This window comes from Marinobacter sp. S0848L (genome assembly GCF_023016065.1).
GTDB lineage: Bacteria > Pseudomonadota > Gammaproteobacteria > Pseudomonadales > Oleiphilaceae > Marinobacter.
Window position 1 is genome coordinate 1 of the sequence record NZ_JALKAQ010000012.1, and the last position, 57,671, is coordinate 57,671.

General features: G+C 54.7%; 44 protein-coding genes (1 of these 44 running past the window's edge). 32 read left to right on the top strand and 12 right to left on the bottom strand.

Annotated features, from left to right (window positions below; genetic code table 11):
• Positions 1-289: 289 nt before the first annotated feature.
• The 5 genes from MWU64_RS12985 to MWU64_RS13005 all read left to right on the top strand — a co-directional run bounded on the left by MWU64_RS12985 (position 290) and on the right by MWU64_RS13005 (position 5,209).
• Entirely contained in the window at positions 290-910 is a 621-nt protein-coding gene (locus MWU64_RS12985) for an NUDIX domain-containing protein (protein WP_247064819.1), read from the top strand.
• A complete protein-coding gene (locus tag MWU64_RS12990) occupies positions 907-1,392 on the top strand; it encodes a DUF1249 domain-containing protein (protein ID WP_247064820.1) in 486 nt (161 codons plus the stop codon). Before MWU64_RS12985 ends, MWU64_RS12990 begins: the two co-directional genes overlap by 4 nt.
• A 174-nt stretch (positions 1,393-1,566) precedes the next feature.
• A complete protein-coding gene (cpdA, locus tag MWU64_RS12995; protein WP_247064821.1) occupies positions 1,567-2,373 on the top strand; it encodes a 3',5'-cyclic-AMP phosphodiesterase in 807 nt (268 codons plus the stop codon).
• Between the two features lie 142 nt (positions 2,374-2,515).
• Positions 2,516-4,594 carry a DUF2235 domain-containing protein gene (locus MWU64_RS13000; protein ID WP_247064822.1) on the top strand — a complete coding sequence of 693 codons (2,079 nt, stop codon included), beginning with the start codon at positions 2,516-2,518 and terminating at the stop codon, positions 4,592-4,594.
• 9 nt (positions 4,595-4,603) lie between these two features.
• A complete protein-coding gene (locus MWU64_RS13005; RefSeq protein WP_247064823.1) occupies positions 4,604-5,209 on the top strand; it encodes a DUF2931 family protein in 606 nt (201 codons plus the stop codon).
• A 72-nt stretch (positions 5,210-5,281) separates the two neighbouring features.
• On the opposite strand, the gene metE is transcribed toward MWU64_RS13005, so the two are convergent.
• Positions 5,282-7,552 (bottom strand): 5-methyltetrahydropteroyltriglutamate--homocysteine S-methyltransferase, encoded by a 2,271-nt coding sequence (gene metE, locus MWU64_RS13010; protein WP_247064824.1) that lies wholly within the window; start codon positions 7,550-7,552, stop codon positions 5,282-5,284.
• A gap of 114 nt (positions 7,553-7,666) precedes the next feature.
• Between metE and MWU64_RS13015 the strand changes: the two genes are divergently transcribed.
• The 3 genes from MWU64_RS13015 (at position 7,667) to MWU64_RS13025 (ending at position 10,380) form a co-directional block, all read left to right on the top strand.
• Entirely contained in the window at positions 7,667-8,557 is an 891-nt protein-coding gene (locus MWU64_RS13015; RefSeq protein WP_247064888.1) for a LysR family transcriptional regulator, read from the top strand.
• Positions 8,558-8,604: 47 nt separating this feature from the next.
• Positions 8,605-8,997, top strand: coding sequence for a glycine cleavage system protein GcvH (gcvH, locus tag MWU64_RS13020; RefSeq protein ID WP_247064825.1), 393 nt, complete (start codon positions 8,605-8,607; stop codon positions 8,995-8,997).
• 186 nt (positions 8,998-9,183) lie between these two features.
• Positions 9,184-10,380, top strand: a complete 1,197-nt coding sequence (locus tag MWU64_RS13025; protein WP_247064826.1) for a class I SAM-dependent rRNA methyltransferase — start codon at positions 9,184-9,186, stop codon at positions 10,378-10,380.
• 154 nt (positions 10,381-10,534) lie between these two features.
• Here the strand turns inward: MWU64_RS13025 and MWU64_RS13030 are convergent, their stop codons facing one another.
• Positions 10,535-11,191: an HAD family hydrolase gene (locus tag MWU64_RS13030; RefSeq protein ID WP_247064827.1), complete on the bottom strand. Its 657-nt coding sequence runs from the start codon at positions 11,189-11,191 to the stop codon at positions 10,535-10,537.
• A gap of 182 nt (positions 11,192-11,373) precedes the next feature.
• On the opposite strand from MWU64_RS13030, the gene MWU64_RS13035 reads away from it, so the two are divergent.
• The 3 genes from MWU64_RS13035 to MWU64_RS13045 all read left to right on the top strand — a co-directional run bounded on the left by MWU64_RS13035 (position 11,374) and on the right by MWU64_RS13045 (position 15,547).
• Positions 11,374-11,904, top strand: coding sequence for an RNA pyrophosphohydrolase (locus MWU64_RS13035; RefSeq protein WP_114335856.1), 531 nt, complete (start codon positions 11,374-11,376; stop codon positions 11,902-11,904).
• A 12-nt stretch (positions 11,905-11,916) separates the two neighbouring features.
• Positions 11,917-14,214, top strand: coding sequence for a phosphoenolpyruvate--protein phosphotransferase (ptsP, locus tag MWU64_RS13040; RefSeq protein ID WP_247064828.1), 2,298 nt, complete (start codon positions 11,917-11,919; stop codon positions 14,212-14,214).
• Between the two features lie 91 nt (positions 14,215-14,305).
• The gene (locus MWU64_RS13045) at positions 14,306-15,547 is read left to right on the top strand and encodes a patatin-like phospholipase family protein (RefSeq protein ID WP_247064829.1); all 1,242 of its coding nucleotides are present in this window, start codon (positions 14,306-14,308) and stop codon (positions 15,545-15,547) included.
• A gap of 83 nt (positions 15,548-15,630) precedes the next feature.
• On the opposite strand, the gene hslU is transcribed toward MWU64_RS13045, so the two are convergent.
• From hslU to MWU64_RS13075, 6 genes are all read right to left on the bottom strand, one after another.
• On the bottom strand, positions 15,631-16,959 hold the full coding sequence (hslU, locus tag MWU64_RS13050; RefSeq protein ID WP_247064830.1) for an ATP-dependent protease ATPase subunit HslU: 1,329 nt from the start codon (positions 16,957-16,959) through the stop codon (positions 15,631-15,633).
• A gap of 11 nt (positions 16,960-16,970) precedes the next feature.
• Positions 16,971-17,501 (bottom strand): ATP-dependent protease subunit HslV, encoded by a 531-nt coding sequence (hslV, locus tag MWU64_RS13055; protein ID WP_247064831.1) that lies wholly within the window; start codon positions 17,499-17,501, stop codon positions 16,971-16,973.
• Positions 17,502-17,563: 62 nt separating this feature from the next.
• Positions 17,564-18,211 carry an SPOR domain-containing protein gene (locus MWU64_RS13060; protein WP_247064832.1) on the bottom strand — a complete coding sequence of 216 codons (648 nt, stop codon included), beginning with the start codon at positions 18,209-18,211 and terminating at the stop codon, positions 17,564-17,566.
• A gap of 7 nt (positions 18,212-18,218) precedes the next feature.
• Positions 18,219-19,904, bottom strand: a complete 1,686-nt coding sequence (gene argS, locus MWU64_RS13065; protein ID WP_247064833.1) for an arginine--tRNA ligase — start codon at positions 19,902-19,904, stop codon at positions 18,219-18,221.
• Positions 19,905-20,044: 140 nt separating this feature from the next.
• Positions 20,045-21,781, bottom strand: a complete 1,737-nt coding sequence (locus MWU64_RS13070; protein ID WP_247064834.1) for a hypothetical protein — start codon at positions 21,779-21,781, stop codon at positions 20,045-20,047.
• Positions 21,782-21,990: 209 nt separating this feature from the next.
• On the bottom strand, positions 21,991-24,162 hold the full coding sequence (locus MWU64_RS13075) for a primosomal protein N' (RefSeq protein WP_247064835.1): 2,172 nt from the start codon (positions 24,160-24,162) through the stop codon (positions 21,991-21,993).
• A gap of 231 nt (positions 24,163-24,393) precedes the next feature.
• On the opposite strand from MWU64_RS13075, the gene rpmE reads away from it, so the two are divergent.
• On the top strand, positions 24,394-24,615 hold the full coding sequence (rpmE, locus tag MWU64_RS13080) for a 50S ribosomal protein L31 (RefSeq protein ID WP_114335865.1): 222 nt from the start codon (positions 24,394-24,396) through the stop codon (positions 24,613-24,615).
• Positions 24,616-24,830: 215 nt separating this feature from the next.
• Positions 24,831-26,096, top strand: coding sequence for a malic enzyme-like NAD(P)-binding protein (locus MWU64_RS13085; protein WP_247064836.1), 1,266 nt, complete (start codon positions 24,831-24,833; stop codon positions 26,094-26,096).
• Positions 26,097-26,183: 87 nt separating this feature from the next.
• Here MWU64_RS13085 and MWU64_RS13090 read toward each other — a convergent pair whose 3' ends face one another.
• The gene (locus MWU64_RS13090; protein WP_247064837.1) at positions 26,184-28,682 is read right to left on the bottom strand and encodes a penicillin-binding protein 1A; all 2,499 of its coding nucleotides are present in this window, start codon (positions 28,680-28,682) and stop codon (positions 26,184-26,186) included.
• Positions 28,683-28,963: 281 nt separating this feature from the next.
• Here MWU64_RS13090 and MWU64_RS13095 point away from each other — a divergent pair, with 281 nt between their 5' ends.
• The 12 genes from MWU64_RS13095 (at position 28,964) to MWU64_RS13150 (ending at position 45,186) form a co-directional block, all read left to right on the top strand.
• The gene (locus tag MWU64_RS13095; protein WP_247064838.1) at positions 28,964-30,028 is read left to right on the top strand and encodes a pilus assembly protein PilM; all 1,065 of its coding nucleotides are present in this window, start codon (positions 28,964-28,966) and stop codon (positions 30,026-30,028) included.
• Positions 30,028-30,591 carry a PilN domain-containing protein gene (locus MWU64_RS13100; RefSeq protein ID WP_247064839.1) on the top strand — a complete coding sequence of 188 codons (564 nt, stop codon included), beginning with the start codon at positions 30,028-30,030 and terminating at the stop codon, positions 30,589-30,591. The genes MWU64_RS13095 and MWU64_RS13100 overlap by 1 nt, the downstream gene beginning before the upstream one ends.
• Positions 30,591-31,202 carry a type 4a pilus biogenesis protein PilO gene (gene pilO, locus MWU64_RS13105; RefSeq protein WP_247064840.1) on the top strand — a complete coding sequence of 204 codons (612 nt, stop codon included), beginning with the start codon at positions 30,591-30,593 and terminating at the stop codon, positions 31,200-31,202. Before MWU64_RS13100 ends, pilO begins: the two co-directional genes overlap by 1 nt.
• Before the next feature lie 2 nt (positions 31,203-31,204).
• Complete coding sequence (locus tag MWU64_RS13110) at positions 31,205-31,762, top strand: pilus assembly protein PilP (protein ID WP_247064841.1); 558 nt, start codon at positions 31,205-31,207, stop codon at positions 31,760-31,762.
• Positions 31,762-33,882, top strand: coding sequence for a type IV pilus secretin PilQ family protein (locus tag MWU64_RS13115; protein ID WP_247064842.1), 2,121 nt, complete (start codon positions 31,762-31,764; stop codon positions 33,880-33,882). The genes MWU64_RS13110 and MWU64_RS13115 overlap by 1 nt, the downstream gene beginning before the upstream one ends.
• Positions 33,883-34,008: 126 nt before the next feature.
• The gene (gene aroK / locus MWU64_RS13120) at positions 34,009-34,599 is read left to right on the top strand and encodes a shikimate kinase AroK (protein ID WP_247064843.1); all 591 of its coding nucleotides are present in this window, start codon (positions 34,009-34,011) and stop codon (positions 34,597-34,599) included.
• A complete protein-coding gene (gene aroB, locus MWU64_RS13125; protein ID WP_247064889.1) occupies positions 34,580-35,656 on the top strand; it encodes a 3-dehydroquinate synthase in 1,077 nt (358 codons plus the stop codon). Before aroK ends, aroB begins: the two co-directional genes overlap by 20 nt.
• Positions 35,657-35,696: 40 nt before the next feature.
• Positions 35,697-37,136, top strand: coding sequence for an ATP-binding protein (locus MWU64_RS13130; protein WP_247064844.1), 1,440 nt, complete (start codon positions 35,697-35,699; stop codon positions 37,134-37,136).
• 186 nt (positions 37,137-37,322) lie between these two features.
• On the top strand, positions 37,323-41,771 hold the full coding sequence (gltB, locus tag MWU64_RS13135; protein ID WP_247064845.1) for a glutamate synthase large subunit: 4,449 nt from the start codon (positions 37,323-37,325) through the stop codon (positions 41,769-41,771).
• A gap of 75 nt (positions 41,772-41,846) precedes the next feature.
• Positions 41,847-43,265 carry an FAD-dependent oxidoreductase gene (locus MWU64_RS13140; protein WP_247064846.1) on the top strand — a complete coding sequence of 473 codons (1,419 nt, stop codon included), beginning with the start codon at positions 41,847-41,849 and terminating at the stop codon, positions 43,263-43,265.
• A 125-nt stretch (positions 43,266-43,390) separates the two neighbouring features.
• On the top strand, positions 43,391-44,458 hold the full coding sequence (gene hemE / locus MWU64_RS13145) for a uroporphyrinogen decarboxylase (RefSeq protein ID WP_247064847.1): 1,068 nt from the start codon (positions 43,391-43,393) through the stop codon (positions 44,456-44,458).
• Between the two features lie 359 nt (positions 44,459-44,817).
• Positions 44,818-45,186 carry a PilZ domain-containing protein gene (locus MWU64_RS13150; protein ID WP_247064848.1) on the top strand — a complete coding sequence of 123 codons (369 nt, stop codon included), beginning with the start codon at positions 44,818-44,820 and terminating at the stop codon, positions 45,184-45,186.
• 10 nt (positions 45,187-45,196) lie between these two features.
• Here the strand turns inward: MWU64_RS13150 and radA are convergent, their stop codons facing one another.
• Positions 45,197-46,576: a DNA repair protein RadA gene (radA, locus tag MWU64_RS13155; protein ID WP_247064849.1), complete on the bottom strand. Its 1,380-nt coding sequence runs from the start codon at positions 46,574-46,576 to the stop codon at positions 45,197-45,199.
• The gene (ettA, locus tag MWU64_RS13160; RefSeq protein ID WP_281496367.1) at positions 46,576-48,264 is read right to left on the bottom strand and encodes an energy-dependent translational throttle protein EttA; all 1,689 of its coding nucleotides are present in this window, start codon (positions 48,262-48,264) and stop codon (positions 46,576-46,578) included. The genes radA and ettA overlap by 1 nt, the downstream gene beginning before the upstream one ends.
• Positions 48,265-48,724: 460 nt before the next feature.
• Here ettA and MWU64_RS13165 point away from each other — a divergent pair, with 460 nt between their 5' ends.
• Genes MWU64_RS13165 through MWU64_RS13185 form a run of 5 tightly spaced genes read left to right on the top strand, consistent with a single transcriptional unit; the run spans position 48,725 to position 53,628 of the window.
• Entirely contained in the window at positions 48,725-49,114 is a 390-nt protein-coding gene (locus MWU64_RS13165; protein ID WP_247064850.1) for a GtrA family protein, read from the top strand.
• Entirely contained in the window at positions 49,098-50,138 is a 1,041-nt protein-coding gene (locus MWU64_RS13170) for a glycosyltransferase family 2 protein (protein WP_247064851.1), read from the top strand. The genes MWU64_RS13165 and MWU64_RS13170 overlap by 17 nt, the downstream gene beginning before the upstream one ends.
• Positions 50,122-51,621: a glycosyltransferase family 39 protein gene (locus MWU64_RS13175; protein ID WP_247064852.1), complete on the top strand. Its 1,500-nt coding sequence runs from the start codon at positions 50,122-50,124 to the stop codon at positions 51,619-51,621. Before MWU64_RS13170 ends, MWU64_RS13175 begins: the two co-directional genes overlap by 17 nt.
• A complete protein-coding gene (locus MWU64_RS15485) occupies positions 51,611-52,342 on the top strand; it encodes a response regulator transcription factor (RefSeq protein WP_247064853.1) in 732 nt (243 codons plus the stop codon). Before MWU64_RS13175 ends, MWU64_RS15485 begins: the two co-directional genes overlap by 11 nt.
• Entirely contained in the window at positions 52,339-53,628 is a 1,290-nt protein-coding gene (locus tag MWU64_RS13185; protein ID WP_247064854.1) for a HAMP domain-containing sensor histidine kinase, read from the top strand. The genes MWU64_RS15485 and MWU64_RS13185 overlap by 4 nt, the downstream gene beginning before the upstream one ends.
• On the opposite strand, the gene MWU64_RS13190 is transcribed toward MWU64_RS13185, so the two are convergent.
• The gene (locus MWU64_RS13190) at positions 53,613-55,628 is read right to left on the bottom strand and encodes an LTA synthase family protein (protein ID WP_247064855.1); all 2,016 of its coding nucleotides are present in this window, start codon (positions 55,626-55,628) and stop codon (positions 53,613-53,615) included. The genes MWU64_RS13185 and MWU64_RS13190 overlap by 16 nt on opposite strands.
• A 404-nt stretch (positions 55,629-56,032) precedes the next feature.
• Here MWU64_RS13190 and glyA point away from each other — a divergent pair, with 404 nt between their 5' ends.
• Both glyA and nrdR read left to right on the top strand, forming a co-directional pair.
• Positions 56,033-57,286, top strand: coding sequence for a serine hydroxymethyltransferase (glyA, locus tag MWU64_RS13195; RefSeq protein ID WP_247064856.1), 1,254 nt, complete (start codon positions 56,033-56,035; stop codon positions 57,284-57,286).
• A 72-nt stretch (positions 57,287-57,358) separates the two neighbouring features.
• Positions 57,359-57,671, top strand: the 5' portion of a protein-coding gene (gene nrdR / locus MWU64_RS13200) for a transcriptional regulator NrdR (protein WP_247064857.1). 203 nt of this gene lie beyond the right edge of the window; only the first 313 of its 516 coding nucleotides appear in the window; it begins with the start codon at positions 57,359-57,361; the stop codon falls past the right edge of the window.

Consider the following 57,671-nt stretch of genomic DNA (forward strand, 5'->3'; position numbering starts at 1 on the left):
CCGCCCCACCACCCCGGCTCAATTAAACTTCTGTAGTGTTATCGGAAAAGGCTTTTTAGCGTTACGAACTGCTCGGAGTCAGGGGCAGACCTTGGGATAGGCATTCCAAAAATGTGCGCAGCCATGGATGGCGGAGCAGAAGCGCCACATGGATGTGCCGCAGGAGCGGTTTTTGGAATGCCTATCCCAAGGTCTGCCTAACACCAAACGCACAGGCTACGGCCGTAACTTGCAGCCTCCCCACAATAACGGCTATCGTTCAAAACCGATGACTAAACCGGAAGAACCGATGCCACAACCGTTCCAGTTCACAGCCAACGACGTAAAAGTCGAAAAACGCGAAACCGTCTTCCAGGGCTTCTTTCGTATGGACAAACTCTGGCTGACCCACCCGCGATTCGATGGCCGTGAAATGCCCACTTTCACTCGCGAACTCTTTATACGCGGCGATGCCACCTGCGTCCTGCCTTACGATCCGGAACGCGACGAAGTCGTGCTACTTGAACAATTCCGCCTCGGTGCTCTGGGCCGCAACCAATCACCTTGGTTGCTTGAACTCGTTGCTGGTATGAACGAAGAGGGCGAAAGCCCGGAAGACGTCGCGCAACGAGAAGGCCAAGAAGAGGCGGGCCTTAGCTTTAGCCGGCTCGATAAAATCTGTGATTACATGGTATCGCCCGGTGGAACCACCGAAATGATTCACCTCTACTGCGGGCAAATCAGCACCGCCAATGCCGGAGGTGTATTTGGTGTAGAGCACGAACATGAAGACATCCTCTCCCATGTGGTTTCAGCCGAAGAAACCTTCGCCATGATCGCCGATGGCCGCATCAACAACGCCGCTGCCATCATCGCCATTCAATGGCTGCAACTGAATCGGGACCGGCTGCGAAAGGAGTGGCGGGCATGACCGAATGGGTGAAACGGCCAAAACGATACGTCCCCGACTTACGCCAACTCGGCGCACTGTGTGATGGCAACTACCATCGGCTGCGCAAACTGAGGCAGCTTGACGCTGAAGACGAGGCCGTGTGCGAAATAGAATTGCACCGGGAAGATCAGTACTTGGGGCGGGTCCGTATTGAGCGGCTGCAAACCGCGAGATTTACCGAAACCTTGTTACTGGAACAAGTTCATAACAGCGGCCGGTGGTTGAATAATCCTAAAATGACGGTTCGGGTTTACCACGATGCCACCATGGCGGAAGTGATCAGTTGTTACCGCCATCGCCACATTGCCCCGGTGAATGATTATCCGAACCGCTTCATGCACCATCCCGATGAAAAGGTTCAGATCAACGGTTTTCTTGCCGACTGGCTGGATTATTGTCTGCGTTTTGGCCATCTGCCTTTGGAGCAGGCTGCCTGGACAGCTGGTCAGGGTGGAGACTAAGCCGAAATGTCGTTGCAGGCACCTTATCCTGTGCCATGGTTGTCAAATACTGCAAAATATCAGGCGTAATTGGCGAGAATGTGACATACCCTTAATTCGTAGCCAATGCAGCGAGCGCCAAGCATCGTAAACTAAGAACAAATAAACGTTTGCAGAGACAACAGCAGGGCTTGTATGACCCACTCTGATCCTAAGCGCCCATTACGGGTGCTGCAGTTGACGGACCCCCACCTGACCGCACAATCAGGCGGAGCTTTGCTGGGCGTAAACACCCGCGACAGCCTGGCGGCGGTTATTGACGAAGTCCTGAAAGTGCACGGCCAGCCAGATTTAGTGCTGGCCACCGGTGATATCTCGCAAGATGCGTCCGTTGAAGCCTACCGTTATTTTGGAGAGCAGCTACAAGCCTTTGATTGTCCGTCTCTCTGGATTGCCGGAAACCACGACGATACCCCTGTGATGAATGCGATTGCCGCCGAATTTCAGGCCGATCAGCGCCAGTGGACACAGGGCGGCTGGCACTTCGTCATGCTCGACTCTTCCGTTCATGGAAAGGTCTTTGGTGAGTTGTCAGAGCAAGAACTGACCCACCTCAACAACGCACTTTCCGAACATACTGAACTGCCCACCATGGTTTGCCTTCACCACCATCCAGTGGATATTCATTCCGATTGGATGGATAAAATTGGACTAAAAACCCGGGAAGCCTTCTGGCGGATTATCGATAAACATCTACAGGTGAAAGTTGTGTTATGGGGGCACATCCATCAAGAGCTGCACCAACAACGGAATGGCGTTCAATTACTCGCTACTCCCTCTACCTGTATACAGTTCACCGCCGGAGCCAGTGACTTCTCGGTTGAACCGCGTGCGCCGGGATATCGCTGGATCGAACTAACCCCTTCAGGAACTATTTCGACAGAAGTCCGCAGGGCGACCCGGTTTGAGTTCGAACTGGACGAAAACAGTTCCGGGTACTGACCGCAAAACCTTCTCCTCCCTCAAGCCTGCAGCATGCCATTGGAAGGCAGTTCACTGATCGGGATGATCAGTGCGTTACAATAGCAACGTTGTGAATACGATTTCACAAGGATGAATGCCCTCAGTCAACGGATGACGAGCCATGAAAATTGTTAGCACCTGGGATTTGCGTGCCGCGGATCTGCCCAGGCTGGAATCCCCGTTTTTTGCCGCCGCCAAAACTAAAAGCCTGATCCTTGATCATGCACATATCGCCAGCAGCAGCGATTTTGAGCATTTACTGGGACGATCCCACGCGTCTCCTGGCGGTGGTCGTGCCTCAAGAAATTACCGTGCCGCGCTCGTTGATGAGGTCGTGCGCCGAATTGACCAAGGCGAACTCTGGCTAGTTCATGAGGTGGTTGATGGTAAGCCCTTCGCGCCGGTGGTTTATTGGCGAAGCGCTGGCGATGGGAGGGGGCAGTGGGCTTTAGGTGACAGTGTAGCTAACTCCGAAATACGCAGCGGCGTGGATGCACTGAACCGACACGGCGTTACACCGCAGCAACTCGCTTCCCAAAGCATTGGAGGTGTAGGGCACTTGGGTGCCAGCCAGTTTGACGCAGAATATCGCGAGAAACAGCAAGAGGAGGCTCGCCACCAACGATCCACATCCCAAAACTCAAACACGAGTTTCCCCGCGCAGACAGTGGCACCGCTTGCCGTATCCGCAGCGCTAAACAATGAACCCGAAACCACAAAAGCCCCTCAGCAAATCCACCTCGAAATCGGCATCTTCACCGATGGCACCTTGAATAACGCCGAGAATTCGAGAGAACTGGAGGAACGTGTGGCCAAGGAGTGTGTTCAGGCTTTCGAGCTAGGGGAGATGTCGGAGGAAGAGTGTGCATATTGGTTGGGGTTGTCGATGGGCGGAAGTTACGAGAATGCTCCGACAAACGTCGCAAAGCTCGGGGATTTATATGAGGCATCGCTGACCGCCGAGAAAGGTGTTGCCACCTACAAGTTTTCTGTTTATGCGCGGGGAGTAGGAACGAAAACGGGCGCAGGAGATTCGACCCTAGCTGCTATCTCTGGGCTTGGTGAGTCGGGCGTCATTAATCAGGTGGGGAAAGCGTTTGATGCTTTGGTTGGACAGATAAAAGAACGGAGTATCCACGAACGGATAAGTTCGTTAACCATCGATTTATTTGGGTTTAGTCGAGGTGCAGCTGCGGCTCGGCATGCTGCCTTTGAAATCAATAGGGGACCATCGGGAATGTTAGGGCGTAGGTTCAAGAAAGCACGACTAGCATGGCCGCGACGACTATCTATTCGCTTTGTTGGTCTGTTTGATACGGTAGCTGCGATTGTAAATCCGGTGAGATTCGATTTTTTGGCCAGCAATAGAAGAAATGATCCGGTGCAGGTTTATCTTGATCCAAAGGGAGTGGGAAAAGCGGTCCACCTCGTTGCTTTGGATGAGTACCGAAAAAATTTCACTTTAAATAGTCTGCGCAGTAGAGACGGAAAAATTCCAGGAAATTTCCTGGGCATTTCGTTGCCTGGTGCGCACTCGGACGTAGGTGGTGGCTATCCCGATCAACAGCGCGAGGACTTGTTGATAAGTCCTTACAGGCTGATTTCACGAGATCGTAATAAGTGGCCGAAAAAAACTATGGAGTGGGATAACCTTGAGGCTCTCAGGGAGAAAAAGTTCTCCGAAGGATGGATTGGTGAGTTTAGCTTACCCGTACAGCATTCGGCGAAACACGCACCTGTGCCGGATGAGCTGGAGCTGGAGGGCTCCCCTAGAATGTCGGTATATGTAAAAAGGTCTGATCATCCTGCACCTGATGGGCGAGTGGAGTTGTCGCTAAGAATGCTCCGGCAGATTCGAGGAGAGTATTCGCGGATACCACTGCGGGTAATGCATCGCTTGGCTGTTCAGGCCGGGGTCCCATTGATCAAAATTCCACGAAGACCTGATCTGGATCTACCATCAGAGCTAGAGAGCATCAGTGATAGCTGGCTTAAAGAAGTGGGAAAACGTGGATCTGAAATGACGTTCGACACGAAGCAGATAAACCTGCTACGCCATCGATATTTACATCATTCCTCGCACTATAATCCGTTGAAATTTATAGCGGGAGGTGTGTCTACGACAGTCTTATTCGGGCGTAATTTCAGTCCGAACGCGCCTGCATTATCTGGTGAGCGCGAAACTCACCCTAATGAATAAGGTTTAATCATGAAGAATGCAAGAAACATGATCGTGTTGGTTCTTGTGAATTTGATGTTTACGGGGTGCGCGGCGTTAAGGGAAGAATCTGGATATTGGGGTGTTCGAGTAGCTGCACCTGTACATTACGACATGTGGGTGATCGATGCTCATTTTGAAAAGTCCGGCGTGAGGGGGTGGAGGGCGCCGTTTGGTGGTCATACAGGGTGTTGTTGGGCTGGAGCGCACGGTCCGGCTGGCTCTGGAGGGGAGTTAAAACCGTTCCCTAATCTTATGTTGTTGCGTTGGTTCTCTTTTGCAGAGCAAAAGTACTATTCGGCTTTAATCAGGATTCCGGTGAATTTGCAGGAGCGTATGATGGAACCTGCCCCGTATATCTATCCTGATGCGTCAACGGGGTATGAGCCGAGGAACACGCTGGTTCTCGGCCTTGCCCCCGGCGGTGAGGTTGTAGTGTGGATAATGAGTCAGCGGACTAATGCAGAAGAAGTGCTGAGAGTGTCTGCTGCGGAATTACCAGGGGACCCGGCAGACTTTGCCGGTTTAACGAAAACTTATCTCGAGAAGCACGGCGCGTACCTCAAAGAACACGGCGTACCCGTAGAGGGCTGGTAACTTATCACTTTGTTCATTCGTCGAAAATAAAAAGAGGGCGCGCCACAAGGCGCACCCTCTTCGAAGCTCCATTTATGCCCGCAACGCCTGCGCTGCGGCCACCATCGTTTCCAGCGCGGGAGTCACTTCCTCCCATTTCCGAGTTTTAAGCCCGCAGTCCGGGTTTATCCACAATCGTTCCGCCGGAATCCGCTCCGCGGCGAGCTTCATCAGGTTAATGATTTGCTCCTTGTCGGGGACGTTGGGGGAGTGAATGTCATACACGCCGGGCCCGATGTCGTTCGGGTACTCGAAGCTCTTGAAGGCATCCAGTAGCTCCATGTCAGACCGTGAGGTTTCGATGGTAATCACGTCGGCATCCATGCGCGCAATGGCCTCGATGATGTCGTTGAACTCCGAATAGCACATGTGCGTGTGGATCTGAGTGCTGTCCGCTACGCCATTGGCTGCGATGCGGAAGCTGTTGATCGCCCAGTCGAGATAACCTTCCCAGTCTGATTGGCGCAGCGGTAAGCCTTCGCGCAGAGCGGCTTCGTCGATCTGGATAATGCCCACGCCGGCTTTCTCCAGGTCCTGAACTTCTTCGCGAATGGCCAGTGCCAGCTGCAGGCACGAATCCTTGCGGGGTTGGTCGTCCCGCACGAACGACCAGTTCAGAATGGTCACCGGCCCTGTCAGCATGCCTTTTACCGGCTTATCTGTTAGTGACTGAGCGTAACGAATCCAATCTACGGTCATGGCTTTCGGGCGGCGGATGTCGCCGAACAGAATGGGCGGTTTAACGCAGCGTGAACCGTAGGACTGAACCCAGCCGAAGCGGGTAAACGCGTAGCCGTCCAGCTGCTCACCGAAATATTCCACCATGTCGTTACGCTCGGCTTCACCGTGCACCAGAACGTCGAGACCCAAGGCCTCCTGATTGCGAATGCAGCGTTCAATCTCTGCCTTCATTTGGGCTTCGTAGTCGGCTGCCGCCAAATCGCCTTTGCGGAATTGCAGGCGTGCCTGACGGATTTCCGGAGTTTGTGGAAACGAGCCAATGGTCGTGGTCGGAAACGCCGGTAGCTGAAGCTTCTCTTGCTGAAGCGCGATACGCTGGGCATAGGGGCTCTGGCGGTTACCCAGTTCAGTTGTGATCTCCGCGACCGCTGCTCGAACATCTGGATTGGTGACGCGCGTCGAGTTGCGGCGGCTGTCGATGGCTGCCTGATTCTGCGTCAGTTGCTGTTGCACCGATTCGCGGCCTTCGTTCAGCGCGCGGGTAAGCACATGAAGCTCGTCCAGCTTTTGCAGAGCAAAGGCCAGCCAGTTTCGGATTTCCGGATCCAGGCCGGTTTCCTGCGACAAATCAACGGGCACGTGCAGCAAGGAACAAGACGGTGCCAGCCACAGGCGCTCGCCAAGTTTTTCGTGCACCGGCTCTAGCCAGTTCAGCGTTTTATTCAGATCGGTTTTCCAGATGTTTCGACCGCTGATAACACCCAGCGACAGCACCTTGTGCGTCGGCAGCCAATCCGCAATGCGGTTAACTTCATCCGGGGCGCTGATGGCATCGAGATGAACCCCGGCTACCGGCAGCTCGCAGGCCAGTTGCAGATTGTTGCGCAGCTCGCCAAAGTAGGTGGCCAGCAACAGCTTCGGGCGGTTCGCTTTCAGCTGGTGGTAGGCCAGGTTAAACGCGTAACGCCAGTTGGCATCCAGCTCGGTTACCAGCGCAGGCTCGTCGATTTGAACCCATTCGGCTCCGGCATCAGCGAGAATTTCCAGCAATTGTGAATAGGCAGGAAGCAGGCGCTCCAATAGATCAAGGCGATTGCTGCCGTCAGAGGTTTTACCTAGCCATAGGTAGGTAACCGGGCCAATGATAACGGGCTTCGCCTTCACGCCTTGCTGTTGTGCTTCCGCCAACTGGTTAATAAGGCGCTCGGGGTTTAGCTTGAATTCCGTGTCGGCGGTGAACTCCGGCACGATGTAGTGATAGTTGGTGTCGAACCACTTGGTCATTTCGCCGGCAGCGATGGCACAGCAGGGGCTGTCGTTGGCACCGCGGCCGCGGGCGGCTCGGAAGTAGGCGTCTAATTCATTTCCTTCTTTGTCCGCGGCACGAGCTGGCAGGTTGCCCAACGTGACAGACATGTCGAGTACTTGATCGTAGAGCGAGAAATCGCCCACAGGCACAAAGTCGAGGCCAGATTGTTGTTGCCAGTGAGTCTGGCGTAGCTCAGCTGCGGTTGCGGTGAGGTCCTGTTCGGTTTTGCGGCCGGCCCAGTACTGTTCCAGTGCGAATTTCAGTTCCCGTTGACCGCCTATGCGCGGAAAGCCGAGATTGTGCGTTGTCACCATGATGCTGTCCTTAGTGGTTTCTGCGGTAAGTAGGTGAGCTAGATTAGGAAGTTTATGAGATGAATAAAAATGGTATTATCTCAACTATCCATGAGCAGAATTCACGGTTTGGGCATGATTGAGCGTAGTCACTTAGAAATATTTCGAGCGGTTGAGCGGCAGGGGTCGCTTACCGCTGCCGCCGAGCAGCTACATTTGACGCAATCCGCGTTGAGTCACGCGATTCGTAAGCTGGAGCAGCAATTGGGAACGCCGGTCTGGTTGCGAGAAGGGCGGCAGTTGCGCTTTACCCAAGCGGGCGAGCAGCTGCTATCGCTCGCAAACCGTTTATTGCCGCAGTTTGAACACGCCGAGATGCTGGTTGGGCAAGTGGCGAAAGGGCAGCGTGGCAGCTTGCGCGTGGGTATGGAGTGCCACCCTTGTTACCAGTGGTTATTGAAGGTGGTCGGCCCTTATTTGCAGCAGTGGCCGGATGTCGACGTAGACGTGAAACAAGAGTTCCAGTTTGGCGGAATGGGCGCTTTGTTCGGCCATGATATCGATTTGTTGGTGACGCCTGATCCGTTGCATCGTCCTGGTGTGTGTTTTGAGCCCGTGTTCGATTACGAGCAGGTGTTGGTGGTGGCGAGCGATCATCCATTGGCGGAAAGCGAGTGGGTAGAGCCTGAGCAATTGGCCAGTGAAACCTTGATTACCTATCCGGTGGCACCGGAGCGGCTGGATATTTTCACCCGGTTCTTTTTACCCGCCCATGCGGCACCGGCGTTCCATAAAACGATTGAAACTACCGACATCATGCTGCAGATGGTCGCTGCGGGCCGGGGAGTGTCTGCTTTGCCACGCTGGTTGGTGGATGAATACGCGCAGAAAATGCCGATCAAGGCGTTGCGATTGGGCGAGGAAGGTATGCCGAAACAGATATTTTTGGGCTTTCGTGAGCGGGATCAGGAAGTGGATTATCTGGTTGCATTTATGAAGCTGGCCCGTAGCATTCGCTGGAACTAAGCTCTTCGGTTAAACTGCGCAAAAAATTTCAACAGGACACACAGATTATGAGCAATATCCCTGCGGATCTTAAATATATCGATACGCACCAGTGGGTGCGGGTTGAGGCTGATGGCACCGCTACGGTGGGTATTACCGATTTTGCCCAGGAGCAGTTAGGTGATGTGGTTTTTATCGAAGTGCCGGAAGTGGGTGCTACCGTCAACGGCGGTGAGGAAGCAGGTGTTGCAGAGTCGGTGAAGTCGGCTTCGGATGTGTTTAGCCCGGTGACTGGTGAGGTTCTTGAGGTGAATGAGAAGCTTGAGGACGAGCCGGAGATTGTAAACGATGATCCTTATGGTGAAGGCTGGATGTTCAAGGTTAAGCTGGCGGATGAGGGCGAGCTGGACGGCTTGATGGATCCGGATGCGTACGCTGAGCACGTGGCTTCAGAAGGCTAAGTCAGAAAGTTGGTGCAAGCGTGTTCCCGGGGGCGGGCCTCCCGAAACACGCTCCTTCGGCACATCCATGTGACGCTTGGGCTCCGCCATCCCTGGCTCCGCACAGTTTCGTGAGGCCTGCCCCCGGAAACTCGCCCAAACTGCACAGTAGTCCTCATAACGAATGAACTCACAGGTAATTAATTAATGGATTTCCCGATTCTCTACCTGCGCAAAGGCGCAGAACGCCGTCTCCGTGCTGGCCACTTGTGGGTTTACAGTAACGAGGTGGACATCAAACGCAGCCCATTAACCGAGTTCGAAGCCGGCGCTCAGGCTCAGCTACGAGCGTCGAACGACAAGCCGCTGGGTACGGTGTTTGTGAACCCCCATGCGCTGATTTGTGGCCGTTTGATCAGTCGGGAACCTGCACAGGGGATGACCCCCAAGCGGTTGACGGACCGGATGGAAGCGGCGCTTTCGTTGCGGGAGCGGTTGTTTGATAAGCCGTTCTATCGCTGGGTGTTTGGCGACAGCGATGGTTTGTCGGGCTTGGTGGTGGATCGTTTTGATGACGTTGTGGTGGTGCAGATCTCCACTGCAGGTATGGAAATGATGAAAGACGCCATTGTGCGGGCGGTTCAGCGTTTGGCGCACCCTCGCGTGGTGGTGCTGAAGAACGATGGCAAGATGCGCAAGGTAGAAGGGCTTTCCAGTTATGTGGAATTTGCCCATGGGCCAGAGACGGACATTTTGCGGGTTGAAGAAAACGGCGCGCAGTTTGAGGTGCCGTTGGCTGGAGGGCAGAAAACGGGGTGGTTTTACGATCACCGGATGAACCGTCAGCGGCTGCAGGCCTATGCGCCCGGAAAGCGGGTGCTGGATGTGTTCAGTTACGTCGGTGGTTGGGGCATTCAGGCCGCGTGTGCCGGTGCTTCGCAGGTGACTTGTGTCGATGCTTCATCATCAGCGGTGGATTCGGTGCATCACAACGCCAAGCTGAACGGGTTGGATAATGTGGACACCATCGAAGGGGACGCCTTTGATGCGTTGAAAGCGCTGGCGGACGAGAAAGAAAAGTTCGACATCGTGGTGCTAGACCCACCCGCGTTGATTCCGCGCCGTCGTGATCAGAAAGCCGGTGAGCAGGCTTATGCTCGTTTGAATCAGCTTGGGTTGCGGTTGCTGGAACGGGATGGATTGCTGGTGTCTGCGTCGTGTTCCATGCACTTGTCTCAGGAAAAGCTGATCGACATCATCCGCGGTAGCGGGCGCAAGATTGATCGTTTTGTACAGTTGCTGGAGCAGGGGCATCAGGCACCGGACCATCCGGTTGTGCCCGGTATTCCTGAAACCGATTACATCAAATCTTGCTTTGTGCGTTCGCTGACCGGTTTTCTGTAAACACGAAAGCAGTACCCAATGTAGGTCACCGGCGGGGCAGCCTTTCCGGGATCGTCAAAATCATGGATGATTTTGTCGAGCGTACAGGGATGTATTCACCGCGTATCCCGGAAAGGCTGCCCCGTTGGTGACCGGGTCAAGATGCTCTAAAACCTCAATCCCGAAGCGACATCACCGGCCAGCCACTCTCAACAGCCAGTTTCTCCAGCGTTGGATCTGGGTCCACCGCCACCGGGTTCTGCACTAATTTCAGCAGTGGCACATCATTGTGCGAATCACTGTAAAACCACGCGCCGTCCAACGTTTCATTGAAGGCCTCTAGCCAGTCGTTCAGGCGCACCACTTTGCCGTCCTGAAAGCTCGGTGTTCCTGCCACTTCGCCGGTAAACCGCCCGTTCACCAACTCCGGTTCGGTCGCAATCAGGTAATCCACCCCCAAAAGCTCCGCAATCGGCTCGGTGATAAATCGGTTGGTGGCAGTAATGATCATCAGCGTGTGCCCCTGAGCGCGGTGATCGGCCAATAACTTGGCGGCTTTCTCCAGCATCATCGGCTGCACTTTCTTCGCCATAAACGTTTCGCGCCAGGATTCGAGCTCTTCCATGCTGTGGGTGGACAGCGGTTGCAGAGCAAAGCGCTGGTATTCGAAAACGTCCAGCTCGCCATTCAGGTACTCCTGATAGAAGCGATCGTTTGCCTGACGGTATACCTCTGGGTCTACCAACCCTTCCTCCACCAGAAACTCGCCCCACGCGTGGTCGCTGTCGCCGGCCAGCAGAGTGTTGTCCAAATCAAAAATTGCGAGCGTCAAGCCGCGTCCTCCCATTGTCACAGGCTTTTAAGCGAAGCTGACAGTCTAGCACGGCTCTGACAAGCTGTACTGCTCGCAGCAGCGTTTGCTGAACCATTGGGTTTCTGTAAGAATGAGAGCAACTTGGACAAATTTCGTCGGTTGGAAAAGCAACCGGCCACCGACTATGCGAGGACTGTGCCGTGATCGACTCAGACGGTTTCAGACCCAACGTCGGAATCATTCTGGCCAACCACAGGGGCGAAGTGCTCTGGGCGAGGCGAATAGGGCAGGACTCCTGGCAATTTCCGCAAGGCGGCATTAACCCGAACGAGTCGCCTGAAGAAGCCTTGTACCGGGAGCTGGAAGAGGAAATTGGCCTTAGTGCCAATGATGTGGAGATCATCACATGTACACGAGGGTGGCTAAGGTACCGGCTACCCAGACGGATGGTACGCCACAACTCGCACCCCGTATGTGTGGGGCAAAAACAGAAATGGTTCCTGCTGCGGATGTTGTCACCAGATGCGCATGTTCGCGTAGATGGGACGGATTCACCTGAATTCGACGGTTGGCAGTGGGTGAGCTACTGGTACCCGTTGGGACAAGTGATTTCATTTAAAAGAGAAGTGTACAGGCGCGCGCTGAGAGAACTGGCCCCCAGACTGTTTCACAATATGGAACAGTGGCAAAAAGGAGAGTCAAACCGGCGTTTGAAGGAACACCAAAAATGATGGATTAGCCTAATGCTCGGCATCTTGCGAAGTATTGTACAAGAGGTAAACAGCGCCCGTGATCTGAACGAGGCACTCGATATCATTGTCTCGCGAGTGCAGAAAGCAATGGGAACCGAAGTCTGTTCGGTGTACCTACTGGACCCCGCCTCAAACCGCTATATCCTGATGGCCACCGAAGGTCTGTACAAAGACGCGGTGGGCAATGTCAGTCTGGCCCATTCCGAGGGCCTTGTCGGCCTTGTCGGCTCCCGTGAGGAGCCCATCAACCTAGAAGATGCGCCTTCCCATCCGCGTTATCGCTACTTTCCGGAAACCGGTGAAGAGCGCTTCAGCTCGTTTCTCGGTGTGCCCATCATTCACCACCGCGCGGTATTGGGCGTTCTGGTGGTGCAGCAGCGAGAAAACTCCCGCTGCTTTGATGAGGGTGAAGAAGCCTTTCTGGTCACCATCTCGGCTCAATTGGCCGGGGTTATCGCCCATAGCGAAGCCACAGGCGCCATCAGCGGCTTGTCGTTAACCGGTGAAGAAGCCCACGACGTGTGTTTTAACGGGGTGCCGGGCGCGCCCGGTGTCGCCATCGGCACGGGCACAGTGGTTTATCCCTCTGCCGACCTTGATGTTGTTCCGGATAAGCCCGCCGACGATATTGACCGCGAGCTGGAACTGTTCTGGAGCGCGGTTCAAGCCGTAAAAGAAGACATTGAACGCGTGGCCAACCGCTTGGCTTCGCAGCTTCGTCCTGAAGAGCAGGCACTGTTTGATGTCTATTTGCGTATGCTCGATGAAAGCGCACTTCCCGGCGAAGTGGTCAGCAAGATTCAGGAAGGCATTTGGGCGCAAGGTGCCCTGAAGCAGGTGATTCAGCAGTACATTCGTCATTTTGAACTGATGGACGACTTGTACCTGCAAGAACGGGTGGTGGACATTCGCGATCTGGGCCGCCGCCTGTTGTCCCACATGCAAGAAGGCGAACAAAAGCATCTGGAATACCCCGAGCGTACCGTTCTGGTGAGCGAAGAACTTACCCCGGCTATGCTGGGCGAAGTGCCGAAAGGGCAGTTGGTAGGGTTGGTTTCAGTAAAAGGCTCCAGTAACTCTCATGTGGCTATTCTGGCCCGGGCGATGGGGGTGCCGACCGTTATGGGGTTGGTGGATATCCCCGTCAACCAGTTAGGCGGTCGGGAACTGGTGGTGGACGGTTTCGAAGGACAAATCTTCGCCTCGCCTTCGGCCGATCTGCGCGCCTTCTATCAGGCAATTTGTGAAGAAGAAGACGAACTGTTCCGTGGGCTGGAAGAGCTGCGGGATAAGCCTTGTGAAACACTGGACGGCCACCGGGTGCCCTTGCTGGTAAACACCGGATTGATGACCGATGTGGTACGTTCACTGTCCCATGGCGCCGAAGGCATCGGGCTGTACCGCACCGAAGTGCCGTTCATGATCAAAGACCGTTTCCCCTCCGAGCAAGAGCAGCGGGAATACTATCGCGAGCAGTTGGAAGCTTTCGCCCCGAACCCCGTGACCATGCGAACACTGGATATTGGTGGTGACAAAGCGCTGACCTATTTCCCGATTCAGGAAGAAAACCCGTTTCTGGGTTGGCGCGGCATCCGGGTGACACTGGATCACCCGGAAATCTTCCTGTTGCAGGTTCGGGCGATGCTTAAAGCCAGTGAAGGCCTGAACAACCTGCAAATCATGCTGCCCATGATCAGCAACGTCTCCGAAGTGGAAGAGTCGCTGCACCTGATCTACCGGGTTTATCACGAGGTTCGCGAGGAAGGCTATGATGTTCACATGCCCAAAGTGGGCGTGATGATCGAAGTGCCGGGGGCGGTGTACCAGATTCGGGAACTGGCCGATCGCGTGGATTTCGTGTCGGTGGGCTCTAACGACCTCACGCAGTATTTGCTGGCGGTCGATCGCAACAACCCGCGGGTTGCCCAGCTGTACCATTCCTACCATCCAGCCGTTCTTCAAGCCTTGGTGCGCATTGCTCAAGACACTCATGCCGTGGGCAAGCCGGTTGGCATCTGTGGCGAGCTGGCGGGCGACCCGGGTGGCGCTTTGTTACTGATGGCTATGGGCTACGATTCGTTGTCCATGAACGCGGCCAGCCTGCCGAAAGTGAAGTCGGTAATCCGAAGCGTGGATCGGGAATGGGCCGTTCAGTTGTTGCAAGACGTCCTGCTGCTGGATTCACCGCACGTTATAAAAAGCTGTGTTGATCTGGCGCTTCGAAACGCTGGCTTTGGCCGATACCTTCGTCCGGTAAAAACGCCCGTGTGTGAACCAGCTGCTATTTAGAGCGTGTTTGCGCAGTTAGTGTGTTTACTCTAAAACCAATTGGTAGCTTAGTACTGTTAATCTGACCTGTAGTACCTACGAAGGATAGTTGATGACAGACGCGACCGAACTCAAGCCAAAACCCAGAATAGGCCTTGCCCTTGGTGGCGGGGGCCCGTTAGGTGGTATTTACGAGATCGGCGCACTGCGGGCGCTCGACGAAGCCCTCGATGGCCTCGATTTTAACGATCTGAATGTCTACGTGGGCGTAAGTTCCGGATCGTTCGTGGCGTCTCACTTAGCCAATCAGGTGACCACCGCGCAGCTATGCCGGATATTCGTGCGCAACGAGGCCGAGGTGCACCCCTTTCATCCGGATGTGTTCTACCGCCCTGCATTTCGCGAGATTGGCAGTCGCTTATTGGCTGTGCCCAAGCTATTGAGCACGGCGTTTAGCCGCTTTATCAACAACCCTTACGATCAAAGCTTGCTGGAAGCCCTGACCATTCTGGCGCAGGCCGCACCGGCGGGATTATTTGATAACGAAGGGCTGCACGATTACCTGCGCCGCGCGTTTACCATGCTCGGCCGCACCAACGATTTCCGGCAACTCAAGCGCAGCTTGTATGTTGTTGCGGCGGATGTAGAGAGTTCCGATGCCGTGTGCTTTGGCGCACCCGGGTTTGATCACGTGCCGATTTCCAAGGCAGTGCAGGCCAGTACGTCCTCGCCGGGGCTATATGTGCCGGTGGAGATTGATGGTCGCTATTATGTGGACGGCACGCTTCGGAAGGGCTTGCATGCGTCCGTCGCGTTTGAGGATGGGGCTGATCTGGTATTTGCTATCAATCCACAGGTGCCCATCGATGCCAGCGCCGCCGTGCGGGCAGGCTCGTTGAAGGCTGGTGATCTGACGCACTCCGGTATGCCGAACATGCTGTCCCAGACCTTCCGCACCATGGTGTATTCAAGAATGCAGTCGGGGATTGCCCAATACGCCAGGGACTATCCGGATAAAGACATTCTGCTGTTTGAGCCCACGCGGGACGACGCCAAGCTGTTCTTCTCCAACGTATTCAGCTTCCAGAGCCGCCGAATGGTGTGTGAACATGCCTATCAGATGACCCGCCGGGATCTGCTGAATCGTGCGGATGAGCTGGAGCCTAAGCTGGCACAGTACGGCATCAAACTCCGCCGCGACCGTTTGGAAGACGAACAGCGCACCATCAGCACCAGCTTGTACGGTGAGCTGTTACCGTTGTATGTGGCGAAAGGCCGGAAGAAACAGGCGCAGAAAGGTCGCTTGGCAAGCGGGCTGAGTAACGTAACGCATCTGTTCTCCAAAGCGCAGTAATACGAAAAGCCAGTAAGCGAACGGACACAAAAAAGCCCGGATGATTGGTGTCATCCGGGCTTTTAGCGTTGAGGGTGAGGCGGTTACAGAATGAACCGGCTCAAATCCTCATCTTCGGCAAGCACGCCCAGCTTTTCGTTAACGTAGTCAGCCGTTACCTCAAAGCCGTCAGTCACCTGGTCGCCAGCTTCGAAGGACAAGCTTTCCAGCAGACGCTCAAGCACTGTGTGCAGGCGGCGGGCACCGATGTTTTCGGTGGTTTCATTTACCTTGCAGGCAATCTCTGCAATGCGGGCAATGGCATCTTCGGCAAAGTTCAGCTTCACACCTTCAGTACCCATCAACGCTTCGTACTGCTGCACCAAGGAGGCATCCGGTTCGGTCAGAATCCGCTTGAAGTCATCTGGTGTCAGCGCTTGCAGTTCAACCCGGATCGGCAAGCGGCCCTGAAGCTCGGGGATCAAATCCGACGGCTTCGACAGGTGGAAAGCGCCCGAGGCGATGAACAGAATGTGATCGGTCCGAACGGCACCGTACTTAGTGCTCACGGTGCTGCCTTCAATGAGGGGCAGCAGGTCACGCTGAACGCCTTCTCGGGATACGTCCGACGAGGTGTTTTCAGAGCGCTTGGCCACCTTGTCGATCTCGTCCAGGAACACGATACCGTTCTGTTCAACGGCCAACAGCGCCTTCTGCTTGATCTCTTCCTCGTTCACCAGCTTGGCGGCTTCTTCTTCCTTCACCCGCTTCATGGCGTCTGCCACTTTCATCTTACGGGTTTTGCGCTTGTCCGAGGCCATGTTCGAGAACATGCTCTGCAGCTGGTTGGTCATTTCTTCCATACCCGGCGGTGCCATGATTTCTACACCCGGGCCAGCGCTGCTCAGATCAATATCGATTTCCTTATCGTCCAGATCGCCTTCGCGAAGTTTCTTGCGGAACATCTGACGGCTAGCGGAATCGTTGTTGCGGGCGCTGTCTTCGTTGAAATCACGGGCAGGCGGCAACAGGGCATCCAGAATACGCTCTTCGGCCGCATCCAGCGCTTGGTTCTCGTGGCGTTTCATCTCCTGTTCACGGAGCATTTTCACGGCCATATCCGCCAGATCACGGATAATGGATTCCACATCGCGGCCCACGTAACCCACTTCGGTAAACTTTGTGGCTTCCACCTTCAGGAAGGGCGCATCGGCCAGTTTCGCCAAGCGACGGGCAATTTCGGTTTTACCGACACCGGTGGGGCCGATCATCAAAATGTTCTTCGGGGTGATTTCATCGCGCAGGCTGCTGTCCAGCTGCATCCGGCGCCAACGATTACGCAAGGCGATGGCGACGGCGCGCTTGGCCTCTTGCTGGCCCACGATGTGTTTGTTCAGTTCGTGAACGATTTCACGGGGAGTCATTGCAGACATGGTCGCTCCGGTCAGTCTTGGATGGGCAGCACTTCCAGAGTGCGGTTCTGGTTGGTGTAGATGCAGATGTCTCCTGCAATTTCCAGAGCCTTCTCGGCAATTTCGTGTGCACTCAGATCGGTGTTTTCAAGCAATGCGCGGGCGGAAGCCTGAGCAAAGGGGCCGCCGGAACCAATGGCAATCAAACCTTGTTCGGGCTCAATCACATCGCCATTACCGGTGATAATCAATGAGGCGGTTTTGTCGGCCACGGCCAGCAGGGCTTCCAGCTTGCGCAGCGCTCGGTCGGATCGCCAGTCTTTGGCAAGTTCTACGGCCGCTCGGGTCAGGTTGCCCTGATGCTTTTCCAGCTGGGCTTCGAAGCGCTCGAAAAGGGTGAAGGCATCGGCGGTGCCGCCGGCGAATCCAGCAATCACCTGGCCGTTATACAGCGTGCGTACTTTGCGGGCATTGCCTTTCATGACGGTGTTGCCCAGTGAAACCTGGCCATCACCTCCCATAGCGACTTCGTCGTCACGACGGACGGAAACAATCGTAGTCATTTTGGCTCCAGTTGCCTGATGAAGATTGGTATTCAGACGTTATGGAGGCGCTTGAAGTGAATTCAACCTTTCTTGGGAATCTTTCGAACCAGAGGCTGAATATTTATACCCACCAGCTTATCAACAGCGGAGTTCATCTGACTTCGTGAGGTGAAGGGGCCCACGTTCACGCGGTACCACTCGCTGCCGTTGTCCTGAACCACGTGCTGAACGTGCGCGCGCAAGCCTTGAAAGGCAATTTGGGCACGTTGGCGCTCGGCATCTTGTTTGCTGCGGAAAGAGCCGGACTGAACTACATAATCGTAGGCCTGCTTGGCGGGGCCGGGGGTGTATTCTTCAACCTTGGGCGGAACCACTTCCGATTCGGGCAGCATTTCGTAGAACCGGAAATCACGCTCTTTGCGCGCGGTTTGCGCCGGGGGCTGCTTCTGTGGGGCTTTGGGTTGCGCTTGTTGTGCCTGCGACGGCGACACCTGCTGAACCTCCTGCCCCGTGGGCAGCGTGTTCAAATACACAATGAAACCTATAAAGCCGCCGACAGCGGCCAGAGACAGAATCCACTTCACAGACAAACCACCCTGTTGAGAGTGCGAAGGCGCACTGCGTTTCGGCTTAGCCGCAGGCTTATTGCCTGCCGGGGCATGTCGCTTTCGGGGCGCAGCAGCACCTTTGCCGGAAGGTCGGTCTTTCTTGGCATAATCTCTGGCCATGAGCTGCTTACATCTCCTCTGGGGCGCTTACGCCCAGCAGGCCTAAGCCGTTCTCGATCACCTGGCGCACCGCCAAGTACAAGCTCACCCGGGCATCGCGAAGCGCGGTGTCTTCAATCAGCACCTTATGAGCGTTGTAGTAGGTATGGAACTGCCCAGCCAGATCACGCAGGTAGTGTGTCAGGTGGTGCGGTTCACGCTGAGCGGCGGAGTTGGCAATCAGTTCCGGGTATTTCGCCAACTGGTTCGCCAGCTCTTTTTCTTCGTCCAGTGTCAGCAGGCTCAGGTCGCCCACACACTCGGTACGGCCACGCTGAACGCCTTCGGCTTCCAGCTTGCGCAATACGCTGCAAATCCGAGCGTGGGCATACTGGATGTAATACACCGGGTTTTCATTGGTCTGGGAGCGGGCCAGATCAATATCAAAGGTCAACTGGGAGTCTACCCGGCGCGCTGCCAGGAAAAAGCGAGTGGCATCGCGGCCCACTTCATCGATCAAATCACGCACGGTGACGTAGCTGCCGGCACGCTTGGAGATTTTCACTTCCTGCCCGGAACGGGTGACCATCACCATCTGGTGCAGAACATAGTCTGGCCAACCTTGAGGGATGTCGGCTTTCAGTGCCTGCAAGCCCGCGCGAACCCGCGTAACGGTGGAGTGGTGGTCTGCACCTTGCTCATTGATCACGGTGGTGAAACCACGCTGCCACTTATCGAGGTGGTAGGCCACGTCTGGCAGAAAGTAGGTGTAGCCACCGTCTTTCTTGCGCATAACGCGGTCTTTGTCGTCGCCGAATTCGGTGGTCTTCAGCCACATGGCGCCGCCATCTTCGTAGGTGTAGCCATTTTCCTGCAGGCGTTTAACGGTAGCTTCCACCTTGCCGTCTTCGTACAGGGAAGATTCAAGGAAGTACACATCAAACTGAACGCCAAAGGCCTTCAAGTCCAGATCCTGTTCCCGGCGCAGGTAGGCAACGGCAAATTCGCGAATGGCGGCTTGGTCATCGGGGTCCGCTTTGGCTGTGACTTCCCGGTCGTCCGCGATCACGGTTTCACCGGCCAGGTAGGCATTGGCTACGTCAACAATGTAATCGCCCCGGTAACCGTCTTCCGGCCAGCTTTCGTGCTCAGGTGTCAGGCCTTTCACCCGGGCCTGAACCGACAGCGCCAGATTGTTGATCTGGGCACCGGCATCGTTGTAATAAAACTCACGGGTAACATCGTAACCGTTGGCTTCCAGCAAGCGGCACAGGCAGTCGCCGATCGCCGCGCCACGACCGTGACCCACATGCAGCGGGCCAGTCGGGTTGGCGGAAACAAACTCCACCTGAACCTTTTCACCCTTGCCGTTGTTGTTGCGGCCAAACTGCTCCGCTTCACCCAGAATCGTGTTCACGATGCCGAAGGCGCTGGCGGTGCTCATGAAAAAGTTAATAAACCCGGGCCCAGCAATCTCCACCTTTGAGACCGCATCGCTTTCTGGTAACGCGGCGATCAAAGCCTCGGCCAGTTTTCGCGGAGGGCAGCCAGCGGCTTTGGAAGCCACCAAAGCAATATTACAGGCGTAATCCCCGTGGGATTTGTCCTTGGTATTGCCAACTTGCGGCGTGAAGGTTTGGTCAGCCGGCAGAGTGCCTTCAGATTGAAGGGTGGCCAGTGCGGACTGGAGAAGCTCGGATACGGTCTCTTTCATGCGTCAGGCGACTCGGTTTTCAGAAGAGTGGGTGTCAGGGCAGGGCGCCCGTTGAAAATAGAAGAGGCGTATTATCGCGGAAAGTTGGAGTGTAAGCAAAAAGCCCGGCGGTTAGGCCGGGCTTTTGTGTTTAGCTGAGACTAAAGAGTAGAAGAAAACTCTATCGGTGAACCTGAGTACGGAGCAGGCGGTGTGACAATGGCTTTAAGGAGAGCTGTGGTTGAAGGATCATCATCCTCTTTCGCGAGAATACACGCCTCTATAGTGTTGCCTGAGATGTAAGTGTTCCCAAGTGTGAACGAGGTGACGCTAGATAGAATCTCACCATCCGTAATCTCGAACTTAATTGTTGTGCCAACTGGGAGTGGAACAGGCTGCCCTGCTTTAGTTGTAGCTGACGCCGTCATGCAATATTCATCAGCAGCGCCGCCAGGAGCCAATGCACCATTTATGCCCGAATCGCTTGCCATAACTATAAGGCCTTGGTCCCAGACTGTTACCGGTCCAGTTGTACAGTCATTCGAATCTGGGCTGAGGCAGGCCGACCCGTCGTAAGTTCCATTGGGACCGTTATAAGCTGAGTCGCCATTGTAGTCAAAATATTGGTCTACGCCTGCTGAGTATGATCTGTCAGCATTGAAGTCTAAGTAAGCTTCGCCTTTCTCAAAGGTAATTCCGGGCTCCGGAGAAAACTCTCCATTGTCGAATTCATCATTGCTATTGAGATCACGAAAGCTCTCGTCACCTACAGTCCTGGCTAAGATAGCTACTCGCCCATTGGCGGGGCGAGGATCAGTACTGCGCCAAGTGACGGTGCAGATGCCATCGTTGTCCAATATGCAATAGTTGTCTATCGAACCGCCAGAAGCAATAAAGTTGACGACAGCATTGCCATCTTCCAAGTCGTTATTATTAAATCGGTCCCCGCCGTTTATCGTGATCTCTGTTGTTTGATTGTTGTAGTTTTGAGCATTTGGCATGAAGTTGCTGATGCTCATTGAGAAGCTGTCTTGATCAGGCAAGAACGAGTTGATCGAAAGGGGGGGGGACGGGACGGCAACAGTGCTGCCATCCTTTCGAGAGATAGTCGCGATTACTCTTACTACAGTGTTCTGCTGACCGGCTCGCACACGCACAGTAGCTTCACCGCCTGGACCGGATGTGGCGGTTGTTCGATCTAAGCGAACGTCTTCTACCGCAGGGTTGGCTCGTTCAGAATAGCTCAGTTCAAAGTTTACGGTTGCCCCCCTGACTGGATTGCCATCTTCGTCGATCACATTAAAGGTAACGACCGACGTTGACGGTCGTGCAGAGTTGGCGTTCCCCACAGGGGCTATAGACTCTGGAATAGGTGGATTACTTGATAGGCTGAATGGGCTGGCTGCCTCAATGGATATTGTTGTCTGAGCTGTCGCATTCTCTACTGTGGCAGTGATGACATCATCCCCTGAGCATCCATTGCTCTGGTATTCAATTTCAATTAAGCCAGAATTGGTAGTTGCGGGTGAGGCTATAGAGGACTCTCCAGATGAGATGCATCGCGAAGTGAACTCTGCAGAAATTTCTTCGCCTGCAAGTAATGAATTACCCGCCGAAGCGTTGACGATTGATAGCCCTAGTATGCTAGCCCCCCCTGCGGGAATTGAGGATGGTGTCGCCGAAAGTTGCCCTTCTATAAACGAATCATCACTTCCACTACCGAGGGCAATAGTTACTTGTGTTGCTTCTCCTTGCTCCCCTCCGGATGTCGTTCCGCTTGAACTATCCTCACCTGAGTTTACATTCACTATAGGCGACGAATTCTCGTCCCCCCCGCAAGCGGCCAGCATTACAGCCAGCGACAACGCTGACATGCGCGCAAGGATTTTCCCTGACATTATTTATCTCCAGTGTTCGTTACAGCAAAAGCCTTTTCGCTGCGCATTCCCTGCGAGAGAACCGCAACCTCAGTTTTTATTCAGCTTTATCGATTAGGTTGCTGAAAATCATAGCACAGCCAGCAGAAATGGAATGCTCGCTCGGTCAAAATTGTGAAAAAGATTGTAACGTTTTGCACGGCATGCGCTGCTTCGCATTTTTGCTTGCTTCAGCCGGTTTCTTGCGGGTCTACATCCACCATCCATTTGGTGTTGCTGGGCAGTTTGGTTTGGTCCAAATGCTGGCATAGATAGGTGAGCAATCGGTTAAGTTGTTTGCGATGATCGCTCACCAATATGAGTTGGGCGCGGTGCCGGTCTGCTTTTCGGGCGATTACGGCGGGAAGTGGGCCCCAAACCTCAATGCCGGGTGTGCCGGCCATGGGTTTCAGTGAGTCTAGAAGTTGCAGGCTGTTTTGCATGGTGTCGGCTTCAGCGCGCAGGATGGCCATCGCGCGGAAGGGGGGTAGGAGTCCGGATTCCCGTTCGGCTAGAAGCTGGTCCGCAATGGCGGGGTAGTTGCCTTGGCACAGCGCGTTCAGCAGGGGGTGGTCACTGTGGCAAGTTTGGATAATCACCTTGCCGGGTTTGTCGCCACGGCCGGCCCGGCCGCTGACTTGCAGCAGGGTTTGAATCATCTGTTCCGGCGCACGGAAGTCTACGCTGAACAAGCCTCCATCGGCGTTGACTACGGTAACCAAGGTAACGTTAGGGAAGTCGTGACCTTTGGCGAGCATTTGGGTGCCCACCAAGATGCAGGGTTCGCCGCTGTTTACTTTTTTCAGGATGGCCTGAATGCTGCCTTTGCGCTGTGTGCTGTCCCGGTCTACTCGAACGATGGGGGTGTCCGGAAACTGTTCCGCCAGCGTTTCTTCCGTACGTTCGGTGCCTTGGCCCACCGGTTTGAAGTTTTCGCTTTTGCATTTCGGGCAGGTGTGGCTTGCTGCGGTTTGGTAGTCGCAGTGGTGGCAGCGCATGGCTCGGTCGCGCCGGTGGTAAGTCAGGCGGGTATCGCAGCGGGGGCATTCTTCCATGTGGCCGCAGTCAAAGCACATCATGACCGGGGCGAAGCCTCGGCGATTCACAAACACCAGTGCCTGCTCGCCGCGATCGAGTGTTTCCTTTATAGCGGTCAAAGCCGGGCGGGCGAGCCCGGCTTCCAATGGGCGGCTGCGAATGTCCAATAGGGTTAGCTCGGGCGGCCTGGCATTGCCCGCTCGCTGCTCAAGTCTCGCAAGGTTGTATTTGCCTTGGCTGGCGTTGTGCCAGGATTCCAGAGAAGGCGTTGCCGAACCCAGAATAACCGGGCATTGGTTCAGGTGAGCGCGGTACACCGCCACATCTCGGCCGGAGTAACGAAAGCCTTCGCCTTGCTTGTAAGAGCTGTCGTGTTCTTCGTCCACGATGATGGTGCGAAGATGGGTAAAAGGAAGTAGCACGGCCGATCGTGTGCCAATAAGAATGACAGGTTCGCCGTTGCGAATTTTTAGCCAGGTGCTCAGGCGTTCGCCGTCGTTTAGCGCGGAGTGCCATACCTGAATGCGGTTGCCGAAATAGCGGCGGAACCGGGCGACGGTTTGTGGTGTCAGGTTAATTTCCGGTACCAGTACCAGCGCCTGTTCGTCATGCTGCAAACGGGTTTTTAAATAGTGCAGGTAAAGCTCGGTTTTGCCGCTTCCGGTGATGCCGAACAGTAAGCTGGCGGAAAACCGTTCGTTGCTTTCGGGCAATTGTTCTGCGGCTTTTTGTTGGGCGTCGGATAGCACGGGAGCGGGAAGTGCGGCTTCTGGCGTGCGCGGCTGTGTGCTTGTAGTGATGTATTGCTGGATCAGTTCTTTTTGTTCCAGTGAGCGAATCTGGGCGCGGCTGTACCCCGATTGTACCAAGGCGCTGGAGGTAATGCCGGGCGCGGCCTTTATGGTGTTGAAGAGTGCCACTTGCCGATGGGCGTTTGCAGGCAGTGCCGCTTCGGTTGTGGTGATTTGCCACTGTTCATCCGGTTTCAGGGCGGCGGGCCGGCCGCGCCTGAGCGCAGGGGGAAGGGCGGTAAACAGGCATTCGCCCAGCGGGTGCTGGTAATAGTCGCTGGCCCAGTTGAGCAAGCGAAAGGTGTCGTCCGGAAGTGTGGGCCATGGCTCAAGCGCTGCTTGTATGGGCTTCAGGTTGATGCCTTCTGGTGGCTGCACGCCGATTTCAACCACGAGGCCGGTCAATGTCTGTCGGCCAAAGGGTACTTTAACGCGTTGGCCGGGTATCAGCTCCAGGTTGTCCGGGATGCGGTAATCGAACAGCCGGCGCAAGGGGCGGTTCAAGGCGATGCGTGCGGTTTTGGGCTGTGTCACGGTATCTGCGTATCCTGAAAGTCGGTGATATAGCGCCGGCTGATGGTTTTGACGTAGTAGACACTGCGGAAGATACTTGCCTGTGGTCAGCTTTGCCAGTAAGATTCGCGGTCTGTTTCTGGCCGGGCGTGGTAGTGCGCGGTCTTTCAATTGTTCAAAATTGCGGTGCCTGACCCAAAAACGGTTTATCCGGCGGTGATCAGGTAGCGGCATGCCCGAAAGAGGTTCGCCATGAAAGAAGGTATTCATCCTAAGTACGAAGACATCACTGCTACCTGTTCTTGCGGTAACGTGATCAAAACCCGCTCTACTGTTGGTCACGACCTGCAGTTGGACGTATGCTCCCAGTGCCACCCGTTCTACACTGGTAAGCAGAAGGTTATGGACACCGGTGGTCGTATCGATAAGTTCAACAAGCGTTTCGGTGGTCGTATCGGTGCTAAGAAAGACTGAGCTTAGCCGGAATGTAAAAAAAGCGCCTGCGGGCGCTTTTTTTGTGCCCGGAATTTGTGCATTAATCGTTTTAGTAAGCGAAATGCCCTATTGACTGGTCATAAAATATTCTGGTTTAGCTTGTCGTTTTTAGATGAGCGCGCCATAATGTCGCGCTCCGTCGACCTGAGGTCTGGCGGCTTTTACTTTTAAACGTGACAAACGGAACAGTGGCAATGTCTCAAGATCTGAAAGAAGCAGCCCTTGAATATCACGCCAAACCGCGGCCGGGTAAGCTGAGTGTAGAAGTCACTAAGCCTACTCAAACAGCCCGCGATCTATCTCTGGCGTACAGTCCTGGAGTTGCCGAGCCGGTCCGCGAGATCGCGAAGGACCCCGAGAACGCATACAAATATACTGCCAAGGGTAACCTGGTAGCCGTTATCTCTGACGGTACCGCTATCCTGGGTCTGGGTAACCTCGGTCCTCTGGCGAGTAAGCCGGTAATGGAAGGCAAAGGCGTACTGTTCAAGCGCTTTGCTGGAGTTGACGTATTCGATATCGAAGTTAATTCCGAAAGCCCGCAAGCGTTTATTGAAACTGTTGAGCGCATCGCGGACACCTTTGGTGGCATCAACCTGGAAGACATCAAAGCCCCTGAGTGCTTTGAAATCGAGCGTGCACTGATCGAAAAGTGCAACGTGCCCATCTTCCACGATGACCAGCATGGTACTGCGATTGTTACTGCCGCTGGCATGATCAATGCCCTCGAGCTGCAGGGCAAAAACATTGAAGATGCCACGGTTGTTTGCCTGGGTGCCGGCGCAGCCGCGATTGCTTGCTCCAAGCTGCTGATCAGCTGTGGTGTTCGTTCTGAAAACATCTTCATGCTCGACCGCAAGGGTGTGATCCACTCTGGTCGTGATGATCTGAACCAGTACAAGGCGATGTTTGCGAACGACACAGACAAGCGCACACTGGATGACGCCATCGATGGCGCCGACGTGTTCCTGGGTCTGTCTGGCCCTGATCTTCTGTCTGCTGAACAGCTGAAGAAGATGGCTCCGAACCCGATCGTTTTTGCATGCTCCAACCCGGATCCGGAAATCAATCACGAGCTGGCAATGGCCACCCGTGATGATCTGGTCATGGCCACCGGTCGTTCGGACTTCCCGAACCAGGTGAACAACGTGTTGGGCTTCCCGTTCATTTTCCGTGGTGCTCTGGACGTTCGTGCGACCTGCATCAACGAAGAAATGAAAGTGGCAGCGGTTAATGCTATCCGCGAACTGGCGAAAGAGCCTGTGCCTCAGGAAATTTGTGAAGCCTACGGCGTAGACAGCCTGGAATTCGGCAAGGACTACATCATTCCTAAGCCGATGGATGTTCGTTTGCTGGAAGTTGTACCTGCTGCGGTAGCTCGTGCTGCTGTGGACTCCGGTGTAGCCGGTCAGCCTTATCCTGCGCACTACCCGCTGAAGTCTATGGACGACATCATCTAACCCCGATGTAGTTCAGCTTCAAGCATAAAAAAACCGGCGGTGATCCCGCCGGTTTTTTGCGTAATGGGGTTGCCTTAATTGCCCGGCTTAGAAAATCTGCCGGGAGAAGCTTTCCGGTGCACTGCCCGCGGGGTTTTCAAGTTCATCGGCAGTTAATGGCGCAGGCGCATTTTCTTCTTTGAAAAGTTCGAAAACGCCATCCTCATTGGGGTGTGCGCGCTCGCCGGTTTCCGGGTTTATGCGGATGTTGGCCAAGCCATTGGGGCGAGGCATTAATGACGGAGGGGTGTCTGCCAGCGCAACCTTCATATAGTCAATCCAGATGGGCAGTGCGGTGCTTGCACCGTATTCTCCGCGCCCAAGCGGTGCTGGCTGATCGAAGCCAACGTAGACCGTGGTTGCAATGCTGTGGTTGTAGCCCGAAAACCAGGTGTCTTTCTGTTCGTTGGTTGTGCCGGTTTTGCCAGCCAAATCACTTCGTCCCAGAGCTCTGGCGCGGCGGCCGGTGCCCTGTTGAATGACGTCTTGCATGATGGAATGCATGATATAAACCGAACGGGAATCGGCCAGCTTGCGCATGATTCTGGGGCTTTCCGAGTTCCGGGAAGCTGGCAGGGTGATCCCGACCGTCTCTGCCACGGGTTCAGCGGTTTCGGTGTTTTCAGTGGTTTCACTGGATGAGCTGTATTGCTCCTCGAGCGCGTCACAGTCGCTGTCGCAGAGAATGGTTTCCGGCGCCTCGTAAATCACGGTGCCATCGGATTCGCGGATGCTTTCAATTAAGTAGGGCTGCACGTCATAACCGCCATTGGCGATAACGGCGAAGCCGCGAGCCAGCTCCATGGGGGTGAGCAGGCCGCTTCCCAGTGACAGTGACAGGTTCTCGGGCATGTTGTCGGTCGGGATTTTGAGCTGCTCAAGAAAGTTCAGTGTTGTGCGAATGCCTAAATCGCGCAGCAATCGAATGGAAACCAGGTTGCGCGAGCGGTACAGACCTTTGCGCAGAGTTGTCGGGCCGTAGAACTGTCCGGACGCATTTTGCGGGCGCCAAGAGCCTTCAAGGTCGGAGTTATCAAGCACAATGGGCGCGTCGTTATAGATAGTAGCGGGTGTGCGGCCGCTCTCTAATGCGGCCAGATACAGGAACGGTTTGAACGTGGAGCCCGGCTGACGCTTTGCCTGAGTTGCGCGGTTGTACTTGCTTTGGCCAAAACTGTAACCACCGGTGAGTGCCTCGATGGCGCCGGTTTTGGCATTCAGGGAAATCAGTGCCCCTTCAACATTGGGTACTTGTGCCAGAGCAACGTTTTGCGCCTTGGCGGTAATGTCTTCGGAGCTTTGGGCTGGTTGGAGTGCTTTCACGTAAATCACATCGCCCACGCTGACGACATCCGAGGGTTTCTTGGGCTCTGGGCCCGTGAGGCTTTGGGTGCGATGTTTTCTGGCCCATTTCATGGTGTCGAACGCCATCGTGGTGGGGCCAAGAGCGCGGGTGTGGGTTTGGACTTCGCCGCTTTTGTCGTCAATGGTTGTGACGATGGCAGGTAGCAAGCTCTCCACGGTAGGGTAGTTGGCAAGCTCCCCTGAAAGTTCAGCGGGTGTCATGCCGTCAATATCCACCTGGGCAATGGCTCCCCGGAAACCGTGCCGGCGGTCGTAATTTTCCAGGCCGGCTCTTAGTGTGTCGGTTGCGGTTTGTTGCTTTAGGCCGTCGACGGTCAGGGTGACGCTGTAGCCATCCGTATAAGCGGTGTCGCCGAATCTTCGGACCATTTCGGAACGTGCCATTTCGGCTACGTAGTCAGCATCAACATCTGTTTCGCGGGCGTTGTAGCTGGCGGTGATTGGAGCGCCAGAGGCCAGTTCGCGGGCATCGCTGGTAATGAACCCGAGACTTTCCATTCGTCCGAGAATCCAGTTGCGGCGCACAAGCGCGCGTTCCGGGTCAGCGATGGGATTGTACGCGGACGGGGCCTTGGGCAAGCCGGCCAGCATGGCCATCTGCGCCAGAGACAGTTCATTAACGGGTTTGTCGTAGTAGACTTGGGCCGCGGCCGAGATGCCATAGGCGCGATTGCCCAGATAGATTTTGTTCAGGTACAGCTCAAAGATCTTCTCTTTGCTCAGTTCGCGCTCAATCTGGATGGCCAGAAGGATTTCGCTGAACTTCCGAATGAAGGTCCGGTCGCGTGACAAAAAGTAATTTTTTGCAACCTGCATGGTGATGGTGCTGCCCCCGGATTGGATCGATCCGGTGGATATCAGTTCGATCGCAGCCCTTGTCAGGCCTTTAATGTCTACCCCGAAGTGTTCGTAAAAACGCGCGTCCTCCGCGGCTAGGAAGGCTTGTAACTGAAGTGTAGGGATCTGTTCGATTGTGACCGGAGTCCTTCTCTTTTCGCCGAATTCTGCTATTAATTCATTGTCATGGCTGTACACCCTCAGAGGCGTTTGCAGTTTGACGTCGAGAAGTTGTTCGACTGGAGGCAGGCTTGGCCTCAAATACAGATACAAGCTTGCAGACAATATGACAGCGACACTCAGGCCGGTAAGAATGATCCAGGCAAAAACACGAGATGTACGCATCAAATGAGACATTTTTTTCTGACATCTGTTAGATATAGGTCTATTATTTGAGAAATTGCTTTAGGAAGGTTTGGCGGCCTTCTGGCGTGCAATCTCTCCCGTAAAAGCGAGAGATTGCATTGTAGACGGAATGATTAAGAAATTCTCTTACATATAAAACAGATAACAAGCAGGGAAACTGCATAAATCTAAGAGAGCAATCTCGAGACTTCTGCCGCGAACGGGCAAGAAGCCGAGAGGCTCCAACGCCGGGTGTATTCAACCAGGTATAGGGTGAGCGCGTGTTCGGATTGATAGGAAAAAAATCCAGTTCTGTTCTGGGAGTTGATATCAGCTCCAGTTCAGCAAAACTCCTCGAGCTGTCAAAGCAGGGCGACCGTTACAGGGTCGAAAGCTACGCTGTTGAGCCCCTTCCGGCCAACGCAGTTGTCGAGAAAAATATTACAGACGTAGAGGCGGTGGGCGAAGTGCTCAAGCGCGTTGCGTCCAAATCCCGCACCAGTGTCAAACAGGTGGCTGTTGCAGTCTCCGGTTCGGCGGTCATTACAAAAGTGATTCAAATGGATTCCGGTCTCAATGAATTTGAGATGGAAGACCAGATTGCTTTGGAAGCGGATCAATACATTCCATACCCCCTTGATGAAGTAGCGATTGATTTCGAGGTGCAGGGGCCGTCCGAGAGTAATCCGGACCAGGTCGACGTGCTGCTTGCTGCTTGCCGGAAAGAAAACGTTGACGTTCGGGAAGATGCGCTGGAAATCGCGGGGCTGAATGCCAAGGTGGTTGACGTTGAAGCATACGCACTGGAGCGGGCTTACGAGTTGATCGAGCCGCAGCTGGATTCTCAGGGTGAAGAGCTGGTGGTGGCCATCATGGACATAGGGGCCACCATGACCACGCTCAGTGTTCTGGCCGAAGGCAAGACGGTTTACACCCGGGAACAGATTTTTGGTGGTAAGCAGCTCACCGAAGAGATTCAGCGTCGTTACGGCTTATCCATCGAAGAAGCCGGGCTGGCCAAAAAACAAGGTGGTTTGCCAGACGATTACGAAGCCGAGGTGCTGACCCCATTCCGCGAAGCGGTGGTCCAGCAGGTGGCCCGAGCACTTCAGTTCTTCTTCGGTGCCAGCCAGTACAACGCTGTGGACTATGTCGTGTTGGCGGGTGGAACGGCGTCGATTCAAGGTCTTACCGAAATGGTCGAAGAGAAAACAGGAACGCCGACGTTGGTTGCTAACCCGTTCGCCGATATGGCAGTGGGGTCCCGGGTGAACGCATCCTCGCTGAGCAATGACGCTCCATCGTTGATGATTGCCTGTGGGCTGGCAATGAGGAGTTTCGACTGATGGCAAAAATTAACCTCAGACCCTGGCGCGAAGAACTGCGCGCGGAAAAACAGAAACAATTTGTCGTGATGATGCTGGGTGCCGTGATTATTGCGGCAGGCTTGGTGTTTTTGTGGAAAACCGATACGGACAACCGAATCGCCTACCAGCAATCACGTAATGCCTACATTGAAACTGCTACCAAGCAGCTGGACAAGCAGATCAAAGAAATTGAGAACCTCAAACGCCAACGCGATGAATTGCTCGCGCGGATGAAGGTCATTCAGGATCTTCAGGGTAAGCGCCCGGTCATTGTTCGAGTGTTTGACGAGTTGGTTCGCACACTGCCCGACGGCTTGTTCTTCACCGATCTGAAGAGGACCGGTGAGCGCCTGGATATCGTTGGCATGGCAGAGTCTAACAGCCGCATTTCCAACTTGATGCGTCAGTTTGAAGAATCCGAATGGTTTACCGGGCCGAACCTGAGCAACGTTGCGGCGGCAGATAACCGCCGTGCAGGGTACAGCCAGTTCAATCTGTCGGTTCAGCAAAAAACGCCAGAGCCCGAAGAGGAGGATAACTAATGAGCCTCGCGGACTCACTGAAAAGCCTTAACGAATTCGATATTAATGATCTGGATGTCAACAACGCTGGCATCTGGCCCGCGCCGATCAAGGCCATAGTGTTCCTGTTGGTGTTCGGTTTGATCTTGGGGGGCGGCTATTGGTTTTTCATCAAGGATCAGTACGCCCAGCTCGATCGGGTTGAACGAAAAGAGCAAGAGCTTAAGCAAACCTATGAGCAGAAAGCCTACCGGGTAGCCAACCTGGAGGTGTTCAAGGCTCAGATGGTTGAAATGGAAGAAACCTTTGGTGCGCTGGTGCGCCAGTTGCCGAGTGAAACCGAGGTGCCCGGCTTGCTGGAAGATATTACCAATACAGCGCTGGGCAGTGGTTTGAGCTTGCAGGAAGTGAAACTGCAGCCGGAACGCCAGAGAGATTTCTATTCGGAGCTTCCAATCAATGTGCGGGTATCCGGGTCGTATCATGAACTGGCCTCGTTCGTCAGCAGCGTGGCCAGTTTGCCGCGTATTGTTACGCTGCACGATTTAACTATTAAACCAATCGGTGGAAATAGCGAACAGCTCGATATGCAGGTTGTCGCTCGAACCTACCGTTACCGGGCTGGAGAGTAAGCATGGCAAAGAAGCATGCAGGAAAAGCCTGGCTGGGTGTGTGTCTGGCGTCGTTACTGACGGCTTGTTCCCAGGGCAATGGCTTCTCGGATTTGGACAAGTTTATGGCGGATACCCGGGCGAAACCCCGGGGGCACGTAGAGCCCTTGCCAGAATTCAAGGCCTATGAGGCCTTCAGTTACACGGCGGCAGACCGCCGAGCTCCGTTTGAACCGCCCGTCGATGTTCAGTTGACCATGGTGGACGAAAAGCCCATTACCGACGTGGAGCCAGATCTTGATCGGCCGCGAGAGGTGCTCGAGAATTTTGATCTGAAATCGCTGAGCATGGTGGGCACGCTGGAAGGCGCTGGCGGAAGTCTTTTTGCGTTGGTGCGTGATGGTGCGTCAGGCATACACAGAGTGCGGGTTGGTAACTACATGGGGCAAAACTATGGCCGCATTGTAGGGGTCAGTGAAACGCGCATCGAACTGATTGAAATCGTTCCGAATGGCCGGGGTGGATGGGTTGAACGCCCCCGCTCCTTGTCTTTGGATGAGGGCTCAGGAGCGGCAGGATGATGTCGACAAGAAATATGCAAGAAAAAACAGATGTAGGGTCGAGGCTAGCGATGTTCAAAAAACTTAATGTCTCCGTAGGTATTATTGCCGTGGGGTTATGGAGCAGCCTGGCCAGCGCGGTCACGCTGCAAGACGTCACGTTTTCGTCGCTGCCGGGTGAGCGCTTGGAAGTGACCATGGACTTCGACGGCACGCCACCGGAGCCAACGGGCTACACCATCGAGCGGCCGGCACGGATTACGGTTGATCTGAAAGATACAACGAGCGGTATTAACAAACGCAGTATCCCACTGGGGTCCGGCAACGCTCAGAGTGTGACCGTGGTGGAAACCAAAGATCGCACGCGGTTGATCTTCAACCTGATTGAGTTGGTTCCGCACGAAACGGTACGGGATAACAACTCTCTGGTGATGACGATCGGTGGCGCTGGGTCCGGGGCGTCAGCGTCAGCGGCAGTAACCTCCAGCGCACAACAAACGTCTGCGTCTGCACCATCTGGAACAAATGCGCTGGCGGGCATCGATTTCCGTCGCGGAAAAGCCGGCGAAGGCCGTGTGATTGTCGATTTGGGCAGCAGCTCTTCCGCGGTGAACCTGACCGAGCTGGGAGGACGCATTCGCCTGACTATGCCCGATCTTGACGTGCCTGTTGATTTGCGCCGCAGATTGGATGTGACGGACTTTGCAACGCCTGTCACCCGTATCGATACTTTTGTGGAAGACGGAAATGCGGTGGTAGAGATTCGTCCGGAAGGGGATTACGACTACATTGCCTACCAGTCTGGTCGCGAGTTCACGGTTAGCGTGGAAGAGATCTCTCAGGAAGAAGCGGAAACCCGTCGTGAAGAAAAATTCCCGTATTCCGGCGAGAAGCTGTCTCTTAACTTCCAGGACATCGAAGTGCGCTCGGTGCTGCAGTTGATTGCTGACTTCACCGGCTTGAACCTGGTTGCCAGTGACACCGTGGGTGGCAGTATCACACTGCGTTTGCAAAACGTGCCCTGGGATCAGGCGCTGGATCTGATTTTGAAAACCAAAGGTCTGGATAAGCGGCAGATTGGTAACGTGCTTCTGGTCGCGCCGGCTGAAGAAATTGCAGCCCGTGAGAAGCTGGAGCTGGAAACCAATAAGCAGATTGCTGAACTGGCGCCGGTTCGACTCGATATTATTCAGGTGAACTACGCGAAGGCCGACGAAATTGTTAGCTTGATCCAAGCTGACGCCGAGTTGATCTCATCGCGAGGTTTTGTGTCATCGGATAAGCGCACCAACACCATTACCGTGCGTGAAACCGCGGATAAGCTCGAAGAAATTCGTCGTCTGGTCAGCACGTGGGACGTGCCCGTACGTCAGGTGTCTATCGAAGCTCGGATTGTCCGCGCACAGACCAACGTGGCCGAAGATCTGGGTGTTCGTTGGGGCGGTGCCGCCTACGATGTGAGTGGCGACGATGTGATTACGGTTGGTGGGTCTTTGGGGACTCTCAGTGAAGCTCGTGATGCCGCCAGTGGTGGTAGTAATACGATTTCATTCCCGGGCGCACTGGGTGTGGATCTTGGTGTGAGCGGTGAAGGTGCATCGTCTTTCGCGATCGGCTGGGGCAGTGACGACTTCCTGGTAGACCTGGAGCTTTCGGCACTGGAAAGCGATGGTCGTGCCGAAGTGGTTTCACAGCCACGGGTTGTTACGGCGGACCGCCAGAGCGCGTCGATCAAGTCCGGTGAGGAAATTCCTTACCAAGAGGCCTCTTCAAGCGGCGCGACATCTGTGTCGTTCAAGGAAGCCGTGCTTTCGTTGGAAGTAACGCCACAGATTACCCCGGATGATAAGATCATTATGGATCTGATTGTGAATCAGGATTCCCGTGGTGAGGTGACTGCAGGCATTCCTTCGATCAACACGAACGAAGTGACCACACAGGTGCTGGTTGCAAACGGTGAAACGGTGGTTCTCGGTGGTATCTTCCAGTCAGAAGTAGCTACTCAAACGACCAAAACGCCGTTCCTGGGTGACATTCCATATCTGGGCCGCTTGTTTAAGCGCACCGAGCATGTGGATGAGCGCAGTGAATTGCTGATCTTCATCACGCCGAAGATCATCAAGAGCGATTTGATCCAGTAATCGGGTCAGAGCCTGAAAGCCGCCGCTGATACCGGCGGCTTTTTTGTGTCTGTGGCTCGCCAAGGTTATGGATTGGTCCGCCCTGTGCTATTCTCATCCGCCTGAAAAATTGTTGAGCGGAAAGTTATGTCTTTGCCCAAACGCGTTGTTCTGGTTGGGCCCATGGGGGCCGGAAAAAGCACTATCGGCCGTTTGCTTGCCAAAGAACTCGGTTACCGTTTTTTGGATTCGGACCGGGTTATCGAGGAGCGCTGCGGGGCAAACATCCCTTGGATTTTTGATGTCGAAGGCGAGGCGGGCTTTCGTCAAAGGGAGACGGCCATGCTCGACGAGATGACTGCAGAAACCGACGTGGTGTTGGCAACCGGTGGTGGGGCTGTGATGCGCCCGGAAAACCACCCGTTATTGCGCGAGAATGCGGTGGTTGTCTATTTGAAAACGTCGATAGAGCAACAAGTTGAGCGTACACGAAAAGATCGCAATCGTCCCCTTCTGCAAAACGATGATCCGGAAGGGGTGTTACGAAAGCTGTTTGCGGTTAGGGACCCTCTGTATACCCAGTTGGCCGATATCGTAATGTACACCGACCGGAAAAGCCCCCGGCTTGTGGTGCGGCAATTGGTGAACAGAATCAGTCCGAAAACCCCACGGCATAGAAGGCAAAGACGGAAGGAAGGTCGTCAGCATGTACAAGGTACTGAAAGAACTCAAAGTTGATCTTGGTGAGCGCAGCTACCCCATCGTGATTGGTTCGGGGTTGCTGGGTTCGTACGATCTGACGCCCTGGGTGGGTGGTGGTCAGGTGATGATTGTCACTAACGACACGGTTGCGCCACTGTATCTGGAAAAAACGAAAGCGTGTTTTCCGGGAAAGCAGATTGATGTGGTGACGCTGCCAGATGGCGAAGCCCATAAAAACTGGCAAACCCTGAATCTTATCTTCGACGGTCTGCTGGAAAATCGTCACACCCGCCATACAACTATTGCAGCGCTAGGTGGCGGCGTGGTCGGCGACATGGCAGGTTTCGCTGCAGCGTGTTACCAGCGTGGAGTGCCCTTTATTCAGATTCCGACTACATTGTTGTCGCAGGTGGATTCGTCGGTTGGCGGAAAAACCGGCATCAATCACCCTCTGGGCAAGAATATGGTGGGCGCGTTCCATCAGCCGCAAGCCGTTTTGATTGATACCGATACGCTTGGCACCCTGCCGGCCAGAGAAGTGTCTGCGGGCCTGGCCGAAGTGATCAAGTACGGTTTGATTCGCGCGCCGCAATTCCTGGATTGGCTTGAAGGCAACATGGATGCGCTCAGATCTTTGGATACGGCGGCCTTGGGTGAGGCGATTTATCGCTCCTGTGAGTGTAAGGCGGAAGTGGTGTCGCTGGACGAAAAAGAAGGCGGGTTGCGCGCCATTCTAAATCTCGGACATACCTTCGGGCATGCAATCGAAACCTTTGCCGGTTACGGAAACTGGCTACACGGGGAAGCGGTTGGCACTGGCATGATGATGGCGACCGATTTGTCTGCGCGCGAAGGGTACGTTTCTGAAGCAGACAAAGACCGTGCTGACGCCCTGATTCGGAGCGCTGGTCTGCCTGACAAGGCACCCGCAGGAATGTCGGAAGAAGATTTCATGAGGCTGATGGCTGTGGACAAGAAAAATGTCGATGGGCAAATCCGTTTGGTGCTGATGCGCGCATTGGGTGATGCTTGGGTGACAGCAGACTACAAGCCCGAGAACTTGCGAGCGACCTTGAACGCGTTTTTCAGCTAACCGAATGGCTATCCATAAAACAATAAGACAAGGATGAAGTGTGGCTCAGGACACGTTAAACAGCCTTGATGGTGGTGGTTTGTTTCCGCGTTTGCAGCAGCGCTACGGTTTGAGCGACAACCCGCTTGAGATGGATGCGCCATTCTTCACCGGTGCGACACGGCAGCACGCATTGGAAACGTTGCGCCATCTCAGCGGCTTTGGCGATATGGCGCTGGTGGTGACGGGGGCACCTGGCTCTGGAAAAACACGGTTGTTGGCCGAGCTGGTTAAGAGTGAATCGGGCCGACTCGACTTCCAATATGTTCCGGTGACCGCCCTGACAAGCGCTTCGGCTTTGGCGCGAGAATTAAAGCACATGTCTCGTTCGGCTATCCCGGAAGATTTCGAGCCGCGAGAGGCGGTTTATCGCTATTTTTCGTGGTCCGAGAGTCGTGTCGAGCGTGGCCAGCGTCAGGTTCTTCTCATCGATGATGCCGACCGCTGTCCGCCTGACGTTCTTAATCTCATTCTTTCAGCGTTTGTTGCCGCAGATCGAACTGCTGCAGCCGTGCCCGTGTTTGCGGGTAGCGAAGCCGTCGAACAGGTGCTTTCTTCAGAGCCTGACGCCGGATACGTGCACCACCTTGCGCTGCCCGCACTGACTGAAAAAGACGTTTTTGCGTATCTGGAGCCTCGTGTTAGCAAGGCGGGTGGGTCGGTTGATGAGTTGCTCTCTTCCTATCGGTTAAAGCAAATACATGCCCTGAGTCAGGGCAGTTTTGGCCGATTAAAGCGTGTGGCGCCTGGTGTGTGGCTCGACATGGTGGCCGGCGCTCACGGTATGTCTCGTTTTAACTTCCCCTCGATCCAAAACTTTCGCTGGCCTGCACTTGCGTTGGTGTTGCTGGGTATTTCCTGGTGGCTGGTGTCGTTGCAGTACGATCAAACGGTCGAAAATATTCCCGAAACGGCGGCACCCCCGGAGCGTGTTCGGAAAAGTATTACGATTGGGCCGGACTCTGTGCCACCGGATTCTGCACCAGAGGAAGATAAAAAGCCTGTGATTGCCGGTCATCAGGATGTGTTATTACCTCCTGAATCCGAAAACACTATTCCAGAACCAGAACCAGAACCAGAACCAGAACCAGAACCAGAACCAGAGCCAGAACCAGAGCCAGAGCCAGAGCCAGAGCCAGAGCCAGCCTTTACCCCAAAGGTGGCTGAGCGGTTTGTCGCGCTGGATCGCTTGAAGCAAAGCCAAGGCTGGACGCTTCAGCTAGTTGCCGGACGCTTGGAACAAACCGTCCTTAATGTTATTGGTCGGCTACCCGCAGATCAAAAACTGCGTTACACCGTCGGTGAACGTGATGGCCAACCTTGGTTTATGTTGGTGTACGGAAGCTACGCGAGCAAAAACGAAGCGAAATCGGCGGCGGCGACCCTTCCTGAGGCATTAAAGGTCGATAGCCCCTGGATTCGCTCCTTTGAGAGCTTCTGAAGCCGTGAAAGTGCACTCATGTGGTGCACGCTTTCTCCGCGTGTGACGAAAAATTTAAAAAGTTCTTGCCTGCTCGTTTTTCGTACGTATAATCCCTTCCCCCTTTTTTAAAGTGTCAGCTCATTTTGTGCACTACGGTGGTGCGAAGTGGGGTGGCGGGAATGGTTTTTACGTGAGAGAACGCTTATGACGACAGGCTTGTATCATCCCGATGAATTCAGGGACAACTGCGGTTTTGGCCTGATAGCCCACATGAAGGGCGAGGTTAGCCATAAGCTGTTGGAAACAGCTATTGAATCACTCACCTGCATGACCCACCGGGGAGGCATCGCTGCCGACGGGAAGACCGGTGACGGTTGTGGCCTGCTCTTGCAGAGTCCTAAGGCCTTCCTGGTCAAAGCTGCTGAAGCAGCGTTCGGAAAAAAACCTGGCGACTTATTTGCAGTTGGCCAGGTTTTTTTAGCCCAAGAGGAAGGTAAAGCGGCCGCTGGTCGTGCTGCTGTTGAGCAAAGATTGACCGAGCAAGGGCTGGACATCATGGGGTGGCGCGAAGTGCCCGTTGATGACAGCTGTCTGGGGCCGATGGCGAAAGATTGTTTGCCCCGCATTGAACAGGTGTTTGTTGAGCCCGGCGATAAAAACGAGAAAGAGTTTGCGATCAGCTTGTTCCTTGGCCGTCGGTACGCCGAGCGAGACATGGCTGACGATTCCGAGTTTTACATCTGTAGTCTTTCTCATCGCACATTGGCCTATAAGGGCCTGATGATGCCGGCCGATCTGGCCAACTTCTATAAAGACCTGGGTGACCCGGATCTGGAAACCGCTATCTGCGTTTTTCACCAGCGTTTCTCTACCAATACTATGCCTAAATGGCCGCTGGCTCAGCCGTTCCGCTATCTTGCTCACAACGGTGAAATCAACACCGTTGATGGTAACCGGAACTGGGCGATCGCCCGTGCTGCTAAGTTCAGCTCTCCGGATCTTCCGGATCTGCAAACCTTGCAGCCGCTGGTCAATCTGGCCGGTTCGGATTCGTCCAGCATGGATAACATGCTGGAAATCCTGCTGGCGGGTGGCGTTGATCTGTTCCGTGCCGTGCGAATGATGATTCCGCCGGCCTGGCAGAACGTCGATACTATGGATTCGGATCTGCGTGCTTTTTATGAGTACAACTCCATGCACATGGAGCCCTGGGATGGTCCGGCGGGTCTGGTAATGTCTGACGGTCGCTATGCGCTGTGTATGCTGGACCGGAACGGCTTGCGCCCGGCGCGCTGGGTGATCACGAAAGACGATTTCATCACGTTGGCGTCGGAAGTGGGTACTTACGATTACGCGCCGTCTGATGTTGTGGCCAAAGGCCGGGTCGGTCCGGGCCAAATGCTGGCCATCGATACCGATACCGGTGAGGTTCTGCACACACCAGATATCGATGAACGCTTGAAAAATGCCCAGCCGTATCGCCGTTGGTTGAAAGAAAACGCGTTACGGGTTGAGTCCACGCTTTATCAGGAGTCTCCGGAATTCAAATTGATGGAGCCGGACGAGCTGCTGGTTCAACAGAAGATGTTTAACGTTTCTTTCGAAGAACGTGATCAGGTGCTTCGTCCGCTGGCTGAAGGTGCTCAGGAAGCTGTTGGCTCCATGGGTGACGACACGCCCATGGCTGTGCTTTCAAGCAAAGTTCGGCACGTTGCGGACTATTTCCGCCAAAAGTTTGCGCAGGTGACCAATCCGCCGATCGACCCCTTGCGTGAAACCATCGTGATGTCGCTCGAAACCTGTTTGGGTGCAGAGCGCAACGTTTTTGAAGAAACTGCCGAACACGCCGACCGGGTCATTCTGACTACGCCGGTGTTGTCGCCCGCGAAGTTTCTCCGACTGACCAATAACCAGCGTCCCGGTTTTGAAGTTGGCCGAGTGGCTCTGAGCTACCGTCCGGAAGAAGGCTTGGAGCAGGCCATCATTCGCGTGTGCGAAGAATCCGCAGCCGCGGTTCGTGATGGCAAAGTGCTGCTGATTCTGAGCGACAAGGATCTGGTGGAAGGCGAGCTGCCGGTAAATGCGTTGATGGCTACTGCAGCGGTTCATCACCACCTGTCAGCAAACGGTTTGCGTTGCGATACCAACCTCATTGTTGAAAGTGGCTGGGTGCGTGACCCGCATCATTTCGCTGTGCTGTTTGGTTTTGGCGCGACAGCCGTGTACCCCTACCTGGCGTATCAGGTGATGAACGATCTGATTCGCACCGGTGAGCTGGTGATGGATCCCATCGAAGCCAAGAACAATTACCGCAAGGGTATCAATAAAGGCCTGCTAAAAATCTTGTCCAAGATGGGCATTTCTACCATTGCTTCATACCGCGGTGCGCAGTTGTTTGAAGCGATTGGCCTGGCTGACAACGTGGTGGACCTGTGCTTCAAAGGTGTGCCCAGCCGCATTCAGGGGGCGGACTTTGGTGATTTTCAGCAAGATCAGGAGCTGCTGGCCTCTGTCGCCTGGAAACCTCGTAAACCGCTGTCGCCCGGTGGTGTACTGAAGTACATCCACGGTCAGGAATACCATGCATTCAACCCGGATGTCGTGGGTAAGCTTCAGGATGCGGTCATCAGCGGCGACTACGGTCAGTACCGCGAATACGCAAGTCTGGTGAATGAGCGTCCGGTTGCAACCCTGCGTGACTTGCTGGTGTTAAAGAAGGGCGTTCAGTCTGTAGATCTAGCTGACGTTGAACCTGTGGAAAACATCTTCCCGCGCTTCGACTCAGCCGCTATGTCGTTGGGGGCGCTGTCTCCGGAAGCGCACGAGGCTCTGGCGGTGGCCATGAATACTCTCGGTGGTCGCTCCAACTCCGGTGAGGGCGGTGAAGACCCGGCGCGCTACGGCACTAACAAGCGTTCCAAGATCAAGCAAGTGGCGTCCGGCCGTTTCGGTGTTACTGCCGAGTACCTGCGCAGTGCCGACGTTATGCAGATCAAAGTTGCTCAGGGTGCCAAGCCGGGTGAAGGTGGTCAGCTACCGGGTGGCAAGGTGAACGACCTGATTGCCCGTTTGCGGTACTCGGTGCCGGGCGTGACGTTGATTTCACCGCCGCCGCACCACGATATTTACTCGATTGAAGACTTGGCTCAGCTGATCTTTGACTTGAAGCAGGTTAACCCTGAAGCGTTGGTGTCGGTGAAGCTGGTGTCCGAGCCGGGTGTCGGCACCATCGCAGCCGGTGTGGCCAAGGCTTACGCCGATCTGATTACGGTGTCCGGTTACGACGGTGGTACAGCGGCCAGCCCGTTGACCTCCATTCGTTACGCGGGTTCGCCGTGGGAGCTTGGTTTGACCGAAACCCAGCAGGCACTTCGCGCCAACGACTTGCGCGGCAAGATTCGCCTGCAAACAGACGGCGGCATCAAAACCGGTCTGGATGTGGTGAAAGCCGCTATTCTGGGGGCCGAAAGCTTCGGTTTTGGGACCACGCCAATGGTTGCGCTGGGTTGTAAGTACCTGCGTATTTGTCACCTGAACAACTGTGCGACCGGTGTTGCTACTCAGAACGATTACCTGCGCGAAGAGCACTTCAAAGGCACCGTCGAGATGGCGATGAACTTCTTCCGCTTTGTTGCTGAGGAAACCCGCGAGTGGATGGCCAAACTGGGCGTTCGCAGCATGGAGGAACTGGTGGGGCGTGTAGATCTACTGGAGCGCCTGCCGGGTAATACCGAGCGTCAGAAGAAGCTGGACCTGACCCGTCTGCTGGAAAACGATCATATTCCGGCCGATAAGCCTCAGACCTGCCAGGTAGAGCGCAACGTACCGTTCGATCAAGGCCAGTTGGCTGAGCAGATCGTGAAAGATACGGCCGCTGCCTTGAACGAAAAGTCCGGTGGCGCCTGGACCTACAAGGTGACCAACTGTGACCGTTCTATTGGCGCCCGTTTGTCCGGTGAAATCGCCGCGCGGTATGGCAACAAAGGCATGTCAGATGCTCCGATTACCCTCGATCTGACGGGTACGGCCGGCCAGAGCTTCGGTGTGTGGAACGTGGGCGGTCTGAACATGGTTCTGCACGGCGATGCCAATGACTACGTGGGCAAAGGTATGACCGGCGGTAAGCTGGTGATCAAACCGCCCCGTGGCAGTGATTTCAAAACCCAGGAAACGTCCATCGTCGGCAATACCTGCTTGTACGGCGCGACTGGCGGCAAGTTGTTTGCCGCGGGTACAGCGGGTGAGCGCTTTGCGGTCCGCAACTCCGGCGCTCACGCGGTTGTGGAAGGCGCTGGCGATCACTGCTGCGAATACATGACTGGCGGCTTGGTGACGGTTCTGGGTGAAACAGGCTACAACTTCGGTGCGGGTATGACCGGTGGTTTCGCCTACGTTCTGGACCTGGATAACACCTTTGTCGACAAGTACAACCACGAGTTGGTTGAGATTCAGCGTATTGCACGAGAAGACATGGAAGCCTACAGAAACCACCTGCGCGGTGTGATTCGTGAGCACATTTCCGAAACCGGAAGTGCTTGGGCGGAACATCTTCTGGAGGATTTCGACGATTACATCAACCGGTTCTGGCTAGTTAAACCAAAGGCCGCCAACTTGCGCAGCCTGTTGGCCAGTACCCGAGCCCGCCCGGAGTAATCGCCGGGAAAACTGTGAGTTGGGCTGCGTTGCGAGCGCAGTCCGCGTCGAAATCGAAAGAATGAGAGCAACACTATGAAAGAACGACTTCATAATGACTTCCAGTTCGTCGAAGTAGGGCGGGTTGACCCGAAGAAAGTTCCGGCGAAAAAGCGGAAGAAAGAGTTCGGTGAAATTTATCATCCGTTCACCGAAACCCACGCGGCCTCTCAGGCACATCGTTGTCTGGAGTGCGGCAACCCGTACTGTGAGTGGAAGTGCCCGGTGCACAACTACATCCCAAACTGGCTCAAGCTGGTGTCGGAAGGCAACATCATGAAAGCGGTCGAGCTGTGCCATCAAACCAACTCGCTGCCTGAAGTGTGTGGCCGTGTTTGTCCTCAGGACCGTCTGTGTGAAGGCGCCTGTACCCTGAACGACGGCTTTGGCGCAGTGACCATCGGTTCGGTGGAAAAGTACATCACTGACACCGCTTTTGCGCTGGGCTGGAAGCCGGATATGTCCAAGGTAAGCTGGACAGACAAAAAGGTGGCCGTGATTGGCGCCGGCCCTGCAGGCTTGGGTTGTGCGGATGTATTGGTGCGCAACGGCGTGAAGCCGGTAGTGTTTGATATCTATCCGGAAATCGGTGGCCTGCTGACGTTTGGTATTCCGGAATTCAAGCTCGAAAAGAGCGTCATGGCCCGTCGCCGTCAGGTGTTCGAAGAGATGGGCATGGAATTCCGCCTGAATACCGAGGTGGGCAAGGACGTGTCGCTCAAGAGTATTCTTGAGGAGTTTGATGCGGTCTTCATGGGCATGGGCACCTACACCTACATGAAAGGTGGCTTCCCGGGTGAGGATCTGCCGGGTGTTCACGATGCACTTCCGTACCTGATCTCCAACGTGAATCGCCGGCTGGGCTTCGAAAAGAAAGCGGCCGACTTTGTTGATATGAAAGGCAAGCGGGTAGTGGTTCTGGGGGGTGGCGACACCGCTATGGACTGCAACCGGACCTCGATTCGCCAACAGGCGGAAAGCGTGACCTGTGCCTATCGCCGGGACGAAGCCAACATGCCGGGTTCCCGCCGCGAAGTGGCGAACGCCAAAGAAGAGGGCGTGAAGTTCCTGTTCAATCGCCAGCCGGTGGAAATCGTTGGTGATGGCAAGGTTGAAGGCGTCAAAGTGGTCACCACGGAGCTTGGCGCGCCGGATGAAAATGGCCGTCGTCGCCCGGAAGTTGTGCCCGGTAGTGAAGAAGTGATTCCGGCTGATGCTGTGCTGGTCGCCTTCGGCTTCCGCCCGAGCCCGGCACCCTGGTTTGAAGACCTTGGCGTGAATACCGACGAATCTGGCCGGGTAACCGCACCAGAGAAAGCGGAACTTCCGTTCCAGACCAGCAACCCGAAAATCTTCGCTGGCGGCGATATGGTTCGCGGTTCGGATCTGGTGGTCACTGCGATTTGGGAAGGTCGACAGGCAGCCGAAGGCATCATGGACTACCTGGATGTCTGAGTAAAAGCTTGATCGGTGTCAGAAGGGCGGCTTCCTAAGGGAAAGCCGCCCTTTTTTATTGGCGCAAACGGGGTATCATTGGCACCCATTGTCTCTGACCCATAAACGATGAGAAGACTGAAACTATGACTGAGTTGAAGAACGATCGCTTCCTGCGCGCCCTGATGCGCCAGCCTGTGGACCGTACCCCGGTGTGGATGATGCGTCAGGCGGGCCGTTACCTGCCGGAGTACCGCGCAACCCGGGCCCAGGCGGGTGACTTCCTCAGTCTGTGCAAGAACACGCCGTTGGCCTGCGAAGTAACCCTGCAGCCATTGGAGCGTTATCCGTTGGACGCGGCGATTTTGTTCTCTGATATCCTGACCATTCCCGATGCGCTGGGGCTTGGTTTGTATTTCGAAACCGGCGAAGGTCCGAAGTTCCGCAAAGTAATCCGCTCGGAAGCCGATGTAGACGCACTGCCAAACATCAAGGCGGAGTCTGATCTGGATTATGTGATGAATGCGGTATCGACCATTCGCCGTGAATTGAATGGCCGTGTTCCGTTGATTGGTTTCTCTGGTAGCCCGTGGACACTGGCGACTTATATGGTTGAGGGTGGTTCTTCGAAGGATTTCCGCGAAACCAAGAAGTTGGCGTACGGTCAGCCGGAAGTGATGCATCGCTTGCTGGATCACTTAGCGGATTCGGTGATTGACTACTTGAACGGCCAGATCAAAGCCGGTGCTCAGGCGGTTCAGATTTTTGATACCTGGGGTGGCGTGCTGAGCGGTTGGGCGTATGAAGAGTTCTCCCTGCGCTATATGAAGAAGATTGTAGACGGGCTGATTCGTGAAAACGAAGGTCGCCGTGTACCGGTGATTCTGTTTACCAAGAATGGTGGCCAGTGGCTGGAGTCGATTGCCGATACTGGTTGTGATGCGGTTGGTCTGGACTGGACCACGGACATCGGCAATGCTCGTGCGCGAGTGGGTGATCGGGTTGCTCTGCAGGGCAACATGGATCCGACTATGTTGTATGCGCCTAAGAAGCGTATCCGTGAGGAGGTGGAAGATATTCTGTCTCGTTACGGGCAGGGCACTGGACACATCTTCAACCTGGGTCACGGTATTACACCGGAAGTGGATCCGGAGCATGCTGGGGCGTTCATTGAGGCGGTTGTGGAGCTGAGTGGCAAGTACCATCAGCAGTAATTAAGTTCCGGAGATAGTCGTCCTCTAGATTGCGAGTGTGGTGCTAGCGATCTGGCGGGACGGCCTCCGAAAAACCGCTACGAGCCCCCGCAAGCGGGTCCGGCCAGCAATCATAGATTGCTGTCGTTCGTCGGCGCATGAAGCTGCGCTTCATAAACGCTTGTCTCACCCATGTGCGCTTCTCTTCGGCCATCCTTGGCCTTCGAAATTTTTCGGAGGCCGTCCCACCAGCTCGCTTTAAGCTTCGCTGCTGTTCGCCAATAGCAACGGGTTTCGTTTAGAGAAGTTCGTGGTGATGGATTCCCCTTTGTGTCCGGTCTATAGTCATAGCAGATCTATTAAAGACTTGGAGACACGCTTTGGCTGCCCAAAATCCCGAAAATCGCCGTTTCCACCGTATTAGCTTTGATGCTCCCTGTGAGCTGCATTGGCAGGAACAGGTGTGGTCAACGGAGGTGTTGGATATCTCCCTCAAGGGGGCGCTTGTAGAGCGGCCAGAAGGCTGGGGTGTGCCACTCGGTGAGCCCTGTGAGCTTGTTATACAGCTGAACGGCCACGAGGCGGGCATTGTGATGGCGGTGGAGTTGGTGCACGTTGAAGGGCATCGTCTGGGCTTTAAATGCCAGTACATCGATATCGAAAGTGCGATGCATTTGCGGCGGCTGGTCGAGTTGAATCTGGGCGATCCGGATTTGTTGGAGCGAGAGCTCGCGCATCTGATTGAATAAGAGGAGGAGTTTAAAACTCCTCCAATGCCGAAAGCGCATCCGATAGTTTGGTCACCGGAATAACCTTCATCCCCTCGATAGGCTTACGCGGTGCATTGGCTTTTGGAACCAGTGCCCGGGTGAAGCCATGCTTGGAGGCTTCGTAAATTCGCTCTTGCCCGCTAGGCACGGGGCGAATCTCGCCGGAAAGGCCGACTTCCCCGAAAATCACCAAATCCTGCGGCAAAGCCCTGTTGCGGAAAGACGAAACAACCGCAGCCAGCAGCGCCAAATCCGCGCTGGTCTCAGCTACCTTCACGCCGCCAACCACGTTCACAAACACATCCTGATCCGCCACATGCATACCACCATGACGGTGCAGAACCGCTAACAACATCGCCAAACGATTCTGATCCAAGCCAACCGCAACCCGTCTTGGGTAACTGCCCTGAGCCATATCCACCAATGCCTGAATCTCCACCAGCATCGGCCGAGTGCCTTCCCAGACCACCATCACCACACTGCCCGGAGCGGCGTCTTCGCCGCGGTTCAGGAAAATGGCGCTGGGGTTTTTTACCTCTTTCAGGCCCTGTTCCAGCATGGCGAAAACGCCCAGTTCATTCACCGCGCCAAATCGGTTCTTGATGCCCCGCAGGGTGCGGTAACGGCTGTCGCTGGAGCCTTCCAGCAGGATCGAGCAGTCGATCATGTGTTCCAGCACTTTTGGCCCGGCCAAGCTGCCGTCTTTGGTGACGTGGCCAACCAAAAACAAGATGGTGCCGGTCTGCTTGGCGAAGCGGGTCAGGTAAGCGGCGCTTTCGCGCACTTGCGAGACGGAGCCGGGAGCCGATTCGATGTCGGCAACGTGCATCACCTGAATACTGTCCACCACCAGAATGCGCGGCTTTTCTGCTTCGGCCACTTGCATGACCCGCTCGACGCTGGTCTCCGACAGCATTTTCAGGTCTTTGGTAGGCAGGCCGAGTCGCTTGGCGCGCATGGCCACCTGTTGCAGCGATTCCTCACCCGTTACATACAGGGCGGGGTGCTGGGCTGCCAACTGGCATACGGCTTGAAGTAACAAGGTACTTTTACCGGCGCCGGGATGGCCGCCCATTAACACCGCTGAGCCTTCGATCAGGCCGCCACCGAGCACGCGGTCAAATTCCTGCATACCGGTGCTGATGCGGGCCTGTTCGGCCAGGCTGACCTCGTCAAGGCTTTTCACCTCCGACAAGCTGCCGGCATAGCCCTCGAAGCGAATGCCTCGAACGCCTTTGGTGTTGTTGCCGGAGATGCCGCGCACTTCGCTGACGGTATTCCAGGCCTGGCAGGCGGTGCATTGGCCCTGCCATTTGGAGTAATCAGCGCCGCACTCGGTGCAGACGTACGCTGTTTTGGTCTTTGCCATTACGCCAGCTTCTTGTACTTCATGCGCTTGGGCTGCATCGCAGAATCGCCCTTACGCTTCTTGAAGTCGGCGTCGTATTCCGTGAAGTTGCCATCGAAATACACTACCTCGCCGTCGTCTTCGAACGCCAGGATGTGTGTTGCCACACGGTCCAAGAACCAACGGTCGTGCGAGATCACCAGTGCAGAGCCCGGGAAGTTCAGCAGTGCTTCTTCCAGTGCGCGCAGGGTTTCTACGTCGAGGTCGTTGGTGGGTTCGTCCAGCAGCAGCACGTTGCCGCCCTGTTTCAGCAGCTTGGCGAGATGCAGTCGGTTACGCTCACCGCCAGACAGGTCGCCAACACGCTTCTGCTGGTCGGTGCCTTTGAAGTTAAAGCGGCCCACGTAAGCCCGGGACGGGGTCTCGTAGTTGCCGACTTTGATGATGTCGTTGCCGTCAGACAGCTCTTCCCAAACGGTCTTGCTGCCATCCAGATCGCGCATTTGATCGACATACGCAAGTTCAACGGTCTCGCCAACGGTGATGGAGCCGGAGTTTGGCTGGTCCATGCCGGCGATCATCTTGAACAGCGTCGATTTACCCGCGCCGTTACCACCGATGATGCCTACAATGGCTCCGGGAGGCACGGTCAGTGAAACGTCTTCGTACAGCAGGCGGTCGCCAAAGGCTTTGCTGATGCCTTCAACTTCAATCACCTTGTCGCCCAGACGCGGTCCGGGTGGGATGTACAGCTCGTTGGTTTCGTTACGCTTCTGGAATTCCTGAGAACTCATTTCTTCGAAGCGAGACAGACGGGCCTTGCTCTTGGACTGGCGGCCTTTGGCATTCGAGCGAACCCATTCCAGCTCTTGCTTAACAGCTTTCTGGTGAGCCGCTTCCTGTTTGGATTCCATCTCCAGACGTTTTTCTTTGTTCTCCAGCCACTGGCTGTAGTTACCTTCAAACGGAATGCCCTGGCCACGGTCCAGTTCGAGAATCCAGCCGGCGACGTTGTCCAGGAAGTAACGGTCGTGGGTAATCGCAACCACGGTACCTTCGTAATCGTGCAGGAAGCGCTCCAGCCAGGCGACGGACTCTGCGTCCAAGTGGTTCGTCGGCTCGTCGAGCAGCAGCATGTCCGGGCCGGAAAGCAGCAAGCGGCACAGGGCTACCCGGCGGCGCTCACCACCGGACAGAACTTTTACTTTCTGATCCCAAGCCGGAAGGCGCAGTGCGTCGGCGGCGACTTCCATTTTGCGTTCGATGTCGTGGCCGTCGGTGGCCTGGATGATGGCTTCCAGTTTGCCTTGTTTCTTGGCCAGTTCGTCAAAGTCGGCGTCGGGCTCGGCGTACGCGGCGTACACCTGATCAAGCTCGGCCAAGGCGTTGTGAACGTGAGCAACAGATTCGTCCACAATTTCTTTGACGGTTTTCTCTTCGTCCAGTTCGGGTTCCTGCGGCAGGTAGCCAACATTGATGCCGGGCTGCGGGCGGGCTTCACCGATGTAATCCTGGTCAACGCCAGCCATAATGCGAAGCAGGGTGGATTTACCGGAACCGTTCAGGCCGAGTACGCCAATTTTGGCGCCCGGAAAGAAACTAAGAGAAATGTCTTTCAGGATTTCTCGCTTGGGTGGTACCACTTTGCCCACGCGGTCCATGCTGTATACGTAAGACCCTGTTGAGCCTGTTTTGTTACCTTTTGACAATTTAAATACCTTTTAGATTCGATGATTCGGGGCTTCCTGTGAGTTCTGCGACAGGTAGCTACGTAATGTTGGCGGTCGCGAAAAACCATAAAGCGCTAATGTGAAAATAGTAACTTTTGTCGGTGATTTATGGTTTTTCCAATCAAAGTAAGTAGGTTGGGCAATGAGACCAGAGTTAAGCCTTTGCTTCAAGGCTCTGTGCCGGTCTATTGGCCCAGCCTCTATGCCTGCATGAAAGTGGGTGTTCGGTCACCCATTGTTCAATAGCGTTTTCCTAGTGGCCAGGTTTCGTAGATGGTTGCATTAGGGCGTCGTCAAAATACTTTAGGATAATTCCTGAGCCATCAAGTTTTGACATTTTCCTGATAAAACCGCCACAAAGCCGTGACACTCAGTGGTTCATCATACCCGCTCAACGTCAGGTCAGACTTTCTGAGTCGTTAATGTGGTGGTTATTGTCATGAGCATAATCCTATCTCGCCAGTTTCAGGGATTTGTAGCGGCCGGTGGCCTGGCCACGCTGTTGCACTGGCTGGTAATGGCCTCCTTAATCGGCACCGGGCTTGCCCCCGTACTAGCAACTGCTTGCGGAAGTGTGTCTGGTGCGGTTCTGAATTATAGCCTTCAGCGATGTCTTGCGTTCCGCAGCGCCGGCCCTCATAGCGTTACGTTGATACGTTATATCAGCGCCTGTTTTGGTGCATGGTTCTGCAATCTCGGCTTCTTTTTCCTGCTCAGTAGTTTTCTTGCCCTTCCTGTCACTCTGTCACAAATCGTCACCACAGCGCTTGTCGCTGCACTGAATTACATCGTCTACCAGAGGCTGGTTTTCCATGAACAAACGTTGTGAATTGCCCGTTGTACCTTTTGACGGTCGGTCTGATAAGCCGCTGTTATCGTTGGTGGTGCCGCTATATAACGAACGTCCGATGCTGCCCCTTTTCTTTGACCGGGTTCTACCGGTGCTGGCCACCCTGGAGCTGCATTGGGAAATGGTGCTGGTTGATGATGGCAGTGATGATGGCAGCGCTCAATACATCCGCGATGTTATTGAGCGAACGCCCGGCATTCGGTTGATTAAGCTGAGCCGGAATTTCGGCAAAGAGGCCGCAATGACAGCGGGTCTGGAATATGCCAGCGGCGATGCGGTGATCGTGTTGGATGCAGACTTGCAAGACCCGCCGGAGCAAATTCCGGCAATGGTTGAGTGCTGGCAGTCGGGTGTCGACGTTGTTCTGATGCAGCGGCGCTCACGGGCGGGCGAAACCGCATTCAAGCGCTGGAGCGCGCATCTGTTCTATAGACTGCTGAATCGAACCAGCCGAACAAATATTCCCGTCGATACGGGTGATTTTCGGTTAATGAGCCGTAAAGCCGTTGACGCGTTGTTAGTGCTGACGGAACGCAACCGTTACATGAAAGGACTGTTTGCCTGGATTGGTATGTCTACACAGGTTATTCAGTACGATCGAGAGCCCCGAGCGGCAGGCGAAACAAAATGGGATTACCCCGGGCTGGTCGGGTTGGCGCTGGAAGGGCTGACTTCGTTTTCTGTATCGCCATTGCGCTGGGCAATATTGATCGGACTAATCGCGGCCAGCATGGGCGCAGTTTTCGGAGTGTGGATTGTGGTCAAGGCATTAATGCTGGGTGATGCCACCAGCGGTTACCCTTCGCTGATGGCGATGATCAGCTTCCTCGGCGGTGTTCAGTTGATGAGTGTGGGTATTGTGGGGGAGTACGTTGGCAAGACCTACATGGAATCAAAGCAGCGCCCGGTGTACCTGGCAGATGAGGTGATCGAAAACCGGAATGGCACACATCGACAGGTACACCGTAAAACAACGGGGGTGCGGCATGTCAAAGCGGTTTAGCGTATGGCTGTTGATACTGGTTGCAGTGCTGGTTAGCCGCTTTATCGGTATGGCTCTTTTTCCCTTTTCCGATACCACAGAGCCGCGCTACGCGGAAATTGCCCGCCTGATGGTCGAAACCGGTGACTGGATTACGCCCTGGTTCGAGCCGAACGTTCCTTTTTGGGGTAAACCGCCTTTGTCTTTCTGGGCGCAGGCACTGTCCATTAAGGCATTCGGCGTTACCGAGTTTTCGCTGAGATTTCCGTCTTGGTTGGCAACGCTTGCCATGGTGTGGCTGGTTTGGCGACTTGCGCTGCAAATCTGGAGTGTTCAGGTGGCTCGATGGAGTTGCCTCGTGTTCGCCACCATGGCACTTACTTACATCAGCGCCGGCGCGGTCATGACGGACGCCTTTCTGGCGCTAGGAACGACCCTTGCCTTGGTTAGTTTCTGTCTGGTGGTGGCTGGAGAGGGTGGGCTGTGGCGGTGGCTTTTTTTTCTTGGAATTGCGATCGGGCTTCTGTCTAAAGGGCCGTTAGCTTTGGTTCTAATCGGAATTCCCATTGTACTTTGGTTGTCTCTTTCTTGGAGGGAGGCGATCAATAATCTGCAGAGTCTACCATGGTGCCGGGGGACCTTGATGACGGCGGTTCTGGTCTGCCCATGGTACCTGTTGGCTGAACTTAAAACCCCCGGATTCCTGGACTACTTTATCGTAGGAGAGCATATTCGCCGGTTTTTGGATCCGGGGTGGGTGGGCGATCTCTACGGCAGTGCCCATAATCAACCTAAAGGCATGATCTGGATGTTCTGGTTGTGGGCCTCGTTTCCTTGGGGCATCGTTGCCTTGGTCAGCCTGGCGGTTGCATGGTTCCGTGGGAAACGCCGCGGCATTGTGAGCAAGACATTGTCAGACCCGGGCGCCAGCTTTTTGTTGGTCAGCTCGCTGGCTCCTATGCTGTTTTTCACGCTGGCCGGCAATACACTCTGGACATACATTTTACCGTCGTTACCGTTTACGGCTATTTTGATCGGCCGTTGGGCGTCGGAATGTCAGTCTTTCCGATTGGCCCGGGTGCGGGGAGGCTTGGTTGCATTGGTCCCGGTTTTACTGGCCGTGTTCGTGGGCTTGGCCGCCACCGGGTGGCAGTCGCTCAAGACAGAGAAAGAACTGGTGGGCTATTATCAGTTAACGCGAACAGCCGACGACAGTCCGTTGATTTACTTGGATGACCTGCCATTTTCAGCCCGATTTTACTCAGGTGGGACCGCTCTGGAAGAAACAGAAAATGGTTTGAACCGCTTGCAAGCGGCCGAGACGTATCAGCATTTGTATGTTGCGGTTCCCCGAAACTGGCGGAAAGAGAAAGTGGCAGGCTTGGCGACTTCTGCCCGAAAAGTTATGGAAAATAGACGTTATCAATTGTTGGTCATTGCCGGAATGCGCGATGATCAGCCATCGGTGCCTGACGCTAACGGAGTACGCTTGAGTGACATCTAATCAACCACCGCTCAGACTATTAATTGTTGAAGACCAGGTCGACCTTGCGGAAAATCTGTTCGAATTCCTGGGTGAAGAACGCTATGTATTGGACTTTGCAGCTGACGGCTTGACGGCGTTGCATTTGCTGGCCACGCAAAACTACGACGTTATCGTGCTCGACCTGATGCTGCCCGGCGTCAATGGCTATGATATTTGTCAACGTATCCGCAATGACCTGCAGTGCCAGACCCCTGTTATTCTGATGACAGCATTGGGCGGCCTGCCTGACAAGGAGAAAGGGTTTGATTGCGGTGCAGATGATTACCTCGTGAAGCCTTTTGAGCTGCGTGAGTTGCAACTGCGGGTTGAAGCCTTGCATCGACGCTATGCGCCACAGAGGCCGATCCTGTCAGCGGGTGATATTCGGTTCGATCCGGGCACGTTGGAAGTAGAATTGAACGGATCGAAAACGTCTTTGTCCGGGACACCTGCCCGCCTGTTTGAATTGTTGGTTCGTGCATACCCGAGTTTTCTCAGCCATGAAGCGCTGAGTGAAGCACTTTGGGGAGCGCGTCATGTGGGAGTGGAGGGAAACAGTCTTCGTACCCACATCTACACGCTTCGAAAGTCGCTGCAGGCCAGTTTGGGCCGTGGGCTGGTTAAAACGGTTCATGGTCGAGGGTACAGCTTGGAAGTCCCTGCGGGCACCTCTGCGATAAAAGCGCCTGAAACGCCATGAAATCATCTTTGAGTGCACGTCTAACCCGTACCCTGTTTTTCCTGATTGCCGCCACAACTGCAACCTCAATGTTTATTGTCGAGCTATTCGTTAATGATGTTGAGGACACCATTCTTAGTCTTGAACTGAAGGCCGACGCCGAATTTTTTACCGCGCAACTTCAGAACGGGACATTTCAACCCATAAAAACGGCTCAGCTAGAGGCCGTTTTTCTGTCTGAAGGCGAGGCGGAGCTTTTGCTTCCCGAATATTTTCGTGGCCGCTCGCTGCCATTTTCCGACGAAATCGAGATCGGCGAGACAACGCTGTTAATCCTCGGTGAACAGCTGGAACACCCCGACGGCAAGCTCTTCCTGGCTCAGGATATTACCATCATGGAGAATCGTGAGTCCCTGGTGCAGATCGCTCTTGTTGGCGTAGCGGGCTTCATGCTTCTTGTCGGCTTTTTTGTTGCGCGAACCGGAGCGCAATATCTGGTGCGCCCCTTCAGGAGGTTAACCCTCGAAGTTATGAGTACAAAGCCGGGGTCGTCCATGGAGCAAATTGATACGGGCTACCGTGATCAGGAATTCTGTGACATTGCAGAGGCGTTTAACCGCTTTTTGTCCGAGCTTGAACATCACGTTGAGCGAGAAAAGTCGTTTGTGAAGTTGGCCAGTCATGAGCTGCGAACACCGTTGGCCGTGATAAGTGGGGCGTTGAATGTGCTGGAACAACGGCAAAGTTTGTCGCCAGCGGATCAGAATACCCTCGCCCGTATTCGCCGTGCTGTGCAAACCATGCGCGACGATACCGAGGTTCTGCTTGAGCTTGCTCGCAGTGAAGTGTCCGAAAGCGATGCGAAGATCATAGTGCTTCAAGAGGTGGTCCAGAACACGGTCGATGATCTGGAGCATAGCAACCCGGATCATGCCGGGCGCATCACGGTTCACAGCAGTGGACGAGGCTTGAAAGTCGAAACTCATCCCGCCCTGGTGCGAATGTTAATTCGCAACTTGTTGCAAAATGCGCTTCGGCACACCCGTGCTGCAGTCGAAGTTCGGATGATCGCAAACAAAATTACGGTGAGAGATTTTGGGTCCGGATTGCCCATTCTAGTAACCGAGCATCTAAAAGCCGCCAAAGCACCGAGTGCTATTACCTCTGCAACCGGCGAACTCAGCAACACTACCTTTGGGTTGCTGATTGTTCGCCTGGTTTGTGAACGGTTAGGCTGGGACTTGGAGATAGCCCAGTCAGATAGCGAAGGTACGGAATTTGTGATTCACGTTCATAGCCTGGATTGATCGTGTTCGTCAGATAGCCCATAGGCCTGTTCCCTGTACAGTTTCAGGGGCAGGAGCGCATGGGCCAGTGCTTTTCTTGTAGCCGCCTCTTCGGGTGCGCCTGATAAATATCGAGTGCTCCGGGTTTGTGGCGAGTAAACCCCTGCTAAGGGTTCTTGGTCAGGGCGCAATACCGTCACATTGAGGTCGCTGTCCATCCAGGCGTAGTAATCGTTGAACTGCATAATCGCCCGGCCGGGTGCGTTCGGAAATCTCACCAGATCACGCCCTACCATGGGATGCTCACTGGTAATGCCCATGAGTGAAAGCAGAGTCGGTGCAAGATCAATCTGGCTCGCCATTGTTTCGATGCGCCGGCCTTCGATATCTGCTCCGAGTATGAGCCCCGGAATCTGGAAATTCTTGATAGGAACCAATTCGTCGCCCCAGACCCGGGCATCATGGTCAGCGACGATCAGGAACAAAGTGTCTTCCCAATAAGCGCTGTTACGCGCGGTGTTTATGAATTCACCCAAAGCATGATCCGCGTATTTCACGGCATTGTTGACGGTGTTCTTCTCTTTGTCGTACTGCTCTATTCGGTTGTCGGGGTATTCAAACGGTGTGTGATTAGAGGAAGAAAAAACCAACCGGAAAAAGGGTTTTCCGGAGTCATGAAGTTTTTGCAGGTCTTCTTGGGTTTTTGCGAACAGGTCTTCATCACTAACACCCCAGCTTCCGGTAAAAGTAGGGTTGGTGTAGTTCTGCTGGTCCAGGATCTTGTCAAAGCCGTTGCCTGAAAAAAAGCTGCGCATATTGTCAAAATGCGCTTCTCCACCGTAGATAAAGCCCGTGTCGTAGCCTTTGTTTTTTAACAGGCCAGCCAGTGTAAAAAAACCGGTTTGAGACAGAGATAGTTTGACCACGCTGCGGGCCGGAGATGGCAAAAAGCCGGAGACTACGGCCTCAACACCCCGAACAGATCGTGTGCCCGTTGCGTACAGATTCTCAAACCACCAACCTGAATCTTGCAAAGCCTTTAAACGAGGAGTGACTGGCGTGCCGCCCAAGGATTCAACAAACGTTGCGCCCAGGCTTTCCTCCAGAATGATCACTAGATTAAGAGGATGCGGTCGCTTTTGAACAGGGGTTTGCTGGTGCAGCGTTGGAAACCGCTTGGAGCTGAATTCAGCATCACTGAGCCATGGTGCGCTCCTGATTTCGCTCAGTATTTCAGACATCTCTAACTGACCGTAGCTGGCACTCGCATCGTCCTCGTGTTTGAGGTTGTAGATTGCAAAAGCCGCAGACCAGGTAGAGTTGATGATCAATGAATTCACGAGCGCATCGGAGGTCAGTGCAAACATCGCCGGGTTGGCCGGACGGTGGCCAGTTGTGGAGCGGATGCTTATAAAAACAGCCAGAACCACGATGGGCCATACCAGAATCGCTTTACGATAGCTGCCTGTAGAGGTCTCCTGTGCCCATGGGCGCAGGAGCCAGGCGAACAGGGTGGTCAGTGAAACACACAGAAAGATCCCAATGGTTACGGTGGATAAATAGCCCTCCCAAAGCATGCTCAGCACTTCCTTGGGGTAATTCAGGTATTCGATAAATAGGCGGTTAGGCCGGGTATCGTACTCGGCGATGAAGGTCGGCGTGGACAGTTCCATAAAGAGAAACATGAACACGACGATAAGTGCCCAAAGGCCTGTCAGTCGCTTCCAGGCCTGCCAGCTATATCGATGGCCCATAATAGGCAAGAGCAAAACCAGGGGTGCCGCGGCCATGCCCGCTATGATCAGATCCACTCGTAACCCGTGAAGAAAAATGCCCGGCCATATGGATGTCGCTGCAACCCGGTCGAATTGCCATGCCACCAACAGTGTTCTGGATAAACTGCCGATGAGGAGTATCGCGACAAACAGCATTAATATCGGAGCGTAGGCGCCGGCCCAGCTGAACCCTCGATACATGAGTTCCGGAAAAGAGTGATGTCTGGATGAAAGGGGTGAAGTCACATCTGCACTCGCATTTGGAGGATCCGCCTGAGCGAATTGTTAATGGGAATGCTCAATATAAAAGGGGGCGTGTCAGCGTCGGGTCAGGAAAACATCAAGAAATTGTCAAAATATCTGACGCCAAAACCTTACGTAAATTGGATGATCGCTTCGTTTTGGAATGTCGTGTAGTTCTCTTAGGCCAAATGGGTGACGTTTTGAGTTCATGCGCGCGCTCAGGTATCGAAACCGGTCGGGGATAGCCATTGATTGGAAACCGGGATTGCTGGCGTGTCGGTATCTGCGGACGGTATAAAGGATGATTTTTGACCCGCATTCGAGATAGAATGACGGCCCAAATTTTCAGGGGTTGCGGCATACACAACGGTAAGCCGGACCAGCCATTCAGACAGGGGCAGCACTCCATGTTTAATCGTGATATGAAAATCGCCGGTTTCGATGACGAACTGTTGAACGCCATGCAGGCGGAAGAAAAGCGTCAGGAAGCGCACATCGAACTGATCGCGTCCGAAAACTACACCAGTCCTCGGGTGATGGAAGCTCAGGGCAGTGTGCTGACCAACAAGTACGCCGAAGGCTACCCCGGTAAGCGTTACTATGGTGGTTGTGAGTTTGTGGACGTGGCTGAGCAGCTGGCGATTGATCGCGCCAAAGAACTGTTCGGTGCTGCTTATGCCAACGTACAACCGCACTCTGGTTCTCAGGCCAACTCTGCCGTGTTCATGGCACTGGTACAGCCGGGCGACACCGTTTTGGGCATGAGCCTGGCCCACGGTGGTCACCTGACTCACGGTGCCAGCGTGAACTTCTCCGGTAAGATCTACAACGCCGTACAGTACGGTCTGAACCCGGAAACTGGTCTGATCGATTACGACGAAGTGGAAGCGCTGGCCGTTGAACACAAGCCAAAGATGATCATTGCTGGCTTCTCTGCCTACTCTCAGGAACTGGATTTTGCCCGCTTCCGTGAGATCGCAGACAAAGTAGGCGCATACCTGTTTGTCGATATGGCGCACGTAGCTGGCCTGGTAGCAGCAGGCGTATACCCGGACCCGGTTCCTCACGCTCACGTAGTGACCACCACCACTCACAAGACTCTGCGCGGCCCTCGTGGCGGCCTGATTCTGGCGTGTGACGACGAAGCCCTGCAGAAGAAGCTGAACTCCGCGGTTTTCCCGGGCGGCCAGGGCGGTCCTTTGATGCACGTGATTGCGGCTAAAGCAATCTGCTTCAAGGAAGCTATGAGCGACGAGTTCAAAGCCTACCAGCAGCAAGTTGTGAAGAACGCTGTAGCGATGGCCGATGTGTTCATTGAGCGCGGCTACGATGTGATTTCTGGCGGCACCAAGAACCACTTGTTCCTGGTTAGCCTGATCAAGCAGGACATCACCGGTAAAGATGCGGATGCGGCTCTGGGTCGTGCTCACATCACCGTGAACAAGAACGCGGTGCCGAATGATCCGCGCTCTCCGTTCGTGACGTCTGGTCTGCGTGTAGGTACTCCAGCGGTTACCACTCGTGGCTTCGGTGAGCAGGAGTGTCGTGATCTGGCTAGCTGGATGTGCGATATCCTCGACAACCTTGAAGACGAAGCGACCATCAACCGTGTGCGCGAGCAGGTTGAAGCGGTGTGCGCACGTTTCCCGGTTTACGCTTGATTTGCACTGTGTGAGTCTGCCCGGGTGCCCTTGAGGGGTCCCCGGGCCCTTTTTTGCCGGAGCGTTTGAACTATGCATTGTCCTTTCTGTGGTGAAGCCGATACCAAAGTGATTGATTCGCGTCTGGTGGCCGAAGGCGATCAGGTACGCCGCCGCAGGGAGTGCTTGTCCTGCCATGAGCGGTTTACCACATTTGAAACGGCGGAGTTGGTGATGCCGCGGGTGGTCAAGCAAGACGGAACCCGACAGCCTTTCGATGAAGAAAAATTGCGGGCCGGTTTGATGAAAGCTCTGGAAAAACGCCCGGTCAGTATTGAATCGATCGAGGCGGCGCTTAACCGAATCAAGTACCGCCTGCGAGCCACCGGCGAGCGTGAAGTAAAGT

Excerpts from the sequence above, each read along its gene's own strand:
- MWU64_RS12985 (WP_247064819.1), top strand. The coding sequence starts at position 290 with ATGCCACAACCGTTCCAGTTCACAGCCAACGACGTAAAAGTCGAAAAA.
- MWU64_RS12990 (WP_247064820.1), top strand. The coding sequence starts at position 907 with ATGACCGAATGGGTGAAACGGCCAAAACGATACGTCCCCGACTTACGC.
- cpdA (WP_247064821.1), top strand. The coding sequence starts at position 1,567 with ATGACCCACTCTGATCCTAAGCGCCCATTACGGGTGCTGCAGTTGACG.
- MWU64_RS13000 (WP_247064822.1), top strand. The coding sequence starts at position 2,516 with ATGAAAATTGTTAGCACCTGGGATTTGCGTGCCGCGGATCTGCCCAGG.
- MWU64_RS13005 (WP_247064823.1), top strand. The coding sequence starts at position 4,604 with ATGAAGAATGCAAGAAACATGATCGTGTTGGTTCTTGTGAATTTGATG.
- metE (WP_247064824.1), bottom strand. The coding sequence starts at position 7,552 with ATGGTGACAACGCACAATCTCGGCTTTCCGCGCATAGGCGGTCAACGG.
- MWU64_RS13015 (WP_247064888.1), top strand. The coding sequence starts at position 7,667 with ATGATTGAGCGTAGTCACTTAGAAATATTTCGAGCGGTTGAGCGGCAG.
- gcvH (WP_247064825.1), top strand. The coding sequence starts at position 8,605 with ATGAGCAATATCCCTGCGGATCTTAAATATATCGATACGCACCAGTGG.
- MWU64_RS13025 (WP_247064826.1), top strand. The coding sequence starts at position 9,184 with ATGGATTTCCCGATTCTCTACCTGCGCAAAGGCGCAGAACGCCGTCTC.
- ptsP (WP_247064828.1), top strand. The coding sequence starts at position 11,917 with ATGCTCGGCATCTTGCGAAGTATTGTACAAGAGGTAAACAGCGCCCGT.
- MWU64_RS13045 (WP_247064829.1), top strand. The coding sequence starts at position 14,306 with ATGACAGACGCGACCGAACTCAAGCCAAAACCCAGAATAGGCCTTGCC.
- hslU (WP_247064830.1), bottom strand. The coding sequence starts at position 16,959 with ATGTCTGCAATGACTCCCCGTGAAATCGTTCACGAACTGAACAAACAC.
- hslV (WP_247064831.1), bottom strand. The coding sequence starts at position 17,501 with ATGACTACGATTGTTTCCGTCCGTCGTGACGACGAAGTCGCTATGGGA.
- MWU64_RS13060 (WP_247064832.1), bottom strand. The coding sequence starts at position 18,211 with ATGGCCAGAGATTATGCCAAGAAAGACCGACCTTCCGGCAAAGGTGCT.
- argS (WP_247064833.1), bottom strand. The coding sequence starts at position 19,904 with ATGAAAGAGACCGTATCCGAGCTTCTCCAGTCCGCACTGGCCACCCTT.
- MWU64_RS13070 (WP_247064834.1), bottom strand. The coding sequence starts at position 21,781 with ATGTCAGGGAAAATCCTTGCGCGCATGTCAGCGTTGTCGCTGGCTGTA.
- rpmE (WP_114335865.1), top strand. The coding sequence starts at position 24,394 with ATGAAAGAAGGTATTCATCCTAAGTACGAAGACATCACTGCTACCTGT.
- MWU64_RS13085 (WP_247064836.1), top strand. The coding sequence starts at position 24,831 with ATGTCTCAAGATCTGAAAGAAGCAGCCCTTGAATATCACGCCAAACCG.
- MWU64_RS13090 (WP_247064837.1), bottom strand. The coding sequence starts at position 28,682 with ATGCGTACATCTCGTGTTTTTGCCTGGATCATTCTTACCGGCCTGAGT.
- MWU64_RS13100 (WP_247064839.1), top strand. The coding sequence starts at position 30,028 with ATGGCAAAAATTAACCTCAGACCCTGGCGCGAAGAACTGCGCGCGGAA.
- pilO (WP_247064840.1), top strand. The coding sequence starts at position 30,591 with ATGAGCCTCGCGGACTCACTGAAAAGCCTTAACGAATTCGATATTAAT.
- MWU64_RS13110 (WP_247064841.1), top strand. The coding sequence starts at position 31,205 with ATGGCAAAGAAGCATGCAGGAAAAGCCTGGCTGGGTGTGTGTCTGGCG.
- MWU64_RS13115 (WP_247064842.1), top strand. The coding sequence starts at position 31,762 with ATGTCGACAAGAAATATGCAAGAAAAAACAGATGTAGGGTCGAGGCTA.
- aroK (WP_247064843.1), top strand. The coding sequence starts at position 34,009 with ATGTCTTTGCCCAAACGCGTTGTTCTGGTTGGGCCCATGGGGGCCGGA.
- gltB (WP_247064845.1), top strand. The coding sequence starts at position 37,323 with ATGACGACAGGCTTGTATCATCCCGATGAATTCAGGGACAACTGCGGT.
- MWU64_RS13140 (WP_247064846.1), top strand. The coding sequence starts at position 41,847 with ATGAAAGAACGACTTCATAATGACTTCCAGTTCGTCGAAGTAGGGCGG.
- hemE (WP_247064847.1), top strand. The coding sequence starts at position 43,391 with ATGACTGAGTTGAAGAACGATCGCTTCCTGCGCGCCCTGATGCGCCAG.
- radA (WP_247064849.1), bottom strand. The coding sequence starts at position 46,576 with ATGGCAAAGACCAAAACAGCGTACGTCTGCACCGAGTGCGGCGCTGAT.
- MWU64_RS13165 (WP_247064850.1), top strand. The coding sequence starts at position 48,725 with ATGAGCATAATCCTATCTCGCCAGTTTCAGGGATTTGTAGCGGCCGGT.
- MWU64_RS13170 (WP_247064851.1), top strand. The coding sequence starts at position 49,098 with ATGAACAAACGTTGTGAATTGCCCGTTGTACCTTTTGACGGTCGGTCT.
- MWU64_RS13175 (WP_247064852.1), top strand. The coding sequence starts at position 50,122 with ATGTCAAAGCGGTTTAGCGTATGGCTGTTGATACTGGTTGCAGTGCTG.
- MWU64_RS13185 (WP_247064854.1), top strand. The coding sequence starts at position 52,339 with ATGAAATCATCTTTGAGTGCACGTCTAACCCGTACCCTGTTTTTCCTG.
- glyA (WP_247064856.1), top strand. The coding sequence starts at position 56,033 with ATGTTTAATCGTGATATGAAAATCGCCGGTTTCGATGACGAACTGTTG.